Raw genomic sequence first — 57,671 nt, forward strand, 5'->3', positions numbered from 1 at the left:
CGACTTCGTTCTCCTCACGTTTCACCGCCATCGGGAAGGAGGTCACTTTGCCGTCCGGCACGTCATCGCCCCAGCATTCGACATAGTCGAGCGCACCCCATTCCCGGAACTTTTTTGCCGCATGGGCGCATAAATCCACATAGGCCTTCTTGTTTTCAGCGGGAACAGGGACCAAAAACCCGTCTACATACGCCATGAAATCCTCCGATATCTTGACTTTGTCCGTTGCGGAACATACGTTGATATCAACATAAAGGCACGGATATGCGTGAAAGTCTACCCCTGTCAGTCACCCTGGAGGTTCGGGACAGGTGCCTTTGCCTTCACCTCCAGCGCGCCGCGCGGGCCGTGGGCCGGTATTTCGACGAGGTGCTGCGGCCGCTGGGGCTCACCAACGGACAGTATTCGCTGCTGGTCTCGCTCAACCGGCCGGAACCGCCGCGCGTGGCCGAGGTCGCCCATTTGCTGGCGATGGACCGCACCACGCTGACGGCGAGCATAAAGCCGCTGGAACGTCGCGGCCTGATGACCTCGTTCCAGGACGACAAGGACAGGCGCGTCCGCCGGCTGAAACTGACCGATGAGGGGCGCGACCTTCTGGAGAAGGCCGTGCCGATCTGGCGCGAGACCCATGACCGGATCGACAAGGTGGTTGGCGCGGATATCGACCGGCTGCGCACAAACCTTCTGGCGCTGACATTTGCACTGCCCGACCCCGACGAAGAACTCAGCGATCCAGCGCCGTGAGGATGCCGCGCAGTTCCGCAAGCCCCTTCAGCCGGCCGATCGCCGGATAGCCGGGCTGGGCCCTGCGCTTCTGGTCATCGAGAATGTCGAGGCCGTGATCGGGCCGGAAGGGGATATTCCAGTCGGCGCGGCCCGCGGCCTTGCGTCGCCGCTCCTCGGCAATCGCCGCCGCCATCAGCGCCACCATATCGGTATCGCCGCCGAGATGCTCGCATTCGTAGAACGAGCCCGCAATGCCGACGCTCTCGCGATGGACATTGCGCAGGTGCAGGAAATGCACCCGGTCGCCCAGCCGCTCCATCATGCCCGGCAGGTCATTGTCGGGCCGCGCGCCGAGCGAACCGGAGCAAAGCGTGATGCCGTTGGCTGGACTATCGACCGCCTTCATCATCGCCCCGTAATCGGCTTCCGTCGACATCACCCGCGGCAGGCCCAGAAGGCCGAAGGGCGGATCGTCGGGGTGGCAGCAGAGCCTGAGCCCGAGCTCTTCGGCAACCGGCACAACCTCCTCCAGGAAATCGATGAAATGAGCCCTCAGCCCCTCGGCTGAAATCGTTGCATACTCGGCGAGATGCCGGCGCACATCCTCCAGCGTGAAGCTCTCGGCCGCGCCCGGAAGGCCGAACACGATATTCTTCGCAAGTTCGGTCTTGCGCGCTTCATCCATTGCGGCAAACCGGCGGTCGGCCTCGGCGCGCACATCATCGGCGAAATCCTCCCCGGCGCCGGGACGCTGCAGGATATGAATATCGAAGGCGGCGAAATCGGCGTAGTCGAAGCGCATGCAGGTCGCGCCGGTCTTCAGGCGATAGGCGAGATCGGTGCGGGTCCAGTCCAGAACCGGCATGAAATTGTAGCAGATGGTCTCGATACCGGCCTCGGCGAGATTTGCCATGCTGGTCTTGTAATTATCGATGTGGCGGCGCCAGTCGCCCTTCTGCTTCTTGATATCCTCGGAAACCGGCAGGCTTTCGACCACTTCCCATTTCAGACCGGACGGCGTGCCGTCGCTCATCAGCGTCAGCTCGGCCTGCCGCCCAGCGATCTCGGCCGGTGTCCAGACCTCGCCGGTCGGGACATGGTGCAGCGCGGTGACCACGCCTTCGACGCCAGCCTGCAGCATATCGTCGATCGATACGCGATCCAAAGGTCCGAACCAGCGCCATGTCTGCCGCATACTCTCTCTCCCGAAACATTTTTCATCTCATTAGAGCATTTCCGATGGAAACCGAATCCCCGGAAATGCCCAATCCATTTGTTTTTACGCGTGTCCGGTCGGCAAACGGTATCCACTTTTCCTGGACGCGCTCAAGCAGCCGGGCCCGGGCGCGCAAACACCCGGATGGCCACGGCACAGGCTTAGCATTGAAATGTCCTGTTGACTAGTATGGAAGTATGGTGCAACCTGAAACCATAGGGAGGAACGCAATGCTGCCAGAGACAGTGCAAACGATGATTGCTCCGGGCGCGCCGGTCGGCGCCCAGCTGCATGGCATTCTGCGTGACCTCATTCTTCACAACGATCTGCCGCCCGGCTCCAGGCTTTCCGAGTCGGAGCTTGCGGCCCGCTTCGCCGTCAGCCGCCAGCCAGTGCGCGAAGCCTTCATCAAGCTTTCGGAGGAAGGCCTGCTGGAAGTACGTCCGCAGCGCGGCACCTTCGTGCGCCGGATATCGCAGGCCGCCGTCATGGATGCCCGCTTCGTGCGCGAGGCGATCGAGGCCGATATCGTCAAGCTTCTGGCCGCAAGACCCGACGCGGGGCTGGTGGAGGAATTGCGGCTCCAGTTGCAGGAACAGCGCGAAGCGGCCCGCACCGACGCCGCGCGCTTCATCAAGCTGGACGAACTGTTTCACAAGACGCTGGCCGACGCCGCCGGCAAGGCGCGCGCCTGGGCCCTGATCGAGGGGCTGAAGGTGCAGATGGATCGCGTGCGTTATCTCAGCCTGCTGCGTTTCCCGATGGTCAAGCTCACCGCCCAGCATGAAGCCATTGTCAACGCGATCGGCGATGGCGACCAGCAAGCGGCGGAGGCCGCGGTGCGCGGACATCTGCGCGAGATCCTGAGCGACCTGCCCGCGATATTCGAGGAAAAGCCTGAGTTTTTCGAGGAGCCGGGACGCTAGGCCCCGGACATTGCCACCGGGGCAACGCCCCGCCGTCTGAATGGGAGGACGATATGAACTACATCGCCAATATCAAAAGCATCGCGCTTGCCGGCCTTGCCGCAAGCCTGATGGCGGGCACAGCGCTCGCCGCCGACTATACGCTGAGCGTCAACACCGCGCTCGCCACCACGGACCCGCTCTACAAGGGCCTTGAGGCCTTCCGCGACAATGTTGCCGAAGCCTCCGACGGCGCGCTCGAAGTGCGCCTGTTCCCGAATTCACAGCTTGGTCCCGACGAGGATGTGCTCGAACAGGCCCGCGCCGGCGCGCCGGTCGCGGTCGTGGTCGACGGCGGCCGCCTTGCCGTTTTCGTCAACGAATTCGGCGTGTTGGGCGCGCCCTACCTCGCCAATGGCTATGACGGCATCCGCAAGGTCGTCACCTCCGACATGTTCAACGAATGGGCGACGACGCTTCACGACGAGGCAGGCCTCGACGTCCTGAGCTTCAACTGGTGGCAGGGCGAACGCCATCTGCTGACCAAGAAGCCGATCAACGGGCCGGATGACCTTTCCGGCGTTCGTATGCGCACGCCCGGCGCGCCGGTCTGGACCGGCACGATCGAGGCCATGGGCGCGACGCCGACGCCGATGCCCTGGGGCGAGGTCTACTCCGCGATCTCCTCCAACGTCATCGACGGAGCGGAAGCCCAGCTTCCCGCCGTCGTCGGCGCCAAGCTCGACGAGGTCATCACCAACATCACGCTGACCGGCCATATCAACCTGATCACCGGCCTCATCACCTCCGCCGCATGGGTCGATTCGCTGCCGGAAGATCTGCAGACGATCCTGCATGAGGAAGCGCTGAAGGCCGGCGACATCGCCTCCTACGGCACCCGGGACGCGCTGGCGAGCCTTGAACAGCAGTTGAAAGACAACGGCGTAATGGTCGAGGAGATCGACGTCACCCCGTTCAAGGAACGGACCGCCGTGGTCTACGACAATCTCGGTTATGGCGATCTGCGCGACAAGCTTCAGGCGATCGCCGCGCAGTAAGCCCGCGGGCCCTGCCGAAAGCCGGTCGCGCCCTGCTCCAGAGGCGCGGCCGAAAACAACATTCGGCTTCCACTGCGGGAGCCCAAGAAAAACACGCCGGGGAGCTGTCGCTCCTCGCGCCATATCGGGAGGGGCCACCATGCCCGGTTTCCTCGCAAAGATCGAGTATGTTGCAGGCGCGACCCTGCTTGCGGTCATCACCTTTCTGGTGTTCATCGCCGCGACCATGCGTTTCTTCGGCCATCCGCTGATCTGGTCCGTCGATCTTGCGCAGCTTCTGTTCATCTGGCTCTGTTTCATCGGCGCGACGCGGGCCATGCGCGAGCGCGGCCATCTGGGCGTCGATTTCCTGGTCCGCCCGTTTCCGCACCGCTACCGGCTAGCGCTGGAGACGGCGCTTGCCGCGCTGTTCCTCGCCTTTCTCATGCTGCTTGCCTATGAGGGCTACAAGCTCACCATGCTCAACAAGGAACGCCAGTTCGGCGACTCCGGCCTCTCCTATGCCTGGGTGACGATTGCCGTGCCCGCAGGCTGCGTGATGCTGTCGATCTCGATCCTCGGCAATCTCTGGCAGGCCTGGCGCAATGTGAAGGACGGGACGCTGGTTTTCACCCGCACCGCGGCCTACGACGAACCGGTGGTCCACGCCGGCGCGGCGGAGTAAGCCAATGGCCCTGATCGGTATCGTCTTCTTCGCCCTGATGCTGCTTGGCGCGCCGATTGCCTTCGCGATCGGCATTTCGGGCTTCACCTTCTTCCTGACCTCAGACATCATGCCGGTCTCGATCGGCGTGCAGAAAATCGCGACCGTTTCGCAAAGCTTTCCGCTGCTGGCGGTGCCGTTCTTCGTGCTCGCCGGCCACCTGATGAACGAAAGCGGGATCACCGACCGGCTGTTCACCTTTTCCAAGGTCGCCGTCGGCTGGATGGCGGGCGGCCTCGCGCAGGTCTCGATCATCCTGTCGACGCTGATGGGCGGCGTGTCCGGCTCGGCCGTCGCCGATGCCGCCATGGAAGCGCGCGTGCTCGGTCCGCAGATGATCTCCAACGGATACTCCAAGGGCTACTCCTCCGCCGTGATCGCGATGTCCTCGCTGATCACCGCGACCATTCCGCCGTCGATCGGCCTGATCCTCTACGGCTATGTGGGCCAGGTCTCGATCGGCCGGCTGTTCATGGCGGGCATCGTCCCCGGCGTGCTGATGATGGCGTTTCTGATGGTTGCCGCCTGGCTCGTCGCCCGCAAGCGTAACTACGTCATGAGCGACATGAGGAAGCCGACGGCCGGCGAACTCGGCCGCGCGGCCTGGGGCGCCAAATGGGCGCTGTTGTTTCCCGTGCTTCTGATCGGCTCGATCCGCGGCGGGCTGTTCACGCCATCGGAAGTCGGCGCGTTCGCGGTGGTCTACGCGATCCTCGTCGGCGTCTTCGCCCACCGGGTGATGACGTTTGAGACGATCAAGCGGGCCTTCGGCCATGCGCTGTCGGATATCGGCCTGATCATGCTGATCATCCTGATGTCGGGCATGATCGGGTTCGCGATCATCTTCCTTCAGGTGCCGCAGAGCGTGGCGGGCTTCATGCTGGAAAGCCTCGCCAATCCGGTTCTGATCGTCACCGTCATCCTAATCGGCCTGTTCATCGCCGGCCTGTTTTTCGAAAGCACGATCCTGGTGCTGCTGCTGACGCCGATCCTCGTCCCGGTCGTGGTCAAGGCGGGGGTCGACCCGGTGCATTTCGGCATCCTGATGATGACCATCGTCACCTTCGGCGGCATGACGCCGCCGGTCGGCGTCGCGATGTTCACGGTCTGCAGCCTGCTGGACACCAAGATCGAGGATTACGTGAAAGAATCCTGGCCGTTCATCGCCGCCATCATGGCGCTGGTGGCGCTGCTTCTGTTCGTGCCGGGTATCGTGCTGTTCCTGCCGAACCTGATGTACGGATAGCTGCGTCACGCAGGCTTTCGGCCCCGCAGCCCATGACGGCGGGGGAGTCGTGCGATCAACTCCCGCGTGCGAACCCGGTCCCTCCGGAACCGCTGCGACATGCCGCCGCTGGCCGCGAGGAGGTCAATTTCCGGCGCGTTGCCTCTCAACCAAAGCGCCGCGCATGCTCAAGGTGGCTTACCGCCCGGGCCAAATGACAACTTGGAGATAGTTGAACCGGCCCCCTGTTCAGTCTAGTGCAGCACCACCGAAACACACTGGAAAAGCGAACAACGGCATGATGCCGCAGGGGATATTGTTGGATGGACAAATCGGGTGATCCCGGCCTGTTTGGCCGCTGGTTCCGAGGGCTTTCTCTCAGGGCCTGGCTGATCGTCGGCTTCATGATGGCGCTGCTGCCGGTCGCGCTCCTTTCCGCCTTCTGGTATCTGGACTATCGCGATCAGCTCCGTGAACCCTTCCGGCAGGTCCTTCACACCCAGCACAAGGTATCGCTGGCGCTGGAGCGGATCCAGGGCAATCTCTGGGATATCGCCACCGACGTGAACGACTTCGCCCAGACCGGAGACGAAAGCTACCGCGATCGTTTCGAGACGGCCGAGCGCGATATCGCCGCCAACCTGTGCGATCTGGAAATGATAACGGAGACATATCCTTCCTTCGATCCCGTGCTCGAAGGCGTGCGCCAGCAATGGACACTGCTGCTTGAGGCAGCCTCGAATGTCAGCCCCTTGCCCGGCGGCGCCGACCAGCCCCTGATGCGCTTTGAAAGCGTCATCGGCGAAACCGGCAAGCGCGTGGAAAGCATTGCCGAGAGCATGCGCCTGCTGAACGAGGAAAGCCACCGACAAGCGCTTGAAACGATGGAGCGGCTCGACCGCTTTGCCGCGATTGCGGGCGTTTTGGCGCTGGTTTTTTCCGGGATCGGCATATTCATCATCGACCAGGCTCTGATCCGCAGCACCGACAAACTGGTGGAAGGTGCGATGCTGGTCGCCGGCGGCACGCGCAACCGCGAAATCGAGGTTCAGGTTCCCCCCGAACTCGCCTCGGTGGCGCAGGCCTTCAACACCATGCTCAAGCAGATCAATCAGCAGGAAGATGCCCTCTCCGCGGCCGCGCGCGCCGATGGCCTGACCGGCCTCTACAATCGGCGCGAGTTCGACCGCGCCCTCGACGAGGCTATCGCCGTATCGAAGGAGAGCGGCGAGCCGTTCTCCCTGCTGATGATCGACGTCGACCATTTCAAGCAGTTCAACGACACCCATGGCCATCTCGCGGGCGATGATGCGCTCAGGCAGGTTGCGGATACGATTGAACTGAGCGCGCGCGAGAATGACCGGGCCTATCGTTATGGCGGCGAGGAATTCGCGATGATCCTGCCGGGACTGCGAACCTACGAGGCGACAGCGATCGCCGAGCGCCTTTGCAACACTATCGCCGCGCAGACGCTCATCCTCCCGGACGGGCAGAAGCAGACGCTGACGGTCAGCATCGGCATATCCGTCTTCAGCCCGCGGGTTTCGCCGCCCAATATTATCGAGCTCGCCGACCGCGCGCTCTATGCCGCCAAGATGGAAGGCCGCAACCAGGTGAAGGTCACCGGCTGACCTTCGAAGGCGGTTTCGGGCGTAGCTCAGCCCTGCGCCACCGCCTCGATCATCTCCATTCCCCCGACGATGGGCGCAAAATCGCTCCACACGCCCCGCGCCCCCGCGCGCCATGCCTCCATCTCCTCCGGCTCAAGGAAAGTGGCGCCATTCGCCTTGGCAAGCGCCACGGATTGCGCCTCATCCTCGACGATCAAGCGATTGAAATAGAGCGCGGCCTCGGCCGAGATCGCGCCGAGGACGGTCTGTGTTTCGGGATCGAGGCTGTTCCAGAAGCCGGCTGAAAAATAAAGCACCCCGGCGGCGCGGATATGGCGGGTTTCGGTCATGTACGGCACCACCTCGTAGAGCTTGAACCCGGCATAGGCCGATTTCGTCAGGTCCATGGCATCCGCCACGCCGGTGGCGAGCGCGTTATAGGTTTCAGTGATCGGGATGCCGACCGGCGTCGCGCCATAGGCGCTCCAAAGGCGCGTGTGGAGCGGCGTGTTGATCACGCGGATGGTCTTGCCTTCCATCTGCCCGGGCCGCGTGATCGGCGCCTTGGCCAGCAGGTTGCGGGCCCCGTAATCGATGAAGCCGCCGACGATGAACTGCTCTTCAGCAAGCCGGGCCGAGAGGTCGTCGCCGATCGGGCCGGTGACGACGTCGCGAAGATGGGCGGCATCGCGAAACAGGAAAGGCAGGTCGAGCAACTGTAATTGCGGCGTCCAGGCCGAAAGCGCCGAGACGGTGGAGAGGCTCGCCTGCACGGCTCCGAGGCGGATATTCTCCGCCACCTGCTTTTCGCCGCCGAGCGCGCCATTGGTCACGATCCGGAAACGGAACCGGCCCGGCAGCCGCTGCTCGACCTCAGCGGCGAAGAAACGCCAGACCTTCGTCTCGGGTTTGTCCTCGCTGAGAAGCGAGGCGATGACGACATCGCGCGTGGCAGCGCTGGCGGTTCGCAGATAGGCGGGCGCGGCAAGCACTGCCACGGCGGCAGCGCCTGTTTTCATGAGACTGCGACGGTTGAGCGAAGTCATGGCAGACAAACCTTTCAGACAGGAACGGCAAAGAGGGTGATGACGAGCAGGGCGGTGAGAAGCGCCAGAAGAAAGGGACGCATCGCCCTGAACAGGCTTTCCGGCGAAAGACCGGTGACGCCGCCGACCACGAAGGCCAGCATGCCGACCGGCGGGGTGAGTCCGCCGATCATCAGGTTGACGACGAGGACGACGCCAAAGCGGATCGGATCAATTCCGGCGGAAACGGCGACCGGCAGCAGGACGGGACCAAGAAGCAGGATCGCCGCCCCGATATCCATCACCAGGCCCGCGACCAGCAGCAGCACATTGGCGAGCAGGAGCACGGCAACGGCGCTGCCCCCGAACAGGCCGGCGAGGTGGCGCACAAGCCCGGCGATATCGTCGATCGCGAGCAGGAAGGCGACGGGGGCCGCCGCCCCGATCAGCAGGCCGATCGCCGCCGCCTCTGCCGCCGACTGGCGGAAGGCGGCGACAATGCTGGAACCGGAACGGCGGGACGTTGCTGCCAGGATCAGCGTGTAGAGCGCCGCAAGCCCCGCCGCCTCGGTCGTCGTGACAATGCCCAGGCGAATGCCGAACACCACGATCAGACCGAGGACGAAGGCTGGCAGGGCCGCGATCCCGGCACGCCTGCGCGTTTCCGCCGAAGCCGGCGGCGCGCCGCTCGCGGTCCCCATCGCAAGCCTTATCGCGACGGCGAGACAAACCGCCATCAGCAGGCCGGCAAACAGCCCGCCGACAAGCAACGCGCCGACGGAGAGATTGGTCGCCGTCGCCAGGATGAGAAAGGCGATCGACGGCGGGATGACGTTGTCGAGAACCGAGGACGCGGCGACAAGCGCGCCGGCGCGGGCGGGCGGATAGCCATGGCGCACCAGTTCGGGGTGGAAGGTCGAGGCGGCAAAGGCGGCATTGGCGACGGAGGAACCGGACGCGCCGGAAAACAGAACCCCTGTCAAAAGCGTCGTCTGCGCCAGCCCGCCGCGATAATGGCCAACGAGCGAGGCCGCGAACTGCACGAGCTTGCCGGCCGCGCCCGAGAGCTTCAGAAACGCGCCCGCAAGGAGAAAGAACGGGATCGCCAGCAGCAGGAATTTCGACATGCCGGCCACCGTATTGGCGATGATCGCCTGCTCCGTCTGCAACGCGCCGAAGGCAATCGCGCCGTAGGACGATGCCAGAAAAACATGGGCGAGCGGCGCGCCGGCAACGAGGCCGAGCGCGGCGGCAAGCGCGAGCGGCAGGCTCGCCGGCAGCGCGATATTGATCGCAAACCGGCCAACCGCCCAGTAAACAAACCCGCCGAGCGCGAAGCCGAAGATCAGCCGCGCGCCGCTCGAGCGCTCCAGGCGGCGCAGGCAGAGCAACACGAGCAGACCCAGCCCGCCCGCCACCGGAAAGGCGAAGCGCACCCATTCCGGAAGCCCAAGCGTTGGCGACATTCCGCCGAGCAACGCGATCGCCTCACGTCCGCCAAGGCACAGGATCAAGCCCGCGACGACGCTGAAGCCGTCGGCCACGGCAGCGAGCACGCTGGATGCCCGATCGGGGAGCAGCCTCACAAGGCCGTCGAGCCGCATTGACAGCGGTCCGGAGAGGGTGAGCGGCAGGCCGGCCGAGATCAGCGCGATATTCAGCCAGATTCCCAGATCCTCCATGCCGACGACGCCGGTGTGGAAGACATAGCGCAGCACGACGCCCGCCACGACAAGGGCGAGCATCGCCATCAGAATAACGGCGGCGAGCATGCCGAGCGCCGTCTCCAGCGCGTCCGCAAACCGTCCGGCGGTGCTGCGGATCGCCGTCATGGGTACGGACGATGCCGTTCGCAGGCGGCGCCTGTCTCTAAACATCCGTTCGGACGGCTGAACCATCGGCGGCCCGCGCATGGTATTGGAAGGCAAGGCTTCATGATGCGATCCCCAGGATGTTGCAATCACGGAGACCGGCGGAGAAGAGAAAGGTTATGGCAGAGCGGCCAGATTTTCCGTTCCTACGCCGGCATGACCCGGATCAGGTTCAAGGGTCCGGCTCACCGCCGTCTCAGCATCGCAGGATGCACCCCTCGGAATAGTCAGGTTTTGTCCGGCTTTTGGGCCTGTGTCAATGGCAGGCCGGAAACGTAGCGTCTGGCGGCAACGCAAGAAAACTTGCGAGCGTTCCACCGACGGGTTTTACCGAAGCCTTTGCAGCAGAGCCATCGACGGTTCGCCCGTGACATTCAGCCCGTTCTGCCGCTGATAGGCGGCGATCGCCGCGCGGGTCTGGTCGCCGAACACGCCGTCGATGGTGCCGGCATCGTAGCCCGCCGCCGAAAGCCGCGACTGCAATTCCTTGCGCTGGTCGGCGCTGAAGCCGTAATTGTCATCGGGAAAACTGCCCCTGAGTGGGCCAGCGCCCGCGATCCGGTCTGCGAGATATCCCACACCCAGCGCGTAATTGGTGGAATTATTGTAGCGCTTGATGACGTTGAAATTGTGCCCGACGACGAAGACCGGACCGCCCGCCTGCGGCTGTATCCTGGTGCCGTCGATGGCAGCGCCGGGCGAGCCCTCCTCGCCGCCCCAGGGCTGACCTTTTCGCCATCCCGAGCGGGCAAGATAGTTCGCGGTGCTGGCCAGCGCGTCGGTCGGGTCGGCGTCCCAGATATCGCGCCGCCCGTCGCCATTGAAATCGACGGCGTAGCCGAGATAGGAGGTCGGGATGAACTGGGTATGGCCCATGGCGCCGGCCCAACTTCCGGTCATCCGTTCGGGCGTGATATCGCCGTTCTGCAGGATCCGCATCGCCCCGACCAGCTGGCTTTCGAAGAAAGCGCCGCGCCGCCCCTCGACGGCGAGCGTCGAGAGCGACGAGACCACCGGAATGCTGCCGCGCCGCTCGCCATACATGCTCTCAAGACCCCAGATGGCGACGATCACATTGGCGTCGACGCCATAGGTCGCCTCGATCCGCTCCAGAACATCGCGGTAGCGGACATAATTGGCGCGCCCCTTGGCGATCCGCTCATCGGAGCCGGCAATGGCCAGATAGTCTTCCAGCGTGCGCTTGAATTCGGTCTGGTTGCGGTCCTGCTCGATAACCCCCGGCGTGTACCCGGCATTGGCGAAGGCCGCCGTCAGGGTGTCGTTGGAAATCCCGCGCGCCGCCGCGCGGCTCTTGAACCCGGCGACCCAGGCGTTCCATTCCGGATTGGCCACCGGCCGCATCGCCGGATCGGCAACGGAGGAAAAACTGCCAACCGAACTGTTCGTGCACGCTGAAAGCGCTGCTGCAATCGCCCCGAGAGAAAACGCGCGTCGCGTCAGATACATACAGATAACCCCGCTCCATTCGTGCGCAAGCCTAGCGCATCGGCCTCCCGACCGAAAGAGCACGAGCTTGCGTCCAATTTATGGAACGGGGGTGCAGGAAGGCACAGCGGTGAAAGTTTTTTTTCCGCTGTGCAACACGGGCTGGCAAGTCCCTGGCCTGTCGGGCCGCAACTGGGCTAGTCGTCGTCCGTATCGTAATATTTGTCGCCGTAATGGGCGGCATAGCCATAGCCATAGCCGTAGTTGTAGCCATACCGCTTGAATCCATTCGGATCGATCTGGTTTAGTACGAGCCCCTCGATCTTGCCTTCCTCGAACGAACGGACCGCCTCTTCGACCTGGTGATGGTGGGTCGAATCCCATTTGACGACGAAGAGGATGGCATCGACAAACTGGCTGAGAACACGCGCATCAGGCACGATCAGCACCGGCGGCGCGTCGACGATTATGAAGTCATACTTTGACCGGGCCTCGCGAAGCAGCTCATCCATCTTCCTCGATGAAAGAACATCGGCCGCATTTTTCGGCGAGCGCTCGCCAAACAGAACGTCGAGCTCCAGGTCTTCACTGTGGAAAACGGTTTCATCCAGGGTCTGCTTTCCCGAAAGCACGGAAATCAGACCGGCGTCGGTTCTGGAATTGCCGAAATACTGGTGAAAGGTCAGCCGTCGCAGATCGCCTTCGACCAGAAGGACCTTCTTGCCCATGCTTACAAAATTCAGCGCCAGAGCGATACTGCTTGTCGTTTTCCCCTCGCCGGGGATGGAAGACGAAAGCATGATCACCTGCGGCGGCTTGTCGAGATTGGCAAGCACAACCGACGTTCTGAGATTGCGTATCGCCTCGGCAAACGGTGAGGTCGAATGCGTTTGAAGGTAGTGGAAGAGATCGCTCCGGTGTTTCGCCGGCACCAGAGGCAACATGCCGACGACCGGCAGACCAGCGAGCTCCTCGAGTTCCTGCGATGTCTTGAAGGTTCTGTTCCGCATCTCCAGCAGCAGACTGAGCAGGCCGCCGAAAACAAGCCCCACAAGACCGGCAAGAAGGACGATCCGCTTCTTGGACGGCTCGCTCGCATTCTCGGGAACGACGGCATAGGAAAGAATGACGCTGTCCGCCTGCTGTATCCCCTGCTGAGCGGAGGTCTCCTTGAGACGTGCCAGGAAATATTCGTAAAGTGTCCGGTTGGCTTCCGCTTCCCGCGTCAACTGCTCCAGCTCGAGATAGGCCGCGCTTTCGGTCTGAATCTTTCTCTCGAGCGCTGCCTCCGCGGTCTCCAGAGAGGCAAGCTGGCTCTTGAGTTCGGCCGCGTCCCTGCGGCGATCGACGAGCAGGGTCTCCAGTCTCGCTTCAAAACGCGCGGCATCTCTTCTATTGCGAGGCGCGGTGGCCGAGAGATCGATGAGCGTCGGGTCCCCCAGCAGAACAGCTTTGTCTTCAAAAGACGACGCCTGCTCGAGATTCGCGAACAAGGCATCGGAAGCCTCGACCCTCTGGCGCGTCTCGGTGATGCGATCGCGGATCGACTTCAATTGCCGCTCCAGCCCGCTTAACACTTCCGGCGTGGTCAGCGGCGTATCGGTCTTGAACTGTTTTACGGTATTTTCGGATTTTTCGAGCGAGACCTTCAGTTCGGCGACGCGCTCGCTGAGCCAGTCGATCGCATCGACCGTCGCGCCGCGTTTGACATCGATCTGGCGCTGCACATACTGCTCGGCGATCGAGTCGGCGATCAGCGCCGCCTTTTCAGGATCCTCTGAACTCACGGTTATCCTGAAGGTGGTGGTGTCGGGAACCACGGTTGCCGTGAACTTATCCAGCAACGCGCTCACCACCCGGTCCCGGGTCCTGTCCGGCCCTGGGACGTCGGAATCGGACGGCGTTGGGAATAGGCTCTTGATATAGGCGACAAATCTCGCAAACGTCGTCGACTCTCTCAAAGCCGCGTTGAATTCCGGGTCCGCCATCAGATCGAGATTATCGACCACGTTTCCGATCAAAATACGCGACCTGATCACCTCGATTTCGGATTGCAGGGCGACATCGTCTGTTCCGAGCTGCGCAAGGACGCTCGGTATATCGATAATGTTCTCCGCCTGACCGCTCACCATCGTGACTGAAGTTGCCCGATAGATCGGCGTCGTCATCCTGATGGCGTAATACCCGCCCGCCAGAACGAACAGGATGAATATCACCGCAATCAGAAACTTCCGCCTCCAGAATATAGAAAATATCTTCTGGAGATCGATATCGTCATTTTCAGTATTGTTTTTGCTGTTTAGCATGTTGCTCAAATACTCAGGTGTAAAACGTTCTGGTCATGCTCTCAGCCGATCCCGCATTATTTAGACGCAGTCTTTCCCGGTATGAGTCGACCGGGCGATAGACCAAGCGGTCCGACCAGTCAAGCTCCCGACCATGAACGCCGCGACCTGCAGCATTGCTGCGCGCATCGGCCTGATTGAAAAATGCTTTGAACGGAAGGCAAGAGCGCGTTATGGCGGCGTGGAGGCTTGCTCGCCAGCCGAACCTCTTTCGGCGTGCCTCGCGCGGCTTGCTGGAAGGTTCGGGGGCCAAGGTCAGGCCAGAACCAGGGATATCCGGAAACAACGGAAACACCCACATCACGCGCAACGCCCGGAAGATCGGCGACCGCCGGAAAGCGGTGGTGCGGCTTGGCCAAGCTTGATCAAAATAGTTTCCCGTCAAAACCAGAATTTATAGTCTCTGAAAATGCCGGAAAGCGCAAGCTGCCAGCGGCTGTTCGTCTTCACATGTTCGTGCCATCCGGACGCCGGACGCAATGACCTGTGTCCGGCCATATCCCAGCTTGCCGCAACGCCCGATCAAAGATCCTTCTTATGGGACAGCCTCTTGTGGTGCGCCAAGTGGAAATTGAACCTGTGGCCGGACTGAGGACGAAGGGCGGCCGTGATGCGGGCGCCGAACTGATAGGTCGCCACGAAGAGGGCGGCAAAAAACACCAGGAGGAGAGCGGCCATCGCCGGCTTGTTCCAGAACAAGACCCCGGCGATCGCAGGCGCGGTGAACATCGGCGCGAGGATGACCGTCGTCATTGGATTGCTGATATGCCGCGCATTCCGTCCAAGGACACTGATCTCAAGCGCGCGCATGACCAATTGATGAAAATGCAGTCGGTCCGGCTGGTCGGCGGGACGTCCGGCAATGCGGCGACGGAAGATGGCGAGCATGGTGTCCGCGATCGGCCAGAAGAATATCAGCAGCAACGCCCACGGGGTCAGATCCGGAACGAAGTTCAGTATCAGGAACGCAAGCCAGGCGAGAACGTGACCGATGCCGTAAGCGCCGGCATCTCCCAGGAAAATCTTGCCCAGCGGAAAGTTGAATACAAGAAAGCCGAGCAGTGCGCCCATGACGACGGCGCACCAGGCGCTGACCTCGAACAAACCGTTTTGTGCGGCAATAGCCGCAAGCGAAGCCGCAACGACGACAGCGATGAGGCCGGAAAGTCCGTTGACGCCATCCACCAGATTGAAAGCGTTGCAGATACCGGCTCCGCCGAAAATGGTTATGGCCATCGCAAACGGCGCGAACATCAAAATCGCGCCTATCAGCGGAATGTCGGTTCTCGGGATCCAGAGCTTGAACAGCAGAATTGCAAGCAAGGATGATATCGCGGCGGCGAGCAGACGATCGCGCGGCGATACGTTAAATCCGAGATCCTCCGCCAGACCGGCGAGAAACACCGGCATGAGCGAAGGGAGCAGCAACCAGAGATTATGGTTTCCAGTATCGGGTATAAGCACGCCGAACGACACGAGCGCGACCAGAATGGCAACCCCGCCGATTCTCGGCGTCGGCACCCGGTGTGCGCTCTGAACGGCCGCAGTGTCCCTGCGACGGTCCGAAAATCTGAGATGAAACTTTCGAGTCGACAAAATGAGAGCGCAGACCGCTGCCGAGACGACGAACGCAGACACTAGCGCTTGAAAAAAATACCCACTCATGAATGGTGGCACCCCTGAAAGAAACGATGGCTGACCAGGCCGTTCAAACTTAATCAATCAATTAAAATAGAATACAATCATGAATTGCGATCCAAAAATTCGGACCACATTACAACTTAAAATGTAACCACGTAAAAATTGCAAGCAAAATGCAATCAAGATACTGTTAAATTACCATATGGCTGCACTTCGTCAACAGAGACTTCATGTTTTATTCGGTCAGTGAAATCTGCGCGGCCTGATAGAGCGAGCTGTTCGATCCCGCAATCTGAGCATGCACGGCAAGCCCAGCCCTTGCGGCGGCGTTCGTGTGAAGAGGAGTGATGGCAATTGACGCCCAGGAAGGTTCTCATCTGCACCTATGGCACCCGTGGGGACGTGGAGCCCTTCCTGGCTCTGGCCCATGGCCTGAAAGAGGCCGGCTTCGATGTCGCGCTTGCGACCTCATCCCGCTTCCGCGCGTTTGTTGAAAGTCATGGCGTCGCTTTTTTCCCGATGTCCGACACTTCTCTTGCCGCCCTTGAATCCCCGGACGGCAAGACCATGCTCGAAGGCGATTCCGGCCTATTGCCACGCATCACCGCCGGCATTCGACTATCAAGACGATCCGGCGCCATCCAGGACGGTCTGATGCGCGAAACCTTTGCTGCCGCCATCGATTTCCCTCCTGACCTCATCGTCTTCAATGCCAAGCTTTTTGCGGCCCCGCATGTGGCCGAGAAACTCGGTGTTCCGGCTTTTCTGGGAATGCTCCAGCCCATGCTCGTGCCGACGGCCGCCTTCCCGGCCATGGGCCTGCCAAACCTTCCGCTCCCCGGCTACAACCGCTTCACCTATGTGCTTGTCCGAAAATCCATCGGCTCCTTTCGCCGTCGCATGAACCGGTTTCGCCACGAGGTTCTCGACCTGCCGCCGGTGCGGAACGGAAGCGCGGTCCTGTTTCCGCCCGGCGCCGGCAATATCGGCGTACTGCACGCCTACAGTTCCGGCGTCCTGCCGCGCCCAAGGGATTGGCCGGAGAGCGCGCGCGTCACCGGCTACTGGCGGCTCGATGACGGTCGGGGTTACACGCCGCCTCCGGACCTGGCCGCCTTTCTCGATCGCGGAGAGCCGCCGGTTTTCATCGGATTCGGAAGCATGCCGAGCGGTGACGCCAGGGCGCTCGCAAGGTTGGCGGCGGCGGCCCTGCGCAAGGCGGGCCGGCGCGGCGTCATCGCGAAGGGGTGGGCCGGCCTGGACGTGGAAGGCAGCGACGATATCATAGCCATACCGCCCGTTCCCTATGCGTGGCTTTTCCCGCGCATGGCGGCGGTTGTCCATCACGGCGGCGCGGGAACGACGGCGGAAGGATTGCACGCCGGCGTTCCCTGCGTGATATGTCCGTTTTTCGGCGACCAGCGGGGCTGGGCACAATTGAGCGCCGCACTTGGCGTCGGCGTCGCCCCATTGCCCCGCAGGCGTCTGACGGAAGACAGCCTGGCAGCAGCCATCGCGGAAGCGGTGACGAACACGCTTCTGCGCGACAATGCGGAAAACCTGGCGGCGCGTCTGCGCCGGGAGAACGGCGTCAAAACCGCCGTGGAGATCATAACGCAGACTTTGAGCGATCCGCGACGAGGCGAGACGGTCTGATGATGAACTGATCGGAAAAGGAGGCTCCAAGCAGCAGCCCGCGCTTCAAACCAGCGCCGCGCGGTCACTCATCTCAGATCGGCCGCAGTCAAGAGCGGGAAGGCAGATGCGCCCATCCGATAAAGGGCGGATTGGCGAAATCGCTGTCGGTATCCTGCCGGGTCTTGCCATAAGCGAAGGCGGTGCTGTCGGCACATTCGGTCGTTCCTCCGGCGGCGCGCAAGACCGCGTCGCCGGCGGCGGTATCCCATTCCATGGTACGCCCGAAACGCGGATAGACATCGGCAACGCCTTCCGCGAGAAGGCAGAATTTCAGCGAAGAGCCCACTGAGGTGAAATCGGACACGCCGATTTTCCGCATGAAATCCTCGGTTTCCGGACTGTTGTGCGATCGGCTGGCCACCGCGGTCAGTACCTCCCCCCTGGGGCGGCATCTGATCGTCTCGGATCGCGCGACGACGCCATCTGTCACGATCAGCTTCTCGGCGCCGCCGGCGATGGTGCGGTAGGCCACGCCCTTGGCCGGCGCGTAGACGATTCCGGCAACCGGCACGCCGTTTTCAACGAGCGCGATATTGACGGTGAAATCCTCGCGCCTGTTGATGAACTCCTTCGTCCCGTCGAGCGGGTCGACAAGGAAGAAGGCCTTGCCGGTGATATCGGGAACCACGCCGGCGGCAACGCTCTCCTCGGCGATTACCGGAATGTCGGGAAAGGCGCGGGCGAGATGGGCGAGAATGATCGCCTCTGCCTGCTCGTCGGCTGCCGTCACCGGCGACTGGTCTTCCTTGTAGGACACGTCGATGCCGTTTTCGTAGATCGACATGATCGCCCTGCCCGCTTCAAGCGCCGCATCGAGGAAGACCTGCTGCATATCGGCCATGGCGCTCACTCGCCCGTCTCCCGGCTCGCGAGGAACGTCTCGATCCGGCTCGCCAGTTCAAACGGGTCGTGACCAACGGTGTGAAGATGGAGGTCGGGATTCTCCGGCGCTTCGTAGGGCGACGTTATACCGGTGAAGTTTTCGATCTCGCCGGCCCGCGCCTTCTTGTAGAGCCCTTTCGGGTCACGCTCGGCGCAGACTTCGATCGGAGTATCGATGAAAATCTCGATGAACTCGCCATCATCCATCATCTCGCGCGCCAGCCGCCGCTCGGAGCGGAACGGCGAGATGAACGACACCAGCACGATCAGCCCGGCATCGGCCATGAGCTTGGCCACCTCCGCCACGCGGCGGATATTCTCGACCCGGTCTTCGGCCGTGAAGCCGAGATCGCGGTTGAGCCCGTGGCGGACATTATCGCCGTCAAGCAGGTAGGTATGCCTGCCCTTGGCATGAAGGATTTTCTCCAGCGCGTTGGCGACCGTCGATTTGCCCGATCCCGAAAGCCCGGTGAACCAGAGCACCGCCGGCGTCTGTGTCTTCAGGGCGGCATGCGCCTTCTTGTTGACCTCGACAGCCTGCCAGTGAACATTCTGCGCCCGGCGCAGCGCGAAATCGATCATGCCCGCGCCAACGGTCTTGTTGGAGATCCGGTCGATGATCACGAAATTGCCGGTGGTGCGGTTATCCGCATAGGCATCGAACACGATCGGGGCCTGAGTGGAGATGTTGCACACCCCGACCTCGTTCATGTGGAGCGCCTTGGCCGCTTCATGGGTAAAGCTGTTGATGTTCACCTGATATTTGAGGGCGGTTACCGTTGCCGGCGTCTGGTCCGCCTCGGTCCGCAAGATATAGGAGCGGCCGGGGATCATCGCGTCTGCATCGAACCAGATGATTTTCGCCTGAAACTGGTCGGCAACATTCGGCCGCGCACCGGGCGCCACCAGGATATTGCCGCGCGAGACCTCGATCTCGTCCTGAAGGGCGAGCGTTACCGCCTGCCCCGCCTCGGCACTGTCGAGATCGCCATCCATGGTCACGATCTGGCGGATCGCCGAAGTCTTTCCGGACTTGGCGACCATGACGCGATCGCCAACGGCGACCCGGCCGGAAGCGATCTGGCCGGCAAAACCACGGAAATTGAGGTTCGGGCGGGTAACCAGCTGCACCGGCATGCGGAACGGCTTTTCGGCAAGGTCGGAGGCGACCGGAACCGTCTCGAGATGGTCGAGCAGGGCCGGTCCCTCATACCACGGCATGTTCTCTGACGACAGGGTGACATTGTCGCCGTAGCGCGCAGAGATCGGGATCGGCACGATCGTCTCGAAGCCGAGATCCTTTGCAAATTCCAGATAGTCGGCGACGATCCTGTCGTAGACCTCCTGCGAATAGTCCATCAGGTCGATCTTGTTGATCGCGACCACGATATGGCGGATGCCGAGCAGCGAGGCGATGAAGGAATGCCGGCGGGTCTGCGTCAGAATGCCCTGGCGGCTGTCGACCAGCACGATGGCGAGATCCGCGGTCGAAGCGCCGGTCGCCATATTGCGGGTATATTCCTCGTGGCCGGGCGTATCGGCGACGATGAACTTGCGCCGCGCCGTCGCGAAGAACCGATAGGCGACATCGATGGTGATGCCCTGTTCGCGCTCGGATTCCAGCCCGTCGACCAGAAGCGCGAAGTCGATATCCTCGCCGGTCGTGCCGTGGCGGGCGCTGTCGCTTGCAAGCGAGGCAAGCTGGTCCTCGAAGATCAGCTTGGTATCGTAAAGCAGGCGGCCGATCAGGGTCGACTTGCCGTCGTCGACCGAACCGCAGGTCAGGAAGCGCAGCAGCGATTTCTTTTCCTGTTCGACGAGATAGGCGATCATGTCTCCGGAAACATCCTCGACCATCAGAAATACCCCTCCCGCTTCTTCTTTTCCATTGAACCGGCTTCGTCCTTGTCGATCATGCGGCCCTGACGCTCCGAGGTTCTGGCCGTCAGCATCTCGCGCACGATCGCCTGCAGGTCGCTGGCATCGGATTCGACCGCGCCCGTCAGCGGATAGCATCCGAGCGTGCGGAAACGCACCATCTTCTCCGTCACGGCCTCATCCGGGCCGATCGGCATGCGCGCGTCATCGACCATGATCAGCGCGCCGTCGCGCTCGACCACCGGGCGTTTGGCCGCGAAATAAAGCGGCACGATCGGAATGTTCTCCTTCATGATATACTGCCAGATATCGAGCTCGGTCCAGTTCGACAGCGGAAAGACGCGGATCGATTCACCCTTGCCGACGCGGGTATTGTAGGTCTTCCACATTTCCGGGCGCTGGTTCTTCGGATCCCAGGCATGCTGCGCATTGCGGAAGGAGAAGATGCGCTCCTTGGCGCGCGACTTCTCCTCGTCGCGGCGCGCGCCGCCGAAAGCAGCATCGAAGCCGTATTTGTCGAGCGCCTGGCGCAAGCCGACCGTCTTCCAGAGATGGGTATGGGTGCTGGAGCCGTGATCGAAGGGATTGATGCCGGCCTCGACCGCTTCCGGGTTGACGTGAACGAGCAGATCGATGCCCAGATCATCGGCCATCTTCTGCCGGAACGCATACATCGCCTGGAACTTCCAGGTGGTGTCGACATGAAGAAACGGAAAGGGCGGCTTGGCCGGATAGAACGCCTTCATCGCCAGGTGCATCATCACCGACGAATCCTTGCCAATCGAATACAGCATCACCGGTCTGGAAAAGCTTGCCGCGACCTCGCGGAAGATGTGAATCGATTCCGCCTCCAGTCTCTGCAAATGTGTAAGAGCCATTGAATATTCCCGATAATATGAATGAACCGAAATTCCTAAATGCGACCTATGGATAAAGGTTCGGCGGGATAAGTAAATGTCAATTTGACCATTGAGCCCGGGGTTTTTGGAAAAAAATCCTAATCCCCTGCCGACCTCTGGCGCCAGCCCGGCAATATCCGGTTCCAGCCGGCTGGAGGGTCCTCCAAGTTCCAGGGGTCAACCCGAACGCCTAAATCGGGGGAACGTTAAAAAATGTACAATTTATGGTAAGCTTCGGAGCTAGACTTATTCATTGAAACAATCATCCGGGGGGATTTATGGGAATTTCTGTCCAAGGGCTGCTGACCGCCCTCGCCGTCTGCATGGCGAGCGCGGCGCAGGCCGAGCCGGTCACGCTGAAACTGGCGACCGGCGCACAGGACTCGACCATATGGGCGAAGCAGACGCAGGCCTATGTCCAGAAGGTTGATGAGCTTTCCGGCGGTCAGGTCAAGATCGAGATATTCTACGCCGGACAGCTTGGCTCGATGGGCGACACGCTGACGAGCGCCCTGAGCGGAAGGATCGACATGTGGTCCGGATCGCTGCCGATCCTGTCCGGCATCGTGCCCGAGCTTGATACGATGATGTTCCCGTTCATGTTCGACAGCGACGAACAGACCGTGTGCGCGGTTCCCAGGCTCACCGAAACCGCCCAGAAGGCGGCGGGCAGGAAATTTCACCTGCTGACCTTTGCCCCTGTGGAGCATCAGGCCATGGTCGGCTCCGAGCCGCTGGTGTCGCCCGACCTCCTGAAGGGGAAGAAAGTGCGCAGCGCCCCTTCCAGTTCCTCGATCAATTTCTTCCAGTCGATCGGCGCCACGCCCCTGCCTTTGCCGGCCGAGGACACGCCGTCGGCGGCAAGTACGCATCTGGTGGACGCGGTGAACTTCGGGCTGACCTATGCGATGGCGTCCGGGCTTACCGAGACCCTGCCCGTCTATACCCGCGCTGACGTGCTGTTCAGCCTCGGCGCGGTGATCGTGTCGCCGCGGAGCTGGGCCAAGCTCGACGATCAGCAGAAAGCCGCCCTGACCGACGCCCTGTCGCTGATGGAATTCGGCGCCAAACTGCAGGAAATCCTGGCCTTTGAAAAGGCAATGTCCGACAGGCTTACGCAAGCCGGCGGGACGATCGTCCATCTGACGCCCGACCAGCAGAAGCTTTGGGAAGATGCCGCGCGCGCCACGTGGCACAAGTCCCTCAGCGAGTTGAAAGGGGATGCCACCGGCTTTTTCGAGACCATTCAGCAAGCAAAAGCGGATTGCGGTTCATAATGCCTGAAACCAGAAACAGGAAGGCGCGCCAAACGCTCGGCACCTTTCGTTTCGTTAAAAGAAAACGCTCATGATCCGCATAGTCCAGGGCTTTCTGAATGCCGTATCGACCATCGAGAAAGCCGTCGTCGTGCTGAGCTTTTCGGCCGTGCTGGCCGCCCTGTCCGCGGACGTCATCGGACGGGAGGTTTTCGCGCATGGTCTGTTCGGTTCCTCAAAGTTTGCCGTCTATGCCCTGATCCTGTGCGCCATGGCGGGTTTCGGTCTGGCAACCGCCAGCGGCGCGCATCTCAGACCCCGGTTTCTGGATTTCGTCACGCAGGGCCGCGCCGAAGCGCGCGCCCGGCGCGCAGGCCGGGTGGCCTCCGCCGCCATCCTTCTGTTTCTGGCATGGGGCGCCGTCGACATGGTGTCCTTTTCCCGCATGATCGGGGAGCGCGACCTGACTCTGGGCTGGCTGGTCTGGCCGGTGCAGACGATCCTGCCCGTGGCCTTTGTGCTCTCCGCCCTGCGCCATCTGATCTATGCGGCCTTTCCTGAACTGGCCCCTGTCGAACGGGAACAGCCGGAATGATGGCCCTGCTTCTTCTCGGGGTCGCGATCCTGCTTCTGATCCTTCGGGTCGAGCTGGTGCTGATCCTGATGTTCGTCGCGGGCGTCGCCCAGCTCATCTGGGGCGGCGGCGCGCCGGAATATTTCCTGCAGGACCTGTGGGCGACGATGGATCGCGAACTGTTGCTGTCCGTGCCCCTGTTCATCCTGGTGGGCGCGGTGATGGGTCGCGGCAGCATCGCCGAACGGCTGGTGGCGGTCATGTCCGCCCTCACCCGTCCCATTCCCGGCGGTCTGGCAGTGGCCACGATCCTGTCATGCGCGGTGTTTTCGGCGATTTCCGGTTCCTCCATCGTCACCATGCTGGCGGTGGGCTCAGTGCTGTATCCTGCGCTGACTGCAAACGGCTATTCGAAATCCTTCGCGATCGGGGCGCTTTGCGCGGGCGGAACGCTGGGCATCATCATCCCGCCCTCCCTGCCGATGATTCTTTACGGCGTCGTCACCGACACCAATATCTCGAACCTGTTCCTGGCCGGGATCGGGCCGGGGCTGCTGCTGACCGGCGTATTTTCGGCCTATGCCATGGCGCGCAACTGGTCCGTGCCGCGCCAGCGGTTCAGCATGAGCGATCTGGGCGAAGCCATTTTCCGGGGCATACCCGCCTTGCTGATGCCGATCATTCTGCTCGGCGGGATTTACAGCGGCTACTATTCCCCCACCGAAGCAGCCGCCGTTGCGCTTCTTTATGCGCTTGTCGTCGAGGTGCTGTTCTTCCGCGAGCTGAAATCCCGAGACTATGTCGAAATATGCGTGAAATCGGCGAAGCTGGTGGGCGCGCTCTTCCCGCTGATCGCCGTCGCCGTCTCGCTGAACCTGCTGCTTGCCGAGCACCGCATCCCGAACCAGATCATCGCCTTCATGACGGAGCACGTGCACAACGAGACCGTGTTCCTGCTGCTGACCAATGTGATGCTGCTGCTGATCGGCTGTTTCATGGATACGGCCTCGGCCATAGCAATCACGGCGCCGCTCCTGAAGCCGCTGGCCCATGCCTATGGCGTCGACAGCACGCATCTCGGCGTGATCATCGTATTGAACCTCGAAATCGGCATTCTCACGCCGCCACTCGGGCTGAACCTGATCGTCGCGATGACGGCGTTCAAGGAAAATTTCGGCTTGGTCTGCCGCGCCGCCATACCTTTCGTGCTTTTGATGATCCTGTGCCTTCTGCTGGTGACCTTCCAGCCATGGATAGCGATGGCGCTGGTCGGTTCGCGGTAAGACTTTCCCTCCAGCAGGGCTGTCGCGGCCCGAGGAATATCAATTGCAGCATTGTACGGATTGTATCTATTGTTACAGTCTCCCTCCAGCAAGCATCGAGGGAGTACGATCATGGCAGAGAGTGTTGCCCGGCTTTTCGAGGAATTCGGCGATTCGCACCAGTTTCTGAACGGCATGACCGCCGAACAGAAACAGCAGCTCATGACGATGTCCTCGGTGAGAACGCTCGCCAACCGTCAGGTGATCGCCACGCTGGATGCCCCCGCCGACGGGATTTATTTCATCGTGCGCGGTAGCATCAGACTTGAGAACATCGGTGAAAACGGAGACCGGTTTCTGTCGGGGGATTTGCTGGCCGGCGACGTTTTCGGGTTCCTGTCCGTAATTGATGGCCAGTCGCCGGACCACTTCGCCTCCTCTCACGGCGAGAGCACGACGATTTTCGTTCCGGCCGGCCAGTTCCGCAATTTCATCTACTCCGACATCGGACTGACCAGGGCCATGCTGGAGATCGTGTGTCGGCGGCTGCGCATGTCGCTGATAACCCTCAACCGCTTCGCGCCCGGCAGCCTCACCACCCGGGTCGCGCGCTGTCTGTTGACCTATGTCGACCAGCGCGGTTTCCGATCGGAAAAACCGGGGCGAACACAGATCGTGATCAACCAGTACGATATCGCGGCAATGCTCTCCGTTTCCCGGCAAAGCGTCCACCGCGTCCTCAAGGATCTCGAAGCGAGCGGCATACTGGTGATCGGATATAACGCCATCGATATCACCGACATGCAGAAACTGAGAGCGCTTCATTAGGGTTGCAATCGCACGCCAAACACACCTCGCATTGGACGGACCGGCCCTTCAGATCGCCGCCCGGAACGCCGCCAATTTTTCGGCAACCCGGCTCTGAAAGGCCGGATCGGCAAGCGGCATTTCCTGCTCCAGCGCGACAAACGCGTCGATCAGCGCGGTGGCGACGATAACGCCGTCGGCCACGCTTGCCACGCCCGCGGCCATCTCCGGCGTCTTGACGCCGAAGCCGACCATGACCGGGAGCCGGACCTGCCGGCGGCAGCGTTCCACCGCTTCGGCAATCGCGTCCTGCGAGGCCGAGGGACCGCCGGTGGGGCCGACGACGGGTATGCAGTAGAGAAAACCGCCGAGCCCCGGCTGGTCCACGGCGAAGTCCTTGGCCTCCAGCGTCGGCGCGGCCAGCGGGATCATGTAGAGCCCGTGCCGGGCGAGCGCCTTCAGCAGGTCTCCGGCCTCGCGCAAGGAAAGGTCGGCGGCGATGATGCCGTCGATCCCGGCCGCAGCCGCCTTTTGCGCGAACCGCTCATAGCCGAGCGCGATGATCGGGTTGGCATAGCCCATCAGCACCAGCGGCGTCGTGTCGTCCTCTTTGCGGAAAGCGGTGCAAAGCTCAAAGGTCTTCGAAAGGTTGCCGCCGGCCGCCATCGCGCGCCGGTTCGCCTTCTGGATCGTCGCGCCATCCAGGATCGGGTCGGAAAACGGATAGCCGATCTCGATCAGGTCGATGCCCGCCTCCACGAATGTCTTCAGCCGGGCGAGGCTTTCCTCGAAGGTCGGATCGCCGCCCACCGTGAAGGTCGCGAACGCCGTTCGCTTTTCCTTTCTGAGGCGGGCGAACATGGCGTCGATGCGGTTTTCGCGTTTGTAGGTCTTGCGCGCCATATCAGTCATCCTGCCAGAGAATATCGATGTCCTTGTCGCCCGAGGAGGGCGCCATCACCACGACCGCCTCATGCGGCTCCATGGTCCGCGCCACATGCTCGGCGGCGGCGAGCGCATGTCCCGCCTCCAGGCAGAGCAGAACGCCCTCGGTTTCGGCGAGCCGGCGCACGGCGGCGCGCGCCTCGCTATCCGTCACCGAAACGGTTTCGACGCGGCGGCGGTGGACGAGATCGGCAAGCTGCGGCGCGGAGCCCGGATAGGCGAGCCCCGGCGCAATCGAGGCGGCCGGCAATATCTGCCCCTCCGCGTCGGAGAGAACCAGCGTCTCCGCCCCATGGAAGATGCCGCGCTGGCCATGCGAGAGCCTTGCGGCGTGGAGCGCGCCCGGCTCTCCGGTGCCCGCCGCTTCCACTGCGACCAACCGGATCGCGAGGTCATCGACGAAGGACGAGAACAGGCCGATGGTCGAGGAGCCGCCGCCGACGGCGGAAAACACCCCCGCCGGAAAAATGCCGCCCTCGATGAGCTGAAGGCGGGTTTCCTTGCCGATCACCGACTGGAAGGCCGCGACCATCTCGGGATAAGGATGCGGGCCGATCGGCGCGCCGGCGAGATAGGCATCGGTGTCGGAATGGCCCATCCAGTGGCGGATCGCGGCGCTGGTGGCGGCACTCAGCGCCCGGTCGGCATCGTCGACGATCTCGAGCTTCGCACCGAAAAGGCGCATCTTCTTCACCGCCGCCGCCTGCTGCGCGGCATCGCGCGTGCCCATATAGATGGTGCAGCCCATGCCGAAACGCGCGGCGGTGGCCGCCGCCGCGATGCCATTCTGCCCCGAGCCGGTGTCGGTGACGACGGCGGAAAGCCCCATGCGCTTTGCCAGCAGGCACTGGCCGACCGCCGAATTGGCGTAATTGCCGCCATTGAAGGTCAGGTCGTCGCGCTTGAGCACGATCCGCGCCCCGCCGGCGCGCGCCGGAAAGGCCGGTATATCGAACAGCGGCGTCGGGCGACCGACGAAGCGGTTGAGCAGGAAAGTGAGTTCCGTGTGGAAGGTCGGATCCGACCAGGCCTCGCGGAACGCCGCCTCCAGCCTGTCGAGCACCGGAAGCAGAACGGGCGCGACGAACTGGCCCCCGAACGTGCCGTAGCGGCCCGGGCGCGCTTCCCGCTTTTGCATGCGTGCCATCTCAGCCTCTTTCCTTTCCGGCGCGGCGCACGAGCACGGCGGCGAGAATGATGGTTCCGGTGATGATATCCTGCAGGAAGGTGGAGACACCGAGAATGGTGAGCCCGTTGCCGATGACGGCGATGATCGCCGCCCCCACCAGCGTGCCCGGCACATTGGCCTCGCCCTCGCGAAACGCGGTCATGCCGAGGAACACGGCCGCATAGGCCGACAGCAGATAGCCGCCGCCGCCCGTCGGCCCCGCCGAGCCGATGCGCGCGGTGAGCAGAATGCCGACAAGCGCGGAAAACACGGCGGAGACCACGAAGGCGAACATGGTGTTGGAGACAATCCGCACGCCCGCAAGCCTTGCTGCCTCGCGATTGCCGCCGATCGCGTAAAGCCGCCGTCCGATCTCGAACTTGTCGAGGATCAGCCAGGCGAGGATCGCGATTCCGATCAGCCACCACGTCAATGTCGGCAGGCCGAGCGTGCGACCGCGGCCGATATCGCGGAAGGCGGCGGGGATGTCGCCGAAAAGCGTCGCGCCCTCGCTCAGCCAGAAGGTGATGCCGCCGACAATCGTGCCGACCGCCAGCGTGGCGATGAAGGAAAGCACCTCAAAGCGGGCGACCACGAAGCCGGACACCATGCCGAAGACGGAGGCTGCCGCCAGAACGATGATGCAGGCAAGCGGCGCCGGCACGCCGGCCTTGAACAGCACCACCACGAAAATCCCGCCGAAGGACACGATCGAGGCGGTGGACAGATCGAACTCGCCAACCGCCATGACCACGGTCGCGCCGATCGCGACAATGGCGAGCAGGGTCATCTGCTGGGTGATGTTGATCAGGTTGTTCGCCGAACCGAAGGCGTTTGGAGACGCGATCGAGAAGGCGATGATGATGACGACAAGCGCGGCAAGCGTGCCGTAACGTCTGACAAGGCCGGTCATGCAGCGGGGTCTTTCCGTGATTGATGTTGAAAGGCGGCGTCGATAATGCGCTCGGGCGTGAGCGCCTCGCCAGCAAGTTCCGCGGTCACCTCGCCCCCGGCCATCACGAGAACGCGGGCGGACAGCGCCAGCAACTCGTCCATGTCCGAGGTCGTCATCAGCACCGCCGCGCCCTCATCGGCGAAACGGCGCGCGACCGCGTGAATTTCCGCCTTGGCGCCGACATCGACGCCGCGCGTCGGCTCGTCCAGGATGAGGAGGCGGATCGGACGGCCGAACCATCGGCCGAAGAGAAGCTTCTGCTGATTGCCGCCCGAGAGCGTTAGTGGCTTGGCGAAGGGCGATCCCATCTTGACCGACAGCGCCTCGCGCACCTCCTGCGTGCGCCGCTTCAGCGCGGCAACGCTGGTCCATGGCAGGCCGGACGAGGCGCGCACCGAGGCCAGATTGGCGATGGCAAGGTTCTCGGCAATCGTGCGGCTCACGATCAGCCCTTCATGGCGGCGATCCTCCGGCACATAGGCCCCGCCGCGCTTGATCCGGTCGTCGATCCGGCCGGGGCGAAGTGGTTTGTCCGCAAGGCTGATAGCGCCTGCGCCATGAGAGGTCGCGCCCCAGATGATCTTCATCAGCGACGAGCGCCCCGCGCCGACAAGCCCGTAAAGGCCGAGAATTTCGCCGGCCCGGATGTCGAAGGAAACCCGTGAGCCATGGTCGCCGAAAGGCAGATCGCGGACCTTCAGCACGGTCGGCGCATCCACCATCGTCGGCGCCGGGGTCAACCGCACTTCCTCGCGCCCGGACATCAGGCGCACGAGACCGGCGCGGTCGATGTCGCCGATGGCCCCTGCCCCGGCGGTCGCGCCGTTTCTGAGCACCGTGAACCGGTCGCAGATTTCCATCACCTCATCAAGGCGATGGGAAATGAAGATCACGGCGACGCCGCGTTCGGCAAGCCGCGCCACAGCCCGGTAGAGCCTGCGCGCCTCACCATCGGACAGCGAGGCCGTCGGCTCGTCCATCACGACCAGCCGCGCCGGTTCGCCGATCAGCGCCCGGATGATTTCGACAAGCTGTTTCTGGCCGGTCGTCAGCCGCGCCGCGGGCACGTCGAGCGGCAGGTCGGGCGCGATATCGCGCGCGGTCTCGGCGATCTCGGCGGCCATTTGCCTGCGGTCGATGAACAAGCCGCGTTTGGGGTAACGCCTGCCGACGAACGCATTTTCCACCGCGGTGAAATGCGGCACCAGGCTCAATTCCTGATGGATGAAGCGAAAGCCGAGGGCCTCGGCATGGCGCACGTTCTCGATCTCGACCGGCTTGCCGTCGATACGGATCTCGCCCGCATCGGGCACGATCAGGCCGGAAAGCGTCTTGATCAGCGTCGACTTTCCGGCGCCGTTTTCGCCCAGCAACCCGTGCACGGAGCCGGCCTCGACCGCAAGGTCTGCGCCGGCAAGCGCCCGCGCGCCGCTGAAGCGCTTTTCAAGCCCCTTGATGCTCAGCAACATGATAATCGTCCTGCGAAAGGTTAAAGGCGGAGCCGCCGGCCCCGGCGGCCCCGGTTTCGAAACGGCCCGTCAGGGGCAGGTCACGCCCAGCGATTCCGGCGTGATCATCACGGCCGGCACATAGATCTCATCGCTTTCGGGTGCGCCGCCGGCGAGGATATTCTCAAGCTCTTCAGCGCCGACCGCCGCCATGCCGGGGAAGTCCTGACGGAATGTGGCCTTGAAATGGGTGCAGGACTTGATCATGTCGACCGCCTGCTCATTGCCGTCAATGCCCATGATGATCAGCTTGGAATCCGGCAGTTCCGATTCTGTCGCCAGTTCCGCGCCGATGCCCGGATCGTCGAAGGCGGCCCAGACGCCGTCGATCTGGTCGCCATATTGCCGCAGGATGTTTTCCATGGCGATGCGGCCGTCATCGACCGGGCCCGGCACCTTGACGAAGTGATCGGCGATCACCTTGATGTCCGGATATTCCTTCAGCGTCTCGTCCAGTCCGAGTTCGCGCTGATGCACGCCCGGATGAGCAGAATGGTAGAACTTGACGATATTGCCCTTGCCGTCCAGCGCCTTGAACAGCGCCTCGGAGAGCTGGGTGCCGAGCTCGAAATTGTTGGAGGTAACATTGACGTCGACATTGTCGTGCTTCGAGCCGTCGAGCGAGATCACCGGAATGCCGGCCTCGGCAGCCATGGCGACCTGGTCGCCGACCTGGGCCGGATCGGTCGAGATCAGCACGATGGCGTCGGCCTTGGCGTTGACCGTGTCTTCCATGCGCGAGGCGAGCTGGCCGAAATCATTGCGGGTGTCGATGATGGTGACATCCCAGCCGCGCTTTTCGCCTTCCGCCTTGAAGCTCTGCGCCATCTCGTTGGTCGGGATCGAGCTGATATAGGGCGTAAGGATCGTGACGTCGGTCGCAAGCGCCGCGGTGGAGCCGGCAAGCGTCAGCGCGAAGGCTGCAAGTGTGGACTTGATCATTTTCATTCTACTGTTCCTCTTCCTTGTTTGATTTTTCATGCGTGACCCGTTAGCGGAGCGGGTCGCCCGTTTCGATGATTCCGATGGGTTTCAGTGCGTCGATTGCCTTGGTATAGGCCTCGAACATGCGATCATAGCGCCGCGCGCGCTTCGGGTCGGGCTCGAAGATGGTCTGCACCGAGGTCATGGCCGGAACGGCCTCCGCGATCGTCGGAAACGCGCCGACGCCGACGGCGGCCATGATGCCCGCGCCAAGGCAGCCAACGTCATTATAGGAGAAGCGGTGGAGGGCCACGCCGAGGCAATCGGCGCGGATTTGGCTCCATAGATCCGACCGCGCCCCGCCGCCGCCGTAAAGCAGCCAGTCGGGACGATAACCCGCCGCCTCGGTCAGCGCATTGAAAAGCTGCCTGGCCGAGAGCGCGACGCCCTCCAGCACCGCGAGCGCGAATTCCGGCCCGCCGGTGCGGCTGTCGAGGCCGATGAAGGAGCCGCGGATATCGGCATCCCACAACGGCGCGCGCTCGCCTTCCAGATGCGGCAGGAACAGGATCGGCCGGCCGTCGCGATCGGCCTTTGCGGCCAGTTCGGCAACGTCTCCGGGTTCCATGCCGACCGTACGGCTCCACCATCTGAGCGAATCCGCGCCGCTCTGGGTCGGGCCGGCATTGACGACCAGATCATCAACCGTGGCGAAGGTGACGACGCCCGGCGCGCCGATGCGCCTTGACCCGGCCAGTGCCAGAATTTCGCTGGTGCCGCTGACATACATGCCCTGGCCTGCGCGGAACACGCCGCAGCCGAACAGATTGCCCCAGGCATCCATGGTGCCGACAATCACCGGCACACGGCGGGCTTGGCTGCCGAGCTGCATCTCGCCGGCGATATCGGTGAAGAAGCCGAGCGGTGGTAGGCGTTCGGCGGCGCCCTCGACGCGGCCGATCAGCGGATCGATATAGGTGAGATCGAGGCCGACATGGCCGAAGGACGCGATCGGATCGGCAACCGCCGTCCCGGTCAGCCGCAGCAGGCAGTAATCCTTGGGCGACAGCACGTAGCGGGTCTTCTCCCAGAGATCGGGATGATGTTTTTGAAACCACATCATCTTGGCAAGTGCGTGGCTGGCGCCGATCGGCATTTCCGCGCCCCACCAGGCCTTCTTGTCCTCTGCCGAAATCGTCCGGTCCAGCGCCTCGGCCTCGCGCGCGGCGCGCACGTCCTGCCAGACGATGGCAGGCGCCAGCGGGTTGCCCGCCGCATCCACGAACACATCGGTATTGACCTGGCTGCAAAGCCCGACGGCGACCACGCGATCGGGATCGCGGCCGACGAGAAGCCCGTCAATCGCATCACGCACGCCATCGAGCCAATGCTGCGGGTCCTGCTCCACGATGCCCGGGCCGGGCCGTTCCGTCGGATAGTTCCGGCTCCAGTGATCGACAACCGCGCCGCCGAGCGTGAACAGCCCGGCCTTGACGGCGGTCGAGCCGATATCGAAGCCGATCACATAGGCATCGTCACGCATCGAGGCCGCTCCTCAGATCACGCAGCAGCACTCTGAGCGCATCGCCACCGGTTAGCGCCGCGCGCAGCACCTGCGAGCCGACGATGACGCCATCCGCGCCGAGCTCCATCGCCTGGCGCGCCTGCCGGCCGCCGGAAATGCCGAAACCGAGAAGGATCGGACGACGCGCGCCCGCCGCGCGCAATTGCGCGATGCGGTCCGCATTGCCGGTATCGAGCGTTTCGCGCGGGCCAGTCGCGCCCGCATGGGCCTGCAACATGATGTAGAAGCCGGCGTTTTGCGCGCGTTCCATGGCCATATCGTTCAAAGGCAGCGAGACAAACGGCGAGAGCGCTACGTTATTTTCGGCGGCGGCGCGCTCCAGCCTTACCGCAAGCGGATCGCCCTGCTCCGCGACCACCAGAAGGCTGTCGAGGCCGCGCCAGAGGTCTTTCTCATGAAGTCCGGGATGCGCCGGATCGGCATAGGTCATCAGCAGCGCGCGCGGCGGGTTTTGGAATTTCGCCAGCCGCTCCAGCACGGCATCGAGGTCCGTCCGCCAGCGGCCGCGATCGGCGCGCAGCATTGACTGGCGCACATCCGGGCCGTCGAGGAACGGATCGGGCGAGGCCATGCCGATCTCGATCACGTCAACGCCCTCGCCGGCATAGATGTCCAGAAGGTCCGGGGAGACCTGCCGATCCCCCAGCGGGAAGTAGCAGCTCAAAAGCGGCCTTTCCGGCAAGGCGCGACCGCGCGTCCTCGTTTCCTCGATCTCTGTTCCGGCATTCATCGCCAATCTGCCTTCCTGCGCATTTTCCGTTCTCGCGTCATTGCGGGGGAAGATGCGGCAATGTCATGCGATTGTCATCCCGCGCGCAGGGTTTCAGCCGCATCAGAAGGTGATTTATGCAGGATGTGGATAAGACGCGCGGCCTTCAGTGCCGGCTCTTGCTGTCCTCGGACGGTAGGGCGTCGAACAGGACGCGATAGGCGGAGGAGAAGCGGCCGAGATGGCGCATGCCGACGCGGCGGGCGGCATCGCTGGCCGACAGCCCCTCCTGGACGATCAGCCGCCGGGCTTCCTCCATGCGAATCCGGGTCAGCATTTCATAGGGAGTCTTCTGGTAGTGGCGCTGAAAGCCTCCATACAGCGCCCGCTCCGAAACGCCGATCTCCCAGGCCACCGCCGACATCGACAGCCGTTCGCCGAAGCGTGCGTGAAACAGGTCCATCACCCGTTTCACATGGCGCGGCGTGGCGCTCAGGCGGTCGGGCACGACGGACTGTCCGTTCAGATAGGGAATATTGCCCAAAATCAGATCGATGATGCGATCGGTGATCGCCTCGCGGTGCGGATCGTCCGCGTCGCCGCCCTCGGAAAGATCGGCCGCCAGCACCCGAAACGCCTCCAGGAGACGCCGTCCATGCGCGGTTTGCAGATCGATCAGCGGGTCGAACACCGGCGCCTCGGCCTTGGCGCGATGGGTGAGCCGTGCGATCCGCTGTTCCAGCCGACAGCGGTCGATCTGAAGCATCCATTGCCGGGTAGCCGCCTGCCAGCGCGAACGGAACCGCGGCCCGGGCGACAAGAGCAGCGCCTGACCGGGGGCGGAATTGATCTCCTCCTTGCCGAAGTCGATACGCACCCCGCCGCTCAGCGGCATTTCCAGCATGTAGAATTCCTCGAAGCCATGGGCGCTGACCTCGATCTCGGCGCCATATTCGAGGCGGTTGAAGGCCCCGCAGGCCGTCTTCACGGCATGGTGGCGGAAGCCGACCTCGCGGCCGGCATAGACCTCGAGGCGATGATCGCAGAACGACCGGGTCATGTAGTGTTCGGCTTCGAGCGGGTCGCTCGCTCGATAGCTCACGGTGTTCTCGAAGTCCAAAACCGCCCCCTCCAGGACATGCGGCCCCCTGCCGCGGCGAACGAGGATATTGAAACAATTCGTGGCATCAAGTCCACCGTGGGGCGATGGTCGCGGCTGGGGCAGCGTGATGCCGGAAAATGGCCATGAGGGGCGTGAGGCCGCCACGCTCTAAACCTATTGAGGAAGCCTATCCCGTTTTTTCGGCGTCATGCTCGGGCCTGTCCCGAGCATCTAAGCACACATCAACACGACAGGCGTCTCGGACGAGACCAAAACAAAGCCCTTCCAGACCGCCTACGCCACTGGCGCTGAACCGTGGTTAGATCCTCGGCACAAGGCCGAGGATGACGTCCGTAAAGAGGGCAGGCTTTCTGCTGTTCGAGGGACGGAGAAGTTCATCCCCTTCCTCGCCTCTTATGCCGCGAGCCTTGTCAGATAGGTGTCCGCCTCTTCGGGAACCGCGAACCACGGGAAGAAGTCGCGCGGATCGTTGAAGCCGTTGGCGATGCGTTTTGCCAGTTCAGGATAGGCCTGGGCCGAGCCCATGATGTTGAGCACATGGGGCGGCGGCGGGGCGAGAAGCGCGTTGGTCCAGCCGACCACGAACTGCGCGTAGGCCCAATAAGCCTCGAAGGTGGCGACCATGAAGGCCTCGTCGAAGGCCTTGTCGCCATGGGCGAGGATCGCGTCGAGATAGCATTTCGCCGCCTTGGAGGCATTGTTCGACCCCTGCCCCGTGATCGGATCGTTGAGGCAGACGGCATCGGCCATACCAAGCACGATCGCTCCGGACGGCAGACGCCCGACCGGCTTGCGCACCGTGGGCGGAAACGCGCCGGCGAGAATGCCGTTGTCGTCGGTGAGCGCCATATCCGTGTTGCGCTCGGCTTCCCATGGCAGGAAGGTGTCGAGAATCCATTTCGACTTCGCCAGATGATCCTCCGGCGACACCACGCCCTTCCAGCAATCCATCGGCCCGCCGGGAATGCCCTCGAACACCATGATGTCGCACGGGCCCGTGGTCGTCAGCGCCGGGAAGGTGAAATATTCGCCGACCGTGGGGATGAGGTTGAAGCTGACCGCCGAATGATCGGGGCGCGGGGCCATGCCGGTCACATAGGTCAGCGCCAGCGCGCGCTGCGGCCTGTCATACGGCGATCGCTCGGCATCGCGCTCGAACATCCTGGCGATGTCGCCCTTGCCGGCGGCGACGATCACGAGATCGCTTTCCTTCGCATAGGTTTCGAGATCATCGAGACTTGCGTCATGAATGACCATGTCGCCGCCGAGGCGGGTGAATTCCTTCATCCAGCGCGGGATTTTAAGCCGTTGGTCGACGCTCTGGGCATAGCTGTCGAGCTTGCCGTTCCAGTCGATCGCCTTCACGCCCGGCGCATCCGGCGCGGGCACGGTGAAGTTTATGGAATCGACTGTCGGGCATTCGGCCTCCCAGAAATTGATGCCGAGATCGCGCTCGTTCTGGAGTGCTGCATCAAACATGCACTGGCTGGAAAGGACCTTGCCCTTTTCGATCTCCTCGCCGGTGCGGTTCTGCACGATGCGCACTGCGTGGCCAGCCTTCAGAAGGCCGATGCCGAGCTGGAGGCCGGACTGGCCGCCGCCGACAATGGTGAAATGTTTCGTCATGTCATTCCCCTTTTCGTGGATTGTTTGTTGTTGCGGTGTCAGTCCATCAGCAGCGGGATCGCCGGTTCGGCCTGTTCCGGTCCCATCGCCGTATAGCCGCCGTCGACGCGGATATCCGTGCCGGTGATGAAGCTCGCGCTGTCGGAGAGCAGGAAGGCGACCGCCTCGCCGACCTCATCCGGGCTGCCGGTGCGGCCGAGCAGGTGGAAGGGCCTGGCGACGCTGTCGGCCTTGGCGCGGGTGTCGTGGGTCAGTTCCTGCATGATGTTCGACCATGTCCAGCCGGGCGAGACCGCGTTGACGCGAATGCCGTCGGGCGCGAGATCCATCGCCTGGTTGCGCGTCAGTTGCAGGATCGCGGCCTTGGAGACCGGATAGACCCAGCGCCCGGTCTGGGCGACGCGGGCCGAGATCGAGCCGAAATTGACGATCGCGCCCTTGTTTTTCGCGAGATGCTCGCGCGCGGCCTGCATCAGCATGACGGAGCCGACAATGTTGACGTCCAGGGCTGCGAGCCAGTCGGCGCGCTTGGTCTCCGCGCCCTCGTCCAGATAGGTGCAGGCGACGTTGACGAGATAGTCGAGCCGGCCGGTCGTCTCGACCGTTTTTGCCACCAGCGCGGCGATCTCATCGTCCTTGGTGATGTCGGTGGCGATGAAGCGCGCACCGGTGGCCGCCGCCGCCTTTTCGCCGGCCTCGGCATTGATATCGGCGATCACGACGTTGATGCCGTAGCCCGCGAGCACCGTTGCGATGCCCTGCCCGATCAGCGTCGCGCCGCCGGATATGATGGCGGTCTTTCCGTTCATACCTTTCATGATGGCTTCCCCTTGATTGTTGTGACGGATGAAATTTCAGACCGGCGATGACGCCAGGCAGGTCGTCAGGAAGGCGCCGTCGCCATAGAGCAATGGCGGGGCCTCGCCGTCGGCGCAGCGGGTCGCCTCGACCCTGCCGATCAGGATCATGTGGGTGCCGAAGGTAACGCTCTCCGCCAGCCGGCAATCGAAGCTCACGGCGGCATCGGCCAGCACCGGCGCGCCGGTTTCCGCGATGCCCCAGTCGCCGACCGAAAACCGGTCCTCGCGCTGATGGCCGGTGCGGCCCGCAAAGGTTTCGGCAACCGCACGCTGGGCTGTCGCCAGCACGTTGACGGCGAAGACGCCGCGCTGTTCGACCACCGCGGCAATCGAGGTCTCGCGATTGACGCAGGCGACAAGCGAAGGCGGATCGGTCGACAGCGAACAGACCGCCGTCGCGGTGATCCCGCAGCGCCGCCCTTCGGCATCCAGCGATGTGATGATGGTCACGCCGCCGGCAAGTCGACGCATGCCGGCACGGAAGAGTCCGCTTCCCATATTTTCGTTCCCGCGATTACGAATGGATTTCCCATTCATTTTATGTTTAAATTAATCATCCGCCGAACTTGACGAACCGCAATCCGGATTGCGCAACGCCTTGTCCGTTTTCGGCAGACGTGCCTTGTTTTCGATTGGGAAGCCCCCGATGATCGCTGCGCATGCCACACCTTTGAAGCATCACGGACTTGTCGACACCAGAAGCGTCGACGAGGCGCGCGACGCGATCGGCCGCATCTTCTGTCCCCATTTCCTGAGCGTGCGCGACCGGCGCGCCGACGGGTTTCACGCGATCCACAACGCCGTCGAACAGTCTGGCTATTCGGTGAACTTCGTCGCCTATGGCGCGGAGGTTGAAATCGATCCGGGCGAGCTTTCCGATTTCTTTCTGCTGCAGCTTCCGGTCCACGGCGCTGCCCATGTGCGTTGCGGCACGCGGGTGACGGAGGCCGAGGCCGGCCGGCGCGCATCGCTGCTGTCGCCGACGCTCGCCTCGCGCATGGTCTGGCGCCAGAATTGCGAAAAGCTGATCGTGCTGATGCGCCGCCGCGTCGTCGAGGATTTCTTCGAGACGCTGACCCATCGCGCGGCGGCGCCGCTCGAATTCGAGCCCGGCGTCGATTTGACGACGCCGGTGGGTGCCAGCGTCCTGTCCCATGCCCGACTGTTGTTCGAGGCGGCCGAGGGCGGCGCGGCGCTGCCGGATTCCTACCGCGTCATGCTGCGCGACGGGCTACTCTCGCTGCTCCTGACGGGGCTGGAGAACAACCGCTCCGCGATGCTGCATGCGCCGGCGGCCGCGGCGGGGCCGCTATCGGTGCAGAAGGCCGACGACTTCATCCAGACGCATGCGGCCGATACGATCGCGATGGCGGATATCGCCGCCGCCGCCGGCCTGCCGCTGCGCACCCTGCAGGATGCCTATCGCAAGGCCCGTGGCCACACCCTGTCCGACGGCGTGCAGAAGGCCCGGCTGCAGAAATTGCGCGAGCTTCTGCTCAAGCCCGGCCCCGGGCTTTCCGTCGCCGACGCCGTTCTGGCTTCGGGTTTCGGTCATCTCGGCCGCGCCGCCTCCGTCTATCGCACGACCTATGGCGAAAGCCCCTCCGAAACGCTCCGGCGGGTGCGGTCGGCCTGAACGCGGCCGCGGCTAAGGCCTGAGCGTTCCAGCAGCCAGTCGGCAAGCGCTCTGGCGGCGCGGCGGTCCATGCCGTGCTGGGACAGCGCCAGATAATAGACGGAAGCGTGGTCGATGCGGATATCGGAGAGGCGCACCAGCTCACCGCGCGCGAGATAGGGCTCGATCAGCGCCTCCCGGCAAAGCGCAACGCCGAGCCCGCTCAGCGCCGCATCGCAGATCAGCGCCGAGCCGGAGAAGAACAGCCGCCGCCCCTCGCCGTCCGTCGTCGCCTCAATGCCGGCGGCCGACAGCCATGTGCGCCACATCCGCATATCCTCGTCATGCAGCAACGTGGCGCGGGCGATATCGGCTTCGCGTCTGATGTTATGGCGGGCCTGGTAGGACGGCGCGCAGACCGGGATCGCCGCTCCGGCTATGATCGGCTCAGCGCCCTCGGGAATATGCCCGTCCAGCGAAAAGCCGATCATGAGATCGGGCTCCGGGCTCACCGGCTGGTCTGAAATATGCTCCTGAACGTAGACGGAAACATCCGGATGCTCCGCCATGAAGGCTTCGATTTCAGGCAACAGCCAGTTGGGAATGACGAAGCGCAGCGCGGCGATCGAAACCGGCAGTTTCTCGCGCATGGTCAGCCGGTCGATCTCGTGGCGGATCGCGCCGAAGCTCTCGTTGATGACCAGCGCGAGGCTGTCGCCCGCCTCCGTCAGCGCCGTCTGCCGTCCGTCGCGGCGCATCAGGCGAATGCCGGCCCAGTCCTCGATCTGCTTCAACTGGTGGCTGACGGCGGAGTGGGAGACATTCAGCGCCCGCGCTGTCGCCGTCACCGATCCGCTCTGGTGGAAGGCTTCCAGCGTCTTCAGCGCCCTCAGCGGCGGCAAGCGATCCTGGGCCATGTCGGTCTCTCCCGGCTCATGCAAAAATATGTTAGATTTATAGACGAGAAGGGGAAATTTTGTACTTTTTTTGTCGAATTTCTCACCGTAGCCTGTCGTTGATATGTTTTTCAGCTCTGCCGTTTTTGAAGGCATGGCAAACCGGCCGGAGGCACCGAGGATGACCAAAGCGACAATGGGCGACCGCGCGACACTCCGGTTGGCGATGGCGCAGATGTGCTCGTCGAACACCCATGCGCGCAATATCGAGATCGTCACCGGACTTGCCGCCGAGGCCCATGCGGCGGGCGCGGAACTTCTGGCACTTCCGGAGGCGTCCGGCATGGTCAATAAAGATGTCGCTTCCGCCCGCCTTTCCGTCACCGACGAGGCGCGCGATCCGTTCATTGCCGCCTGCCGCGAGCTTGCGGCGAAATACGGGCTGTGGATCCACACCGGCTCGACGCCGCTTGCCGGCGCCGATGGCGGCCGGTTCTCCAACACCAGCCACCTGATCGACGGCAGCGGCGCGATCGTCTCACGCTACGACAAGATCCACCTTTTCGACGTCGATCTGCCGGGCGAGGTCTCGCGCCGCGAGTCCGACCGCTATGCCCCGGGCGGCGAGGCTGTGCTCGCCGAAACGCCGTGGGGGCCGTTCGGCATGTCGGTCTGCTACGATGTGCGCTTCCCGCATCTCTACCGCGATTACGCCCATGCCGGCGCGACGATCCTGTTCATCCCGTCCGCCTTCGCGATATCGACGGGCGAGGCGCACTGGCCGACGCTGCTGCGCGCCCGCGCCATTGAGAACGGCTGCTATGTCGTGGCGGCGGCCCAGTGCGGCCATCACGATGACGGGCGGGAAACCTGGGGCCAGTCGATGATCGTCGACCCATGGGGCACGATCGTGGCAGACATGGACAAGCGCATCGGGCTTGCGGTCGCCGATCTCGACCTTTCGAAGGTGGAAGCGACCCGCCGCTCCATCCCGTCGCTCGCAAATGAGCGCGACTACAGGTTTGAACCGGCGGCGATGCGCCGGGGGCGGCAGACCGCCTGAAGCATCGCGACAGCATCGTCAGCAAAATGGCGGGCAAACGGCGCGCCACAAGAAACGAATTTCAGAGGGATCGCACATCATGTTGAAACGCAGAACGCTACTGACGACCGCCATGCTTGCGCTCGGCGCGGGCGTATCGCCGCTGGCCACGGCCCCGGCCTTCGCGCAGGAGGACACGCGACCGGATTTCGCCTTTGCCGTCGACAATCTGTGGTCGACGCTCGACCCGGTGATCGGCCTTTCGACCACCGGCGGCCGGGTCTACGGCAATGTCTTCGACACGCTGGTGAAGCGGAACTATTTCGAGGACCCTGAAGGCAACACCATCATTCCCGGTCTCGCCACGAGCTGGGAACAGGTGACGCCAACCACCTGGCGGCTGCACCTGCGCGAAGGGGTGACCTTCCAGAACGGCGATCCGATGACCGCCGAGGACGTCGCCTTCTCGCTGTCCGAGGAGCGCCTGTGGGGCGAGGAACCGCTGGCGCCGCGCGGCAAGAATTACGCCCGCGGCCTCGTCGGCGTCACCGTCGTCGATGACTATACGGTTGACCTGGAGACCGCCTTTCCCGACCCGACCTTCATCAACCGTCTGACGACGCCGATCGGCTACGTTCTGCCGAAGGACTATTATGAAAGCGTCGGCACCGAGGCCTTCGGCCAGAAGCCGATCGGAACCGGCCCTTACATGATCACGGATTTCGACCCCTCCGACCATGCCGTGGCCGTCGCCTATGACGATTACTGGGACGGCGCGCCGCCGCTCAAAAGCGTGACCTGGAAGATCGTCCCGGAATTCTCGACCCGCTATGCCGGCCTCGTCTCGGGCGACTACGACCTGATCATGAGCGTTCCGATCGACCAGATGGACGCGGTTGAAGCCACCGACGGCATTCATCTGATCGTCGATCAGATCGGCAATTATCCGATGTTCGCCTTCAACACGCTCACCATCGAAGGCATGGACGACAATCCGCTGGTGGACGCCAATCTGCGCAAGGCGATGGTGATGGCGATCGACCGCGACGCCATTACCGAGGCGCTGTGGAACGGCATGACGTTCACGCCGACGCCGTTCAACTTCCCGGAATACGGCCCCTATTTCGACCCCGACCGCAAGGCGACCTATGGCTATGATCCGGAACGGGCGGCCGAGTTCCTGGAAGAAAGCGATTACGAAGGCCAGACGCTGACCTGGAATATTGTCCGCGGTTTCTACCCGAACTACGAGGCGGCGGCCGAATACATGGTCGAGATGTGGCGCGACCTGGGCATCAATGTCGAGCTCAACATCGTCGATAACTTCTCGCTCGCCTATCAGCGCCCGTTCCACATGCTCAACATGTCGATGTCATCCGAGTTCACCGGCGACCCCTACCGTCCGCTGTGGCTGGACTGGGGCCCGTCGTCAAGCCGCGTCACCGCCGCCCACCGCACCTGGACCCCGACCGAGGCTTTCCTGGAGGATGGCGAGCGGTTCGAGCGGGCGCAAACCTTCGAGGACAAGAATGCCGCCTATCTCGATCTGGTGAAGGACTGGGAAGACGTCACGCCGGGCATGTATCTGTGGCGCAACGTCCAGACCTTCGCCATGAGCGACAAGTATGAGTGGGACCCGGGCAGCTCGCAGCTGACGATCTTCACCAGCGACTTCCTGACGATCGAACCCTAGGAAACGCCGGTGGCTGACAGTCAGACCGACCTGCTCGAAATCCGCGGCCTGACCATAGCGCTGCCGGAGGGAGCGGACCGCGACCATGCGGTCCGTGCCCTCGACCTTTCGATCCGGCGGGGCGAATGCGTCTGTCTCGTCGGCGAAAGCGGCTCGGGCAAATCGATCACCGCGCAAGCCCTGCTCGACATGCTGCCGCGCGGGCTGAAGAAGACCGAAGGCAAGATCGTGTTCGAGGGCGCGCCGCTTCCCGTCGGCGACCGGGCGGCGATGCGCCGCATCAGGGGAGACCGGATCGGCCTGATCTTTCAGGAGCCGGCGGCCACGCTCGATCCGGTGATGACGGTCGGAAAGCAGATCGAGGAACTGCTGCAGGTCCATGGCTTGCGCCCGGCCCGGGCGCGCCGCAATCGCGCCCTGGAGATGATCACGGCCGTGCGGCTTGCCGATCCCGAGCGCATCCACAAATCCTATCCGCACCAGCTTTCCGGCGGTCAGGCCCAGCGGATCGCGATCGCCATGGCCCTGGCGCTGAAGCCGGCGCTCTTGATCGCCGACGAGCCGACGACCGCGCTCGACGTGACCACGCAGGCGGAAATCCTGACGCTGATCCGCGAGCTCCAGCACGAATTCCAGGCCGGCCTGCTGTTCATCACCCACGACCTTTCGGTCGTCGCCGATATCGCCGACCGGGTTATGGTGATGCGCGAGGGCGAGATCGTGGAAACCGGCATGCGCGATGCCATCTTCGAAAAGCCCGGCCATCCCTACACGATCCGACTGCTGGAAAGCCTGCCCAAACCGGGCGCCAAAGCCGCAGGGCCGGACAAGCCGGTGGTGCTGGAAGCGCGCGATATCGCCATCACCTATCATCAGCGCGACGGTGTTTTCGGCAACCGCGCCATCGAGGCCGTGCGCGGCGTATCGCTTGTCCTGAAACGCGGCGAGACCCATGGCCTTGTCGGTCAGAGCGGATCGGGCAAATCGTCGCTGGTGCGCGGCATCCTTCAGCTCGAGCCGCTCTCCGGCGGGACGGTGCTTCTCGATGGCACCGATATCACTGCAACCGGCATGACGCGGGCCATGCGCAAACGCATCCAGCTTGTGCAGCAGGACCCTTTCAGCGCGCTCAACCCGCGCCAGAAGGCCGGGTGGAGCGTTGCCGAGGGCGCGCTGATCCATGGCGCGACCCGGAAGCAGGCAGCCGAACGCGCCCGCGCGATGCTTGCGCTGGTCGGTCTGCCGGAACAGGCCTTCGACCGTTTTCCGCATGAATTTTCCGGTGGTCAGCGCCAGCGGCTCTGCATTGCCCGCGCGCTGGTGGTGGAGCCGGAAATTCTTGTGGCCGACGAGGCGATCTCGGCGCTCGACGTCTCGATCCAGGCGCAAATCCTGGCGCTGTTCGCCTCGCTGCAAAAGAAGCTCGGCTTCGCCATGCTGTTCGTGACCCACGACCTGCGCGTCGCCGCCTCGATCTGCGACGCCGTGACGGTGATGTATCACGGCGAAGCGGTGGAACAGGGACCGGCCTCGACGGTGCTGGTGATGCCGGCCCATGATTATACGCGCACGCTGCTTGAGGCGGTTCCCGACCGCGCCGGTCGCGCGACATCGTCGCTTTCGCACGCCGCACGCGTCACTGCCACGGGAGGCGATCCTTCATGACCCGGGTCATCCTGTTTCGCATTCTGCGCTCACTGGCGACGCTGCTGATCGCGGTGACGATCGTGTTCTTCTTCATTCGCCTGTCGGGAGACCCGGCGCAGGCGCTCGCCCCGCCGGATGCGCCGCCCGAAGTGGTGGAGGCCTATCGCGTCAAGCTGGGGCTCGACAAGCCGCTGCCGGTTCAATACGCCAATTACGTTCTCGGCCTGTTTCAGGGCGATTTCGGCTATTCGATCCACACTGGCAAATCCTCGCTGACGCTGTTTCTCGAACGGCTACCGGCGACCCTGATGCTGGGCGGAACGGCGCTTGCCATCGCGGTGATCTTCGGCATTTCCATCGGCGCGGTCGCAGCCCTCAACCGCAACAGTTTCATCGACCGGCTGGTGATGGGCTTTTCCGTCTTTGCCTTCGCCATGCCGAACTTCTTCTTCGGCCTCGTGGTGATCCTGACGGGCGCGCTGGTCTTCGGCGTCTTCTTCGGCGCGGCGGCGAACGGCCAGATTTCGCTGCTTCTGCTGCTGCCGCCGGCGGCAACGTTGGGGCTTGCCTCGATGGGCGCCTTCGCCCGGTTCACGCGCTCCTCGCTGCTGGAGACGATCAACCAGCCCTTCATGATGGCGCTTGAGGCGCGCGGCGTGCCGGCATCAAGGCGGCTGTGGCGGCATGCCGCGCCCAATGCGGCCATTCCGATCGTCACCATGCTTGGCCTCAGCCTCGGCAGTCTGGTCGCCGGCGCGGTGGTAACGGAGCAGGTCTTCGCATGGCCGGGCGTCGGGCAATTGCTGGTGCGCTCGGTCGCCACCCGCGATATCGCGGTGGTGCAGTTCCTGGTGCTGGCCGTTACCTTCTCGATGACCTTCGCCAACCTCGCGGTCGATATCCTCTATTCGTTTCTCGATCCCCGAATCCGGAGGGCTGCGTCATGAGGACCTTCCGCGATATGCCGCTTGCGGTGCGCATCTCCATCGGCTTCGTCATCCTGTTCGTGCTGTTCGCCCTGTTCGGCGGCTTCCTGACGCCCTATGATTTCCGCCAGACCTCGCTGCTCGACCGGTTCGAGCCGCCGGTCTTTCTCGGCGGCACGTGGGACCACGTGCTGGGCACCGACGGGCGCGGGCGCGATCTGCTGGCCCGCCTTGCCATGGGCGCGAAGGTAACGCTGCTGGTCGCCATTTTCGGCACGCTGATCGGCGCGGTGTTCGGCTCGCTTCTGGGCCTGATCGCCGGCGGGCGGCGCGGCAAGGCGGATACGCTGATCATGATGGCGGTCGATGTCCAGGCCTCCGTGCCGATCATCATCATCGCGCTCTTCGTGCTGGCGCTGTTCAAGAGCAGCCTGTTGCTGATCGTGATCATGGTCGGCTTCAGCGGTTGGGAGAATTATGCCCGTCTGGTGCGCGCCTCCACGCTTTCGGTGCGCGAACGCGGCTATGTCACGGCCGAAAGGGTCCTCGGGGCGTCGCCCGCGCGGATTTATCTGCGCTATATCCTGCCCAATATCTTCAACGTCATTCTGGTGCAGTTCACCATCAACCTGCCGCTGACGGTGCTGCTGGAAACGGCGCTCAGCTTCCTCGGCCTCGGCGTCCAGCCGCCGATGACCAGCCTCGGCCAGATCATGAGCGACGGGCGCGACCGGCTCCTGACGTCGTGGTGGCTAACCATGTTCCCCGGCGCCATCATCTTCTTCCTGGCGCTGTCGGTTTCGATCGTCGGCGACTGGCTGCGCGACCAGCTTGATCCGACGCTGCGCAATGCCGGCCGTCGGGGAACCTGAACCGCCCTACCCTTCCGACAAACGAATGAAAGAGACAATCATGCTGATCGACGCTCTCGCCACGGGTCGGGGTCTCCCCGCCATCGAACCGAAACGCTTCGACAATTCGCGCCTGAGCGGCGTCTACCGGTCGCAACATCCGCAGAGCTACTGGAGCAACGGCCTGTTTCCCGCCGGCTTCCGGCTGACGCTGACCATGCGGTTTGCCGAGAATTTCCTCGCCTATGAAGGCGTCAACGACACCAATCCCGACAAGCTCTATATCAACAAGTTCGATGCCACGCTCGATGACAAGCCGGCGCCGATCGAGGGCAATGCCCGCTACAATGAAGTGCGCATCCGCCAGCTCGGCAGCCACGAATTCCAGGTGCTGGAACAGCTCGATGGCGACGTCATCATCGGCCAGTACTGGTGCTTTTCCGAGGACGCCTCGACCCTGATGCGCTGGGGCGTCGGCAAGGCCCCCGATGGCGCTTCCAAGGCGTTCTTCGAGACCTTCGGCCGCGTCGGAGACTGATGCCGGCCTGAGAGATTCATGAGCAAAATCCGCCACTTTTAATCAATGGCGCATCCTGTCGCAGAGCCCGGAAATACCAAAAAAAGTCCTGCCTGCGGCGGCTTTGCTTATAATTTCCCTGATCAAACCGGATATAACGCGTATTGTCATATGAAGTACCGCTAAAGTGGCGGCCCGGGGGGACAATACGCATGAACAGGTCTGACACTCGGAAAGCGGCGGAGCGTCCCGCAGACCGGAAACGGATGAAATGGATCGCCTCGTCGATCCTGTTCCAGTCCACAGCCCTTGCCGGAACGCTTGCCGGCGTTCCGCTGCCACTCTATTCGCGCGGATATACCCGCGCCTATGCGGCGGTGACGTGCGATCCGTCCTCGGTAAGGACCGAAACGGGTTCAAACATAGACAAAAGCCAGTTTGAGAGCAGAAAAAGCGATATCTATTCTCAGACAATCAGTTGCACGATTTCTTCCGGGACTTTGACCACAACGCAATATGCCTATAGCGGCACCTATATGGCGCTGATCAATCCAGGCGATGGCGGCGGCAGCGATACATACCGCGGTGCGGTCTATGGCGTGCACTCCAACTGGGGCTGGGCCGGTTTTAGTGTGAACGTCACGAATAACGCGACGATTACGGTTACCGAGGCCGCAGACACTTCTTTGCTGTTTGCGCCGGGATATAGCATTCCCTACAGCAATCTGCGTATCGGCAAGACCCAGTCCAACGGGCTGAATGCCGTGTCGCTCGGCGCGCTTAACTGGAGCGGGACTGACACGAACAAGGAAACCGGTGGGGGCGATGGCGGCATTGTTTCGATCGTCAGTTCCGGGGATGTCTCAAGTTCGGTTGGCGGCGGCATTTTTGCCCTCTCGCAAGGAGGGAGCACTCGAGATTCTCACGATAAAGACGGTAGCGCAGGTCGGGGTGGAAGGGTTTCCGTTCATTCAACGGGAACGGTGTCCGGTGCCACTTTCGGTATTGCAGCGCTTAGTCTTGGCGGCCCGGCCACCTATTCAGGTTCGGGTGATTACACCTCGAGCGGATATGCCTACTCTGTTTCGGTCTATACCTCGAAATCCGTTTATGCCACCAAAAGCGGACCGGCCATTCTGGCCGCGTCCTATGGCGGCAATACGCCCTACAACACGAATAGCTTCGCTACAGGCGCCGGCGGCGATGGCGGCGGCAGCAGTTCCGGCGATGTAGAAAATCCCAATGCGACGGCTGCCAGAGTGCAGGTCGGTTCAGCGCAAACGCCAATGGCCGGCAAGATCACCACTCAGTCTGCCGGTGCGATTTACCTTGGGGCCGTCAATCAGAGCGTTCAGCTAACCCGGAAAACCGGTGCGGCGATCATGGCGATCTCGCGATCGGGCGATGGCCTGCCGGGTGGCGGCAAGAAGGCGATGGAAGGCTTCAACGCAAATCCGGTTGCCGTGACGGTCTACGGGGCGTCCTCGACCCTGCTTCAGACCCAAGGCGATTACTCTCCCGGTATTCTCGCCGTGAGCCAGGGCGGAACGTCGTACGAAAGTACAAAGGATGGCCGCGAAGCGCCGGGGGGCACTGGCCTTAACGCCAATGTCGAACTGACCGGCGGCGGGCAGATTATAACCCACGGAGATACCTCAAGCGCCATTATCGCCCAGTCTCTGGGTGGCGGTGGGTCATCGACCTACAAGGGCGAGAACGGATGGGGCGGAGCGGCATGGGACGTGACCGTAACCAATGATTTCGGTATCACCACATACGGCGACCATTCGCACGGCATTATCGCGCAATCTGCATCTGCGGCAGATGGCGGAGGTATTTATACGAATTCAGATGGTCGGACGCTCACCTGGGGCGATACGAGCGCAAACGGATCGACCAGCCGTGACGTTACCGTAACCAATACGGGTAATATCACGGTCCATGGTATCGATTCCCATGGCATCGTGGCGCAATCGATCGGCGGGGGCGGGGGATTGCTGCAATCTGCAGGAACCGTGCCAACAACGAGCCTGTCACAGGGATCTGCGATTTCAAACCCCGAAGATGGTCAGACGGTCGGAGGGCAAAATGCAGGCTCGGTGCCGGGCAGTGTTACGGTCACCAACAAGGGCAATATCTCGACCTATGGCGGTTATGCCGGTGCGAAAACCGCGGCCAGCAGCTCCGACCAGACGGAACTTGGCGGCGGCATCGCCATTCTCGCCCAGTCGATCGGTGGCGGCGGCGGCACCAACAGCGGCACCGGCGCGACGGGCGCGATCGGATCGGGCGAAAGCTCGAGTTCGGCAGTCAAGAGCAGCAGTGACAGCGCCATACCCGGCAGCAATGGCGGCACGGTTGATGTTCACAATTACGGCAATCTGACCACAACCGGCTCGGAGGCGCACGGCATCGTCGCCCAGTCGATCGGCGGCGGCGGCGGCCAGGGGCGCAACAAGAAGGGTCTGTTTCATACGGTCGGTGGCGCGGGCGGGCCTGGGGGCAACGGCGGAGAAGCAACCATCATAACCGAGTCCGCAACAGCGATTGCAACGACCGGCGATTACGCCATGGGCATGGTCGCGCAGTCGGTGGGCGGCGGCGGCGGTGCGGGCGGCCAGGCCACGGCCTGGGGATTGTTCTTTTCCAGCGCGACCGGCGGGTCGGGCGGCGCAGGCGGCGCGGGCGGCACGGCAAAGGTGACGCAGTTCGGCTCCGGCACGCAGGGCGCCAGCGATTACAGCACGCTTTCGACCAAGGGCGACCACGGCACCGGCATACTGGTGCAGTCGATCGGCGGCGGCGGCGGGATCGGCGGCAATGGCAAATCGACCAGCGCCGGTTTCGGCATCGACATCTCGATCGCCCATGGCGGCTCGGGCGCTTACGGCGGCAGCGGCGGCGATGCGAAGGTCTATACCAACGGCGTTGTTGCCACCAGCGGCACGGATGCACAGGGGATCGTCGTCCAGTCGATCGGCGGCGGCGGCGGTTCGGGCGGCCAGGCCTCCTCCAAGGCGATTGCCGCCGGCGTGCCGTTCGATGAGGACGGCAACACGATCTCGTTTTCCGTTTCGATCGCCCATGGCGGGATCGGCGGCGCGGGCGGCGATGGCGGCACGGCCGAGGCGCATGTATACAAGACCTCCAGAATCCAGACCTCCGGCGACGGCGCAGCCGGCCTCGTGGTCCAGTCCATCGGCGGCGGCGGCGGCAATGGCGGGGATGCGACCGCCAGTTCCGTGGCCAAATCGATCACATCATGGCTGGCCGAAGACGAGGAGAAAGTCGACGCGGGCACGGATTTTGCCGTCTCGGTCAATTCCTATGTCGGCGGTTATGGCGGCGTTGGCGGCGTCGGCGGCACGGTCAGCGTCAGCCATTACGGCGCGATCAGCACGACGGGCGGCTATGCCGACGGCATTCTGGCGCATTCGATCGGCGGCGGCGGCGGCAATGCCGGCACCGGCTCCGGCTCGACCAAGGCGGCAGACGGCATCAAGTCGGCCGCGTTGAATATCGGGCTCGGCGCCTATGGCGGCGCGGGCACCAACGGCGGCAGCGTCGACGTGCATATGGATGACGCCGGCGCTTCGATCTACACCGGCGGCCATGTGTCCCGCGGGATCTTCGCCCAGTCGATCGGCGGCGGCGGCGGCTCCTCCTCCGGGGGCGGCGGCAGCGGCGATGCGGACTGGGACATCACCATCGGTCTCGGTGCACAGGGTTCAGCCGGCGGAGATGGCGGCGCGGTCAGCATTTCGAGCGAAGGCGCGATCACCACCAAGGGCGACTGGTCGGATGCGATACTGGCCCAATCGATCGGCGGCGGCGGCGGTGCGGCGGGTTCCGGCAAGAGCTCGCTTTCCATCAAGGAGGACGAGGACGACGACGATGATGACGGCGATGATGATGGCGGGGACGACGCCGAAGCGACGGAAACGTCGCTCGCCATGGTCTCAACCTCGGATGACGATGACGACGGCGGCGATGATGGCGATGACGACGACAAGACCCTCACATTCGGGGTGACCGTCGGCTCGACCGGCGGCGCCGGAGGGGCCGGCGGCGCGGTGACCATAGGGCAGGACAGTTCGGGAACCATCGTCGGCACCGGAACGATCCACACCTTTGGCACGATGTCGGCCGGCATCGTCGCCCAATCGGTCGGCGGCGGCGGCGGCGCGGTGGCGATCTCGTCGGGCAGCGATGATTCCGACGACAGCGATACCTCCAGCAGTTGCGATTCCTCAAGCAGTTCCAGCAGCGACGATTCCAGCTCCGACGACAAGGATAGCTGCGCCACGCTCACCATCGGCTCGGAAGGCGGCAGTGGCGGCGATGGCGGCAACGTCTCGGTTTACGCCGGCAACATCTATACCAGCGGCTTCGCCTCCCACGGCATTGTTGCCCAGTCGATCGCCGGCGGCGGCGGCATCGGTTTTTCCTCCGGTCTTGCCGTTTCCAAGGTCAAGATCGGCCTCGGCGGCAAGGCGGATGGCAGTGCCGGAACCGCCGGCACCGTTACCGTCAAAACCCTCTCCGATACCAAAATCGTTACCAAGGGCGATGCCTCGCAGGGCGTCATCGCCCAGTCGATCGGTGGCGGCGGCGGCCTCGTCGGCGTGGCGCTCGGCACAGCCAATGCGGTCAATGACGATACCATCACCAATGTGCTGAGCGTGACCATGGGGTCCAGCAGCAATTCCGGTTCGGCCCATGGCGGCAAGGTGGCGATCACCCACAGCGGCGCGATCACCACCTATGGCGCGCGCTCGGCGGGCATCGTCGCGCAGTCGATCAGCGGCGGCGGCGGCTTCCTGACGGCAGCCGCTGCGGTCACTGACAAGATATCCTTCGTCCAGGAACAGGCGCCCAACAGCGCCGACGAGGCGTCGGTCACGCTCGAGGACGGCGCCACCATCATTACCTCCGGCGATGGCGCTTTCGGCATACTGGCGCAGACGATTTCCGGCGGCGGTGGCGTGGCGGCTGATCTGGCGCAGAAGCTCAACGCGTCCTACGGCTATTACGGCGGCACGTCGAGCGGCTCGAATTACTACTATTCCGACAGCGGCAACGCGGACAGCGCCGGCATCGTCAACGTTGCGGTCGACGCCGGCGCGTCTGTCCAGACCACCGGCAAATACGCCCACGGCATCGTGGCCCAGGCCATTGGCGGGTCGGGCGGCATCTTCACACAAAACGGCAAGACCTATGCCGGCACACTCGGTCGTTTCAACAACACGAAAGGTTCTGATGCGGATGGCAACACGTCATCTGGCTCGCTCGCCGTGACGATCGGCGGATCGGTTACCGTGACGGACCCGACCGCCTGGGGCGTCTGGGCCCAGACGACCGGCGAGACGATGACGCTGACGCTGGATCAGGGCGGATCGCTGACGGGGTCCAAAGCGGCCGCAGTGGACGGAGAGTTTCAGGGCGGCGCGCTCTATGTTTCCGCGGCCAAGAAGACCAGCGTCACACACAGCAATTCCGGCACATTCACCGGCAATATCGTGCAGCACGACTTCGCCACTTCATCGTCTTCCGCGGCCAATGGCGCGGTGCAGATGGCGGCGCTCGGTGGCACAAGCCTTTTCCTCAATCAGGGAACGGGCACGTTCGTGACCGGCGCGATCGCCGATGTCGACGCTGTGCTCAATGCCGGCAGCATTGACCCGGGCGGCGCGTGGAACACGATTGCCACGACCTTCACCGGCGCTCTCGCCGGCATCGGCTCATCGGGCAGCGCCTATGATGTCGCCGATCTCGGCCTTTCGACCACGTTCTCGCCGTTCAGCTATTTCAAGCGCAGCGACCGGATCGACTGGCGCACGGAAAGCGCCAGCAAGGGCGGGCTGTTCACCAATCTCGATGTCGACATGGAACACGGCACGGCCGACCGGCTGACGATCGAAGGCGACTTCGCCGGGACCTGGGGCGTCGATATCAACGCCAATGCCCTGCTGCCGAACACGCGCAGCGAGTTCCTGACGGCCGAGGGCAGCGACACCTCGTCGCTCACGGCACTTTCCTCGCTGGTCTTCGATTTCACCGACGTTACGAAATCGGCAGAGGGCTGGTACGGTTTCTCGGTCGATGACGCGTATTTCACCGGCAACGGCGTTTCGCTCGGCAAGAATGCCAGCGAGGTTTCGAAGGCGATGCAGCAGGCCTGGGACAAGGTCGCCGATGGCAGCGCCACGGAAGTGAAGTTCGCCGAGGACGAGATTTCGCTCGGCCAGGCCTTCGGCGCGTTCCATCAGTCCGAGCCCGATACCTTCTCCGACATGTTGCTGGAACTCGCCTCGCAGACGGCGGCGGCGCCGCTGGCGGATTCGCCCTCGGCGGCGATTTCCGCGGCCAACAGCGTGCTGTCGTGCCCGGCCTTCGAGACGACCGGCGTGATGATGGATGAGGGCTCATGCGTGTGGAGCCGCGTGCTTGGCGGCGAGACGACGCAGGACGCCCATGGCGATGCTTCCGGCTACACCCAATCCGTCGGCGGGTTGCAGATCGGCGGCCAGACGGAGCTCAGCGATGGCTGGTTCCTGGGCTCGGGGCTCACCTATGAAAGCAGCTGGTTCCGCAATGACAGCGGGTCGGAGAAGCTGGATCAGCAATCCTTCACCGGTGCGGTCGCGCTGAAGCGGGAGATGGGGCCGTGGCTCTTTGGCCTCGTCGGCGGCGCCGGTTACAACTGGGGCGATTCCAAGCGCTATATCAACCTCGACACGCTCTCGGCCACGGCGCGGGGCGAGCCGGATTCGGCGATGTTCTTCGCCCGGTTCCGCGCATCTTATGAAATAGCCCTCGGCGATGAGTATTACATGCGCCCCAAGGTGGATTTCGATGTCATCAACATGCACCAGTTCGGCTATACCGAAACCGGCGCGGGCGCGGTGAACCTGATGGTCGACGGCAATTCCGATACCGCGTTCGGGGTCACGCCGGGCATCGAGTTCGGCGCGCGGATACCGTTCAAGGAGAACTGGCCGGCGCGGCTTTACGGCGATCTCGGCGTGACTTTCCTGACATCGGACGAATGGGAGACGACGGCTCGGTTTGCTGGTCTGTCCTCGATGGACAGCTTCTCGACCTTCACGCCGATCGCCGATACGGTGGGCCATGTCTCGCTCGGGCTCGACCTCGCGCAACGCCAGGGCATGGAGCTGAAATTCCAGTATGACGGCTCGTTCGCCGACGACTATCAGTCGCATGTCGGCTCCGTGCGGTTCGGCTACCGGTTCTGATCAAGCAGCAGGTCACGGCCTGCCGAAAAAAGCTGGAGCGCGGCAAGCCATTGCCGCTCTCCCCAGTCTACGCAACGCACAGGAATACCGCATGCCCGCCGATCCGTCCGAAAACAACAGTGCCGCCGACGGCACCGCCGCGCCGACCGGGCCGGACCGCGCAGATGCGCCCGAGGCGCGGGTGGATCCCGCCGTGCTGCAGACCAATGTGACCTGTTCGCGGGGCTTTCCGCAGTGGCTTGCCATGCACAATTGCGCGCTGGCGTTTACCTCCTACCAGACCGGCCAGCTTTTTCTTGTCGGCACGCTGCCCAACGGATCGCTCTCGCTGCACCAGCGCAATTTCGTCCGGGCCATGGGGTTGATCGGCGATGCCCAGCGCCTGCTGCTGGCCGGCCTTGCCCAGATCTGGCGTTTTGAGAACGTGCTGGCGCCCAACGAGCGCGCCAACGAGCATTTCGACAGGCTCTACGTGCCGCGCCGCGGCCAGACGGTGTCCGATCTCGATGTCCATGAGCTGGGCATCGACGCCGCCGGCCGGCTGCTTTTCGTCAACACCAAATATTCGTGTCTGGCGACCGACAGCGTCGCCCATTCGTTCAAGCCAGTCTGGCGCCCGCCCTTCATCTCCCGGCTGGCCCCGGAAGATCGCTGCCACCTGAACGGACTTGCGATGGAAAACGGCGTTCCGCGCTTTGTCACCTCGGTCTCGACCTCGGACATCGTCGACGGCTGGCGCGAGCATCGCCGCGATGGCGGCGTGGTCGTCGATATCGAAACGGACGAGATTGTCGCCGAAGGCCTGTCTATGCCGCATTCCCCGCGCCTGCACGACGGCGCGCTGTGGTTTCTCGATTCCGGCAATGGCTATCTCACCCGGCTGGACCTTGAAAGCAGGACGCGCGAGCGCGTCGCCTTCTGTCCCGGCTTCCTGCGTGGCCTGTCCTTCCATGACGGCCATGCCCTGGTCGGGCTTTCGCTGGCGCGGCGCGAGGGTGTGTTTTCCGGGCTCAATCTCCAGGACGAGCTGGAAAGCCGCAAGGCCGAGGCCTGGTGCGGGCTGCAGATCGTCAACACCGCCAATGGCGATATCGTGGAATGGCTGCGCCTCGAGGGCGGGATCAAGGAACTCTTCGACGTGCGGGTCCTGCCGGGCGTCCGCTGCCCGATGGCGCTGCCGACCTTCGGCCCCGAACTCGCCAGCTTCATCACCATCGAAGCCCCGGATCAGCCCTTGTCGGAACGCGGCTGGAAACCGGCCTGAAGAGCTCTAGAACCTTTCCGCATTTCACGGAAACGCGGAAAGGTTCTATCTCTTTGTTTTTACGCAATTCCGGACGGTGAACCGGTGTCCACTTCACCTGGAATTGCTATAAACCGTCGCCGGCAAAGGCCGAGCTTCCTTGAGATAACGCGGCACTAAAGCCTGCCTGTCGCTAACCGCGACGGTCTTTGCAAAGACCCGGCCGACGCCGAACAGGACCGGGTTGTCATGGCCGATTTCAGCCATGCCCTCGCCCAGACCCGCAAGCGTGCCGTGCCAGCGTCTTTCGTCCGGTCGGCTGATGTTGGAAGCGATCAGGACCGGGGTTTCCGGCGAAAGCCCTTCGGCGATCAGCCGTGTTGCGATTTCGCCGGCGGTGCGGCCGCCCATGTAGAACATCGTGGTCGTCGTCGGGTCGGCGATGGCGCGCCAGTCGATGTCTTGCGGCAGCGCACCCTTTTTCGAGTGCCCGGTGACGAAGCGGACAGACTGGGCGCAATCGCGGTGGGTGAGCGAGGTTGTCGTGCCGGCGGCGAGCGCGCTTGCGGCGGTGATGCCGGGGATGACGGAAACAGGAATGCCCGCTTCGCGAAGGGCTGAGATCTCCTCGCCGGACCGCCCGAAGACGGAAGGGTCGCCCGATTTCAGTCGCACGACGCGTTTTCCGGCCCGCGCCAGATCGAGCATCATCCGGTTGATGTCCTCCTGCCGGCAGCTTGTCCGTCCGCCGCGTTTTCCGACCAGCATGCGCTTCGCCTCGCGTCGCGCCAGTTCGAGGATTTCCGGCGCGATCAGGTCGTCGAACAGGATGACATCGGCCGATTGCAGCGCGCGCATGGCCTTCAGCGTCAGAAGCTCGGGATCGCCCGGCCCGGCGCCGACAAGCGTGACGCTGCCGGTTTGCGGAGAGGCCGCGACCTGCGTCGCGCGCGCCAGAAGCCGGTCGGCTGCACCATCATCAGGGCCGGAGATACCAGAAAAACTCAGGTCGACGAAATGCTCCCAGAAGGCCCGGCGCTGGCCGCCCGGCTTCAGTCTGGCATTCACCCCGTCACGCAAACCGGCAGCAAGCCCGGCCCAGTCTTTCAGAGATTTCGGCAGCAGCGTTTCGATCCGCCGCCGGATCGCCTGGCCCAGAATGGGGGCCGCGCCGTCGGTGGAAATGCCGACGACGACCGGCGAGCGGTTGACGATCGAGCCGAACTGGAAGTCGCAATAGTCCGGTTTGTCGATGACGTTGACCGGCACACCTTCCGCCTTCGCCCGCGCGCGGAAGGCCTGCGCTTCCTCCTCATCCACACAGTCTCCGAGCGCCAGCTCAAACGCCGTCCAATCGGCAGCCGACCAGTCCGCCCCGGAAAGGCGCACCCGACCATCGGCCTCCAGCGCAAGCAGCGCCGCGTCGGCGGCCTCGCGTCCCAGAAACGCCGTCACATCGGCACCCGTGGCGGCCATCAATTCGGCCTTCCAGGCAGCGGCATCACTGCCGCCAGCGACCAGTACCGCCTTGCCCTTCAGCCGGAAGAACAGCGGCAGGACGGCTAGGTCCTCCATGCGGGCGGGTGCTTTTGCGCGTCCGGTGGCCATGATCCACCTCCCCTATTCCGCCGCCATCGGCAGCGCGGAGAGCGCAATGAACAGCCGCCCGTCCTCGACCTGTATGGGATAGGTCTGCACCGCGCCCTCATCCGCCCCGAGCGCCGAACCGCTTTCCAGCGAAATCACCATATTATGCAAGGGGCAGGTCACGGCCCTTCCGTGCACAATACCCTCTGAAAGCGGGCCGTCCTTGTGCGGGCAACGGTCGTCGATGGCGAAGACCTCGTCTTCCGCCGTGCGGAACACCGCGATGCGGCCGAAAGCGGTGTTCACGCAGCGCGCGCCGCGCCGCGGGATATCTTCAATACGGCCGATAGCGATGAAATCGTTGCTCATGATGGGCTCCTCACTCCGCCGGCTCGGTCTGCCCGACCACGGCCATCGGCTTGAATTCGTGCTTGTCCTTGCCGGAGACGCGCTCCGACCACGGGTCGACCTGGGCATATTTCTGGCTTTCGACGAAGCGCTCGAAATAGGCCTTGCGCTTGTCCGCATCGTCCATGATCTGGGCGCGGACCTCGTCATAGCCGATGCGTTTTGCCCATTTGTAGATGCGCTCCAGATAGCGGCCCTGCTCGCGATACATCTGGGTGAGCGCCACGATGTGCTCCAGCGCCTCGTCCTCGGTCTTGACCATGCCGAGCACTTCCGTGCCCCGGATTTCCAGCCCGGCGGCGCCGGCGAAATGGATTTCGAAGCCACTATCGACGCAGATCACGCCGATATCCTTGCAGGTCGCCTCGGCGCAGTTGCGCGGACAGCCCGAAACGGCAAGCTTCAGCTTGGCCGGCGTCCACGAGCCCCACATGAACTTTTCGAGCCGAATGCCGAGCCCGGTGGAATCCTGGGTCCCGAACCGGCACCAGTCGCTGCCGACGCAGGTCTTCACCGTGCGCAAGCCCTTGGCATAGGCCTGGCCCGAGACGAAGCCCGCCTTGCCGAGATCGGCCCAGACCGCCGGCAGGTCCTCCTTCTTCACGCCCAGCATGTCGATGCGCTGGCCGCCGGTGCATTTGACGGTCGGGATCTCGTATTTGTCGACGACATCGGCAATCGCGCGCAGCTCCTTCGATGAGGTGACCCCGCCCCACATGCGCGGCACCACCGAATAGGTGCCGTCCTTCTGGATATTGGCGTGGACGCGCTCGTTGATGAAGCGTGACTGATAGTCGTCGGCATATTCGCCGGGCCAGTCGCAGACGAGATAGTAATTGAGCGCCGGACGGCATTTGGCGCAGCCGCAGGAGGTTTTCCATTCAAGCTCCTGCATCACGGCGGGGATGGTCTTCAACCCCTTGGCGCGGATCAGGCGCCGGACATCGTCATGGCCGAGATCGGTGCAGCCGCAAACCGGCTGGACGGCCGCAGGGTTATAGGCATCCCCCAGCGTCAGCGCCATCAGCTGCTCGACCAGCCCGGTGCAGGTGCCGCACGACGCCGAGGCCTTCGTGTGGGCGCGGACATCGTCGAGCGAGGTCAGGCCCTTGTCCTTGATCGCGGTGACGATCTTGCCCTTGCAGATACCGTTGCAGCCGCAGATTTCCGCATCATCCGGAAGCGCCGCGACGGCCGCCGCCGGATCGGCAGCGCCACCGCCCTGATAGGCCTGGCCGTAGATCAGCGTCTCGCGCATTTCCGAGACATCGGTTCCGCGCTTCAGCATTTCGAAATACCAGGCGCCATCGGCGGTGTCGCCGTAAAGCACGGCGCCGATCACGCGGTTGTCCTTCAGGATGACGCGCTTGTAGACGCCGCGCGTGGCATCGCGCAGCACCACCTCCTCGCGGTCCGGCCCCTCGGCGAAATCGCCGGCCGAAAACAGCTTGATGCCGGTGACCTTCAGCTTGGTGTTGACATGCGATCCCTTGTATTCGGCCGCGCCACCGGCAAGCCGGTCGGCAAGCACGATGGCGCTCTCATAGAGGGGCGCGA

45 protein-coding genes and 1 riboswitch (2 of these 46 only partly in view) are annotated in these 57,671 nt (G+C 63.4%); of the genes, 20 read left to right on the forward strand and 25 right to left on the reverse strand.

Annotated features, from left to right (window positions below):
* Nucleotides 1–196, reverse strand: the 5' portion of a protein-coding gene (locus Mame_RS20650) for a DUF1428 domain-containing protein (RefSeq protein WP_018064522.1). Its footprint begins 158 nt before the window's first position; 196 of the gene's 354 nt are visible here — the first part of the coding sequence; the start codon lies at nucleotides 194–196; its stop codon lies beyond the left edge, outside the window.
* Between the two features lie 68 nt (nucleotides 197–264).
* Between Mame_RS20650 and Mame_RS20655 the strand changes: the two genes are divergently transcribed.
* On the forward strand, nucleotides 265–747 hold the full coding sequence (locus Mame_RS20655) for a MarR family winged helix-turn-helix transcriptional regulator (protein WP_051085096.1): 483 nt from the start codon (nucleotides 265–267) through the stop codon (nucleotides 745–747).
* Here Mame_RS20655 and uxuA read toward each other — a convergent pair.
* A complete protein-coding gene (gene uxuA / locus Mame_RS20660) occupies nucleotides 728–1,924 on the reverse strand; it encodes a mannonate dehydratase (RefSeq protein ID WP_018064520.1) in 1,197 nt (398 codons plus the stop codon). The genes Mame_RS20655 and uxuA overlap by 20 nt on opposite strands.
* A 251-nt stretch (nucleotides 1,925–2,175) precedes the next feature.
* On the opposite strand from uxuA, the gene Mame_RS20665 reads away from it, so the two are divergent.
* The 5 genes from Mame_RS20665 to Mame_RS20685 all read left to right on the forward strand — a co-directional run bounded on the left by Mame_RS20665 (nucleotide 2,176) and on the right by Mame_RS20685 (nucleotide 7,467).
* On the forward strand, nucleotides 2,176–2,871 hold the full coding sequence (locus tag Mame_RS20665; RefSeq protein WP_033409940.1) for a GntR family transcriptional regulator: 696 nt from the start codon (nucleotides 2,176–2,178) through the stop codon (nucleotides 2,869–2,871).
* A 53-nt stretch (nucleotides 2,872–2,924) separates the two neighbouring features.
* Nucleotides 2,925–3,908, forward strand: coding sequence for a C4-dicarboxylate TRAP transporter substrate-binding protein (locus tag Mame_RS20670; protein WP_018064518.1), 984 nt, complete (start codon nucleotides 2,925–2,927; stop codon nucleotides 3,906–3,908).
* Nucleotides 3,909–4,047: 139 nt separating this feature from the next.
* A complete protein-coding gene (locus Mame_RS20675) occupies nucleotides 4,048–4,572 on the forward strand; it encodes a TRAP transporter small permease (protein ID WP_018064517.1) in 525 nt (174 codons plus the stop codon).
* Between the two features lie 4 nt (nucleotides 4,573–4,576).
* On the forward strand, nucleotides 4,577–5,857 hold the full coding sequence (locus Mame_RS20680; protein ID WP_018064516.1) for a TRAP transporter large permease: 1,281 nt from the start codon (nucleotides 4,577–4,579) through the stop codon (nucleotides 5,855–5,857).
* A gap of 302 nt (nucleotides 5,858–6,159) precedes the next feature.
* Entirely contained in the window at nucleotides 6,160–7,467 is a 1,308-nt protein-coding gene (locus Mame_RS20685; RefSeq protein ID WP_018064515.1) for a GGDEF domain-containing protein, read from the forward strand.
* 26 nt (nucleotides 7,468–7,493) lie between these two features.
* On the opposite strand, the gene Mame_RS20690 is transcribed toward Mame_RS20685, so the two are convergent.
* The 5 genes from Mame_RS20690 to Mame_RS20715 all read right to left on the reverse strand — a co-directional run bounded on the left by Mame_RS20690 (nucleotide 7,494) and on the right by Mame_RS20715 (nucleotide 15,654).
* Nucleotides 7,494–8,492, reverse strand: coding sequence for a TRAP transporter substrate-binding protein (locus tag Mame_RS20690; RefSeq protein ID WP_018064514.1), 999 nt, complete (start codon nucleotides 8,490–8,492; stop codon nucleotides 7,494–7,496).
* Between the two features lie 14 nt (nucleotides 8,493–8,506).
* On the reverse strand, nucleotides 8,507–10,303 hold the full coding sequence (locus Mame_RS20695; protein ID WP_018064513.1) for a TRAP transporter large permease: 1,797 nt from the start codon (nucleotides 10,301–10,303) through the stop codon (nucleotides 8,507–8,509).
* A 165-nt stretch (nucleotides 10,304–10,468) separates the two neighbouring features.
* Nucleotides 10,469–10,571, reverse strand: a riboswitch (TPP riboswitch).
* A gap of 98 nt (nucleotides 10,572–10,669) precedes the next feature.
* Nucleotides 10,670–11,809, reverse strand: a complete 1,140-nt coding sequence (locus Mame_RS20700; RefSeq protein ID WP_018064512.1) for a lytic murein transglycosylase — start codon at nucleotides 11,807–11,809, stop codon at nucleotides 10,670–10,672.
* Between the two features lie 176 nt (nucleotides 11,810–11,985).
* Nucleotides 11,986–14,004, reverse strand: coding sequence for a GumC family protein (locus Mame_RS20705; protein WP_235726809.1), 2,019 nt, complete (start codon nucleotides 14,002–14,004; stop codon nucleotides 11,986–11,988).
* 651 nt (nucleotides 14,005–14,655) lie between these two features.
* Nucleotides 14,656–15,654: an MraY family glycosyltransferase gene (locus Mame_RS20715; protein WP_018064509.1), complete on the reverse strand. Its 999-nt coding sequence runs from the start codon at nucleotides 15,652–15,654 to the stop codon at nucleotides 14,656–14,658.
* Nucleotides 15,655–16,128: 474 nt separating this feature from the next.
* Here Mame_RS20715 and Mame_RS20720 point away from each other — a divergent pair, with 474 nt between their 5' ends.
* The gene (locus Mame_RS20720) at nucleotides 16,129–17,430 is read left to right on the forward strand and encodes a glycosyltransferase (protein ID WP_018064508.1); all 1,302 of its coding nucleotides are present in this window, start codon (nucleotides 16,129–16,131) and stop codon (nucleotides 17,428–17,430) included.
* An 88-nt stretch (nucleotides 17,431–17,518) separates the two neighbouring features.
* Here Mame_RS20720 and cysQ read toward each other — a convergent pair whose 3' ends face one another.
* The 3 genes from cysQ to cysD are packed head-to-tail and all read right to left on the reverse strand — an operon-like array spanning nucleotide 17,519 to nucleotide 21,110.
* The gene (gene cysQ, locus Mame_RS20725) at nucleotides 17,519–18,313 is read right to left on the reverse strand and encodes a 3'(2'),5'-bisphosphate nucleotidase CysQ (RefSeq protein WP_018064507.1); all 795 of its coding nucleotides are present in this window, start codon (nucleotides 18,311–18,313) and stop codon (nucleotides 17,519–17,521) included.
* A 5-nt stretch (nucleotides 18,314–18,318) separates the two neighbouring features.
* Nucleotides 18,319–20,211 carry a bifunctional sulfate adenylyltransferase/adenylyl-sulfate kinase NodQ gene (gene nodQ / locus Mame_RS20730; RefSeq protein WP_018064506.1) on the reverse strand — a complete coding sequence of 631 codons (1,893 nt, stop codon included), beginning with the start codon at nucleotides 20,209–20,211 and terminating at the stop codon, nucleotides 18,319–18,321.
* The gene (gene cysD, locus Mame_RS20735) at nucleotides 20,211–21,110 is read right to left on the reverse strand and encodes a sulfate adenylyltransferase subunit CysD (RefSeq protein WP_033409937.1); all 900 of its coding nucleotides are present in this window, start codon (nucleotides 21,108–21,110) and stop codon (nucleotides 20,211–20,213) included. The genes nodQ and cysD overlap by 1 nt, the downstream gene beginning before the upstream one ends.
* Nucleotides 21,111–21,409: 299 nt before the next feature.
* Here cysD and Mame_RS20740 point away from each other — a divergent pair, with 299 nt between their 5' ends.
* The 4 genes from Mame_RS20740 to Mame_RS20755 all read left to right on the forward strand — a co-directional run bounded on the left by Mame_RS20740 (nucleotide 21,410) and on the right by Mame_RS20755 (nucleotide 25,051).
* Nucleotides 21,410–22,408: a TRAP transporter substrate-binding protein gene (locus tag Mame_RS20740; protein ID WP_018064504.1), complete on the forward strand. Its 999-nt coding sequence runs from the start codon at nucleotides 21,410–21,412 to the stop codon at nucleotides 22,406–22,408.
* Nucleotides 22,409–22,478: 70 nt separating this feature from the next.
* Entirely contained in the window at nucleotides 22,479–22,982 is a 504-nt protein-coding gene (locus Mame_RS20745; protein WP_018064503.1) for a TRAP transporter small permease, read from the forward strand.
* Complete coding sequence (locus tag Mame_RS20750) at nucleotides 22,979–24,244, forward strand: TRAP transporter large permease (RefSeq protein ID WP_018064502.1); 1,266 nt, start codon at nucleotides 22,979–22,981, stop codon at nucleotides 24,242–24,244. Before Mame_RS20745 ends, Mame_RS20750 begins: the two co-directional genes overlap by 4 nt.
* A gap of 111 nt (nucleotides 24,245–24,355) precedes the next feature.
* Nucleotides 24,356–25,051, forward strand: a complete 696-nt coding sequence (locus Mame_RS20755) for a Crp/Fnr family transcriptional regulator (protein WP_018064501.1) — start codon at nucleotides 24,356–24,358, stop codon at nucleotides 25,049–25,051.
* 48 nt (nucleotides 25,052–25,099) lie between these two features.
* On the opposite strand, the gene trpA is transcribed toward Mame_RS20755, so the two are convergent.
* The 11 genes from trpA to Mame_RS20810 form a co-directional block, all read right to left on the reverse strand.
* On the reverse strand, nucleotides 25,100–25,933 hold the full coding sequence (gene trpA / locus Mame_RS20760; protein WP_018064500.1) for a tryptophan synthase subunit alpha: 834 nt from the start codon (nucleotides 25,931–25,933) through the stop codon (nucleotides 25,100–25,102).
* Nucleotide 25,934: 1 nt separating this feature from the next.
* Nucleotides 25,935–27,122 carry a tryptophan synthase subunit beta gene (gene trpB / locus Mame_RS20765; RefSeq protein WP_018064499.1) on the reverse strand — a complete coding sequence of 396 codons (1,188 nt, stop codon included), beginning with the start codon at nucleotides 27,120–27,122 and terminating at the stop codon, nucleotides 25,935–25,937.
* 1 nt (nucleotide 27,123) lies between these two features.
* A complete protein-coding gene (locus tag Mame_RS20770) occupies nucleotides 27,124–28,056 on the reverse strand; it encodes an ABC transporter permease (RefSeq protein ID WP_018064498.1) in 933 nt (310 codons plus the stop codon).
* Nucleotides 28,053–29,567, reverse strand: coding sequence for a sugar ABC transporter ATP-binding protein (locus tag Mame_RS20775; RefSeq protein WP_018064497.1), 1,515 nt, complete (start codon nucleotides 29,565–29,567; stop codon nucleotides 28,053–28,055). The genes Mame_RS20770 and Mame_RS20775 overlap by 4 nt, the downstream gene beginning before the upstream one ends.
* Nucleotides 29,568–29,636: 69 nt before the next feature.
* Nucleotides 29,637–30,554: a sugar ABC transporter substrate-binding protein gene (locus tag Mame_RS20780; RefSeq protein WP_018064496.1), complete on the reverse strand. Its 918-nt coding sequence runs from the start codon at nucleotides 30,552–30,554 to the stop codon at nucleotides 29,637–29,639.
* Between the two features lie 43 nt (nucleotides 30,555–30,597).
* Nucleotides 30,598–32,073 (reverse strand): xylulokinase, encoded by a 1,476-nt coding sequence (locus Mame_RS20785; RefSeq protein ID WP_018064495.1) that lies wholly within the window; start codon nucleotides 32,071–32,073, stop codon nucleotides 30,598–30,600.
* Nucleotides 32,066–32,845, reverse strand: coding sequence for a tryptophan synthase subunit alpha (locus tag Mame_RS20790; protein WP_018064494.1), 780 nt, complete (start codon nucleotides 32,843–32,845; stop codon nucleotides 32,066–32,068). Before Mame_RS20790 ends, Mame_RS20785 begins: the two co-directional genes overlap by 8 nt.
* Nucleotides 32,846–32,990: 145 nt before the next feature.
* Nucleotides 32,991–33,926, reverse strand: a complete 936-nt coding sequence (locus Mame_RS20795; protein WP_155122160.1) for an AraC family transcriptional regulator — start codon at nucleotides 33,924–33,926, stop codon at nucleotides 32,991–32,993.
* Between the two features lie 414 nt (nucleotides 33,927–34,340).
* Nucleotides 34,341–35,573 (reverse strand): styrene monooxygenase/indole monooxygenase family protein, encoded by a 1,233-nt coding sequence (locus Mame_RS20800; protein ID WP_018064492.1) that lies wholly within the window; start codon nucleotides 35,571–35,573, stop codon nucleotides 34,341–34,343.
* A gap of 38 nt (nucleotides 35,574–35,611) precedes the next feature.
* Nucleotides 35,612–36,391, reverse strand: coding sequence for an SDR family oxidoreductase (locus Mame_RS20805; protein ID WP_026173423.1), 780 nt, complete (start codon nucleotides 36,389–36,391; stop codon nucleotides 35,612–35,614).
* A 36-nt stretch (nucleotides 36,392–36,427) separates the two neighbouring features.
* Complete coding sequence (locus Mame_RS20810; protein ID WP_018064490.1) at nucleotides 36,428–36,931, reverse strand: flavin reductase family protein; 504 nt, start codon at nucleotides 36,929–36,931, stop codon at nucleotides 36,428–36,430.
* 148 nt (nucleotides 36,932–37,079) lie between these two features.
* Here Mame_RS20810 and Mame_RS20815 point away from each other — a divergent pair, with 148 nt between their 5' ends.
* Entirely contained in the window at nucleotides 37,080–38,069 is a 990-nt protein-coding gene (locus tag Mame_RS20815) for an AraC family transcriptional regulator (RefSeq protein ID WP_018064489.1), read from the forward strand.
* On the opposite strand, the gene Mame_RS20820 is transcribed toward Mame_RS20815, so the two are convergent.
* Entirely contained in the window at nucleotides 38,021–38,965 is a 945-nt protein-coding gene (locus Mame_RS20820) for a LysR substrate-binding domain-containing protein (RefSeq protein WP_018064488.1), read from the reverse strand. The genes Mame_RS20815 and Mame_RS20820 overlap by 49 nt on opposite strands.
* A gap of 160 nt (nucleotides 38,966–39,125) precedes the next feature.
* On the opposite strand from Mame_RS20820, the gene Mame_RS20825 reads away from it, so the two are divergent.
* From Mame_RS20825 to Mame_RS20860, 8 genes are all read left to right on the forward strand, one after another.
* Nucleotides 39,126–40,007, forward strand: coding sequence for a carbon-nitrogen hydrolase family protein (locus Mame_RS20825; protein WP_018064487.1), 882 nt, complete (start codon nucleotides 39,126–39,128; stop codon nucleotides 40,005–40,007).
* Between the two features lie 79 nt (nucleotides 40,008–40,086).
* Nucleotides 40,087–41,679 carry an ABC transporter substrate-binding protein gene (locus Mame_RS20830; RefSeq protein WP_210162243.1) on the forward strand — a complete coding sequence of 531 codons (1,593 nt, stop codon included), beginning with the start codon at nucleotides 40,087–40,089 and terminating at the stop codon, nucleotides 41,677–41,679.
* Between the two features lie 9 nt (nucleotides 41,680–41,688).
* On the forward strand, nucleotides 41,689–43,344 hold the full coding sequence (locus Mame_RS20835; RefSeq protein WP_018064485.1) for a dipeptide ABC transporter ATP-binding protein: 1,656 nt from the start codon (nucleotides 41,689–41,691) through the stop codon (nucleotides 43,342–43,344).
* Nucleotides 43,341–44,273 (forward strand): ABC transporter permease, encoded by a 933-nt coding sequence (locus Mame_RS20840; RefSeq protein WP_018064484.1) that lies wholly within the window; start codon nucleotides 43,341–43,343, stop codon nucleotides 44,271–44,273. Before Mame_RS20835 ends, Mame_RS20840 begins: the two co-directional genes overlap by 4 nt.
* Nucleotides 44,270–45,124, forward strand: a complete 855-nt coding sequence (locus Mame_RS20845; protein WP_018064483.1) for an ABC transporter permease — start codon at nucleotides 44,270–44,272, stop codon at nucleotides 45,122–45,124. The genes Mame_RS20840 and Mame_RS20845 overlap by 4 nt, the downstream gene beginning before the upstream one ends.
* Before the next feature lie 40 nt (nucleotides 45,125–45,164).
* The gene (locus Mame_RS20850) at nucleotides 45,165–45,641 is read left to right on the forward strand and encodes a hypothetical protein (RefSeq protein ID WP_018064482.1); all 477 of its coding nucleotides are present in this window, start codon (nucleotides 45,165–45,167) and stop codon (nucleotides 45,639–45,641) included.
* Nucleotides 45,642–45,832: 191 nt separating this feature from the next.
* On the forward strand, nucleotides 45,833–52,876 hold the full coding sequence (locus Mame_RS20855) for an autotransporter outer membrane beta-barrel domain-containing protein (protein ID WP_155122161.1): 7,044 nt from the start codon (nucleotides 45,833–45,835) through the stop codon (nucleotides 52,874–52,876).
* Between the two features lie 91 nt (nucleotides 52,877–52,967).
* Nucleotides 52,968–54,140, forward strand: a complete 1,173-nt coding sequence (locus Mame_RS20860; protein WP_018064480.1) for a TIGR03032 family protein — start codon at nucleotides 52,968–52,970, stop codon at nucleotides 54,138–54,140.
* A gap of 93 nt (nucleotides 54,141–54,233) precedes the next feature.
* On the opposite strand, the gene cysG is transcribed toward Mame_RS20860, so the two are convergent.
* The 3 genes in view from cysG to nirB are tightly spaced (at most 12 nt apart) and all read right to left on the reverse strand, a layout consistent with a single transcriptional unit that may run on beyond the window.
* Nucleotides 54,234–55,727: a siroheme synthase CysG gene (gene cysG, locus Mame_RS20865; RefSeq protein ID WP_235726808.1), complete on the reverse strand. Its 1,494-nt coding sequence runs from the start codon at nucleotides 55,725–55,727 to the stop codon at nucleotides 54,234–54,236.
* Nucleotides 55,728–55,739: 12 nt separating this feature from the next.
* On the reverse strand, nucleotides 55,740–56,075 hold the full coding sequence (gene nirD / locus Mame_RS20870) for a nitrite reductase small subunit NirD (RefSeq protein ID WP_018064478.1): 336 nt from the start codon (nucleotides 56,073–56,075) through the stop codon (nucleotides 55,740–55,742).
* 10 nt (nucleotides 56,076–56,085) lie between these two features.
* Nucleotides 56,086–57,671, reverse strand: the 3' portion of a protein-coding gene (nirB, locus tag Mame_RS20875) for a nitrite reductase large subunit NirB (RefSeq protein WP_018064477.1). Its footprint extends 862 nt past the window's final position; 1,586 of the gene's 2,448 nt are visible here — the last part of the coding sequence; its start codon lies beyond the right edge, outside the window; the stop codon is at nucleotides 56,086–56,088.

Source organism: Martelella mediterranea DSM 17316, from assembly GCF_002043005.1.
Taxonomy (GTDB): Bacteria; Pseudomonadota; Alphaproteobacteria; order Rhizobiales; family Rhizobiaceae; genus Martelella; species Martelella mediterranea.

Excerpts from the sequence above, each read along its gene's own strand:
- Mame_RS20680 (WP_018064516.1), top strand. The coding sequence starts at position 4,577 with ATGGCCCTGATCGGTATCGTCTTCTTCGCCCTGATGCTGCTTGGCGCG.
- Mame_RS20770 (WP_018064498.1), bottom strand. The coding sequence starts at position 28,056 with ATGACCGGCCTTGTCAGACGTTACGGCACGCTTGCCGCGCTTGTCGTC.
- Mame_RS20820 (WP_018064488.1), bottom strand. The coding sequence starts at position 38,965 with ATGGCCCAGGATCGCTTGCCGCCGCTGAGGGCGCTGAAGACGCTGGAA.
- Mame_RS20785 (WP_018064495.1), bottom strand. The coding sequence starts at position 32,073 with ATGCGTGACGATGCCTATGTGATCGGCTTCGATATCGGCTCGACCGCC.
- Mame_RS20840 (WP_018064484.1), top strand. The coding sequence starts at position 43,341 with ATGACCCGGGTCATCCTGTTTCGCATTCTGCGCTCACTGGCGACGCTG.
- Mame_RS20860 (WP_018064480.1), top strand. The coding sequence starts at position 52,968 with ATGCCCGCCGATCCGTCCGAAAACAACAGTGCCGCCGACGGCACCGCC.
- Mame_RS20655 (WP_051085096.1), top strand. The coding sequence starts at position 265 with ATGCGTGAAAGTCTACCCCTGTCAGTCACCCTGGAGGTTCGGGACAGG.
- Mame_RS20665 (WP_033409940.1), top strand. The coding sequence starts at position 2,176 with ATGCTGCCAGAGACAGTGCAAACGATGATTGCTCCGGGCGCGCCGGTC.
- Mame_RS20780 (WP_018064496.1), bottom strand. The coding sequence starts at position 30,554 with ATGAAAATGATCAAGTCCACACTTGCAGCCTTCGCGCTGACGCTTGCC.
- Mame_RS20745 (WP_018064503.1), top strand. The coding sequence starts at position 22,479 with ATGATCCGCATAGTCCAGGGCTTTCTGAATGCCGTATCGACCATCGAG.
- cysD (WP_033409937.1), bottom strand. The coding sequence starts at position 21,110 with ATGGCTCTTACACATTTGCAGAGACTGGAGGCGGAATCGATTCACATC.
- Mame_RS20800 (WP_018064492.1), bottom strand. The coding sequence starts at position 35,573 with ATGACGAAACATTTCACCATTGTCGGCGGCGGCCAGTCCGGCCTCCAG.
- nirD (WP_018064478.1), bottom strand. The coding sequence starts at position 56,075 with ATGAGCAACGATTTCATCGCTATCGGCCGTATTGAAGATATCCCGCGG.
- Mame_RS20750 (WP_018064502.1), top strand. The coding sequence starts at position 22,979 with ATGATGGCCCTGCTTCTTCTCGGGGTCGCGATCCTGCTTCTGATCCTT.
- Mame_RS20815 (WP_018064489.1), top strand. The coding sequence starts at position 37,080 with ATGATCGCTGCGCATGCCACACCTTTGAAGCATCACGGACTTGTCGAC.
- trpA (WP_018064500.1), bottom strand. The coding sequence starts at position 25,933 with ATGGCGCGCAAGACCTACAAACGCGAAAACCGCATCGACGCCATGTTC.
- Mame_RS20855 (WP_155122161.1), top strand. The coding sequence starts at position 45,833 with ATGAACAGGTCTGACACTCGGAAAGCGGCGGAGCGTCCCGCAGACCGG.
- uxuA (WP_018064520.1), bottom strand. The coding sequence starts at position 1,924 with ATGCGGCAGACATGGCGCTGGTTCGGACCTTTGGATCGCGTATCGATC.
- Mame_RS20700 (WP_018064512.1), bottom strand. The coding sequence starts at position 11,809 with ATGTATCTGACGCGACGCGCGTTTTCTCTCGGGGCGATTGCAGCAGCG.
- Mame_RS20775 (WP_018064497.1), bottom strand. The coding sequence starts at position 29,567 with ATGTTGCTGAGCATCAAGGGGCTTGAAAAGCGCTTCAGCGGCGCGCGG.
- Mame_RS20850 (WP_018064482.1), top strand. The coding sequence starts at position 45,165 with ATGCTGATCGACGCTCTCGCCACGGGTCGGGGTCTCCCCGCCATCGAA.
- Mame_RS20830 (WP_210162243.1), top strand. The coding sequence starts at position 40,087 with ATGTTGAAACGCAGAACGCTACTGACGACCGCCATGCTTGCGCTCGGC.
- Mame_RS20810 (WP_018064490.1), bottom strand. The coding sequence starts at position 36,931 with ATGGGAAGCGGACTCTTCCGTGCCGGCATGCGTCGACTTGCCGGCGGC.
- trpB (WP_018064499.1), bottom strand. The coding sequence starts at position 27,122 with ATGGCACGCATGCAAAAGCGGGAAGCGCGCCCGGGCCGCTACGGCACG.
- Mame_RS20695 (WP_018064513.1), bottom strand. The coding sequence starts at position 10,303 with ATGACGGCGATCCGCAGCACCGCCGGACGGTTTGCGGACGCGCTGGAG.
- Mame_RS20755 (WP_018064501.1), top strand. The coding sequence starts at position 24,356 with ATGGCAGAGAGTGTTGCCCGGCTTTTCGAGGAATTCGGCGATTCGCAC.
- Mame_RS20670 (WP_018064518.1), top strand. The coding sequence starts at position 2,925 with ATGAACTACATCGCCAATATCAAAAGCATCGCGCTTGCCGGCCTTGCC.
- Mame_RS20845 (WP_018064483.1), top strand. The coding sequence starts at position 44,270 with ATGAGGACCTTCCGCGATATGCCGCTTGCGGTGCGCATCTCCATCGGC.
- Mame_RS20805 (WP_026173423.1), bottom strand. The coding sequence starts at position 36,391 with ATGAAAGGTATGAACGGAAAGACCGCCATCATATCCGGCGGCGCGACG.
- Mame_RS20790 (WP_018064494.1), bottom strand. The coding sequence starts at position 32,845 with ATGAATGCCGGAACAGAGATCGAGGAAACGAGGACGCGCGGTCGCGCC.
- Mame_RS20825 (WP_018064487.1), top strand. The coding sequence starts at position 39,126 with ATGACCAAAGCGACAATGGGCGACCGCGCGACACTCCGGTTGGCGATG.
- Mame_RS20690 (WP_018064514.1), bottom strand. The coding sequence starts at position 8,492 with ATGACTTCGCTCAACCGTCGCAGTCTCATGAAAACAGGCGCTGCCGCC.
- Mame_RS20740 (WP_018064504.1), top strand. The coding sequence starts at position 21,410 with ATGGGAATTTCTGTCCAAGGGCTGCTGACCGCCCTCGCCGTCTGCATG.
- Mame_RS20685 (WP_018064515.1), top strand. The coding sequence starts at position 6,160 with ATGGACAAATCGGGTGATCCCGGCCTGTTTGGCCGCTGGTTCCGAGGG.
- cysQ (WP_018064507.1), bottom strand. The coding sequence starts at position 18,313 with ATGGCCGATATGCAGCAGGTCTTCCTCGATGCGGCGCTTGAAGCGGGC.
- Mame_RS20675 (WP_018064517.1), top strand. The coding sequence starts at position 4,048 with ATGCCCGGTTTCCTCGCAAAGATCGAGTATGTTGCAGGCGCGACCCTG.
- cysG (WP_235726808.1), bottom strand. The coding sequence starts at position 55,727 with ATGGCCACCGGACGCGCAAAAGCACCCGCCCGCATGGAGGACCTAGCC.
- nodQ (WP_018064506.1), bottom strand. The coding sequence starts at position 20,211 with ATGGTCGAGGATGTTTCCGGAGACATGATCGCCTATCTCGTCGAACAG.